The organism is Streptococcus sanguinis (genome assembly GCF_001078705.1).
GTDB lineage: Bacteria > Bacillota > Bacilli > Lactobacillales > Streptococcaceae > Streptococcus > Streptococcus sanguinis_D.
The window spans coordinates 537,955-595,625 of the sequence record NZ_CDMW01000001.1 but is presented as its reverse complement, the minus strand read 5'-3'; the positions used below and the strand labels follow the sequence as shown (position 1 = coordinate 595,625).

51 protein-coding genes and 1 pseudogene (2 of these 52 only partly in view) are annotated in these 57,671 nt (G+C 42.9%); 5 read left to right on the top strand and 47 right to left on the bottom strand.

All coding sequences use genetic code 11. The annotated features are described in order from the left end of the window. The 17 genes from SSV_RS03190 to SSV_RS03110 all read right to left on the bottom strand — a co-directional run. Positions 1-542 carry the 5' end (the start) of a dipeptidase gene (locus SSV_RS03190; RefSeq protein ID WP_072073660.1) on the bottom strand. The gene continues 796 nt to the left of window position 1, outside the view, so the window shows 542 of its 1,338 coding nt (coding positions 1-542); the start codon lies at positions 540-542; the stop codon falls past the left edge of the window. Positions 543-563: 21 nt separating this feature from the next. After that, positions 564-2,075 carry a YfcC family protein gene (locus SSV_RS03185; RefSeq protein ID WP_072073659.1) on the bottom strand — a complete coding sequence of 504 codons (1,512 nt, stop codon included), beginning with the start codon at positions 2,073-2,075 and terminating at the stop codon, positions 564-566. A 202-nt stretch (positions 2,076-2,277) separates the two neighbouring features. Next, positions 2,278-3,225 carry a carbamate kinase gene (gene arcC, locus SSV_RS03180; protein WP_072073658.1) on the bottom strand — a complete coding sequence of 316 codons (948 nt, stop codon included), beginning with the start codon at positions 3,223-3,225 and terminating at the stop codon, positions 2,278-2,280. A 166-nt stretch (positions 3,226-3,391) separates the two neighbouring features. Beyond that, positions 3,392-4,408, bottom strand: a complete 1,017-nt coding sequence (gene argF / locus SSV_RS03175; protein ID WP_002896073.1) for an ornithine carbamoyltransferase — start codon at positions 4,406-4,408, stop codon at positions 3,392-3,394. Between the two features lie 50 nt (positions 4,409-4,458). Next, positions 4,459-5,688, bottom strand: a complete 1,230-nt coding sequence (gene arcA / locus SSV_RS03170) for an arginine deiminase (protein ID WP_072073657.1) — start codon at positions 5,686-5,688, stop codon at positions 4,459-4,461. Between the two features lie 291 nt (positions 5,689-5,979). Further along, positions 5,980-6,666 carry a Crp/Fnr family transcriptional regulator gene (locus tag SSV_RS03165; protein WP_072073656.1) on the bottom strand — a complete coding sequence of 229 codons (687 nt, stop codon included), beginning with the start codon at positions 6,664-6,666 and terminating at the stop codon, positions 5,980-5,982. Between the two features lie 47 nt (positions 6,667-6,713). Beyond that, complete coding sequence (locus tag SSV_RS03160; protein WP_072073655.1) at positions 6,714-7,211, bottom strand: DUF1648 domain-containing protein; 498 nt, start codon at positions 7,209-7,211, stop codon at positions 6,714-6,716. After that, positions 7,198-7,479 (bottom strand): autorepressor SdpR family transcription factor, encoded by a 282-nt coding sequence (locus SSV_RS03155; RefSeq protein ID WP_002896078.1) that lies wholly within the window; start codon positions 7,477-7,479, stop codon positions 7,198-7,200. The genes SSV_RS03160 and SSV_RS03155 overlap by 14 nt, the downstream gene beginning before the upstream one ends. Then, on the bottom strand, positions 7,457-8,245 hold the full coding sequence (locus SSV_RS03150) for a YhfC family intramembrane metalloprotease (RefSeq protein ID WP_072073654.1): 789 nt from the start codon (positions 8,243-8,245) through the stop codon (positions 7,457-7,459). The genes SSV_RS03155 and SSV_RS03150 overlap by 23 nt, the downstream gene beginning before the upstream one ends. Before the next feature lie 184 nt (positions 8,246-8,429). Continuing rightward, the gene (locus SSV_RS03145) at positions 8,430-9,509 is read right to left on the bottom strand and encodes a serine hydrolase (RefSeq protein WP_072073653.1); all 1,080 of its coding nucleotides are present in this window, start codon (positions 9,507-9,509) and stop codon (positions 8,430-8,432) included. A gap of 135 nt (positions 9,510-9,644) precedes the next feature. After that, a complete protein-coding gene (gene sodA / locus SSV_RS03140; protein WP_002906995.1) occupies positions 9,645-10,250 on the bottom strand; it encodes a superoxide dismutase SodA in 606 nt (201 codons plus the stop codon). Between the two features lie 62 nt (positions 10,251-10,312). Beyond that, positions 10,313-11,359, bottom strand: a complete 1,047-nt coding sequence (gene holA, locus SSV_RS03135; RefSeq protein WP_072073652.1) for a DNA polymerase III subunit delta — start codon at positions 11,357-11,359, stop codon at positions 10,313-10,315. A 245-nt stretch (positions 11,360-11,604) separates the two neighbouring features. After that, positions 11,605-12,648 (bottom strand): DUF805 domain-containing protein, encoded by a 1,044-nt coding sequence (locus SSV_RS03130; RefSeq protein WP_072073651.1) that lies wholly within the window; start codon positions 12,646-12,648, stop codon positions 11,605-11,607. Positions 12,649-12,778: 130 nt separating this feature from the next. Continuing rightward, the gene (locus SSV_RS03125; protein WP_072073650.1) at positions 12,779-15,019 is read right to left on the bottom strand and encodes a DNA internalization-related competence protein ComEC/Rec2; all 2,241 of its coding nucleotides are present in this window, start codon (positions 15,017-15,019) and stop codon (positions 12,779-12,781) included. Beyond that, a complete protein-coding gene (locus tag SSV_RS03120; RefSeq protein WP_072073649.1) occupies positions 15,003-15,683 on the bottom strand; it encodes a helix-hairpin-helix domain-containing protein in 681 nt (226 codons plus the stop codon). The genes SSV_RS03125 and SSV_RS03120 overlap by 17 nt, the downstream gene beginning before the upstream one ends. A 147-nt stretch (positions 15,684-15,830) precedes the next feature. Beyond that, positions 15,831-16,379 (bottom strand): HXXEE domain-containing protein, encoded by a 549-nt coding sequence (locus SSV_RS03115; protein ID WP_176693540.1) that lies wholly within the window; start codon positions 16,377-16,379, stop codon positions 15,831-15,833. A 72-nt stretch (positions 16,380-16,451) separates the two neighbouring features. Continuing rightward, positions 16,452-17,192, bottom strand: a complete 741-nt coding sequence (locus tag SSV_RS03110; RefSeq protein WP_002900842.1) for a lysophospholipid acyltransferase family protein — start codon at positions 17,190-17,192, stop codon at positions 16,452-16,454. 157 nt (positions 17,193-17,349) lie between these two features. Here SSV_RS03110 and SSV_RS03105 point away from each other — a divergent pair, with 157 nt between their 5' ends. From SSV_RS03105 to SSV_RS03090, 4 genes are all read left to right on the top strand, one after another. Further along, complete coding sequence (locus SSV_RS03105; protein WP_072073647.1) at positions 17,350-19,689, top strand: cation-translocating P-type ATPase; 2,340 nt, start codon at positions 17,350-17,352, stop codon at positions 19,687-19,689. 129 nt (positions 19,690-19,818) lie between these two features. Then, the gene (locus SSV_RS03100) at positions 19,819-20,565 is read left to right on the top strand and encodes a tRNA1(Val) (adenine(37)-N6)-methyltransferase (protein WP_072073646.1); all 747 of its coding nucleotides are present in this window, start codon (positions 19,819-19,821) and stop codon (positions 20,563-20,565) included. After that, the gene (locus SSV_RS03095; RefSeq protein WP_072073645.1) at positions 20,555-20,818 is read left to right on the top strand and encodes a GIY-YIG nuclease family protein; all 264 of its coding nucleotides are present in this window, start codon (positions 20,555-20,557) and stop codon (positions 20,816-20,818) included. Before SSV_RS03100 ends, SSV_RS03095 begins: the two co-directional genes overlap by 11 nt. After that, positions 20,811-21,677: a DapH/DapD/GlmU-related protein gene (locus SSV_RS03090; protein WP_072073644.1), complete on the top strand. Its 867-nt coding sequence runs from the start codon at positions 20,811-20,813 to the stop codon at positions 21,675-21,677. The genes SSV_RS03095 and SSV_RS03090 overlap by 8 nt, the downstream gene beginning before the upstream one ends. Positions 21,678-21,721: 44 nt before the next feature. On the opposite strand, the gene SSV_RS03085 is transcribed toward SSV_RS03090, so the two are convergent. From SSV_RS03085 to SSV_RS03055, 7 genes and pseudogenes are all read right to left on the bottom strand, one after another. Then, positions 21,722-22,255, bottom strand: a complete 534-nt coding sequence (locus SSV_RS03085) for an isoprenylcysteine carboxyl methyltransferase family protein (RefSeq protein ID WP_072073643.1) — start codon at positions 22,253-22,255, stop codon at positions 21,722-21,724. 183 nt (positions 22,256-22,438) lie between these two features. After that, positions 22,439-23,185, bottom strand: a complete 747-nt coding sequence (locus tag SSV_RS03080; RefSeq protein ID WP_002897983.1) for a DeoR/GlpR family DNA-binding transcription regulator — start codon at positions 23,183-23,185, stop codon at positions 22,439-22,441. Positions 23,186-23,449: 264 nt separating this feature from the next. Further along, complete coding sequence (locus SSV_RS03075) at positions 23,450-24,925, bottom strand: PTS galactitol transporter subunit IIC (RefSeq protein WP_072073642.1); 1,476 nt, start codon at positions 24,923-24,925, stop codon at positions 23,450-23,452. A gap of 31 nt (positions 24,926-24,956) precedes the next feature. Further along, positions 24,957-25,262: a PTS sugar transporter subunit IIB gene (locus SSV_RS03070; protein ID WP_009659841.1), complete on the bottom strand. Its 306-nt coding sequence runs from the start codon at positions 25,260-25,262 to the stop codon at positions 24,957-24,959. A 20-nt stretch (positions 25,263-25,282) separates the two neighbouring features. Continuing rightward, a complete protein-coding gene (locus tag SSV_RS03065) occupies positions 25,283-25,759 on the bottom strand; it encodes a PTS sugar transporter subunit IIA (RefSeq protein WP_072073641.1) in 477 nt (158 codons plus the stop codon). A 240-nt stretch (positions 25,760-25,999) separates the two neighbouring features. Further along, positions 26,000-26,101, bottom strand: a pseudogene (locus tag SSV_RS12170) (DeoR/GlpR family DNA-binding transcription regulator); the annotation flags it as partial. 60 nt (positions 26,102-26,161) lie between these two features. Beyond that, a complete protein-coding gene (locus SSV_RS03055; RefSeq protein ID WP_072073640.1) occupies positions 26,162-27,733 on the bottom strand; it encodes a degradosome RNA helicase CshA in 1,572 nt (523 codons plus the stop codon). 357 nt (positions 27,734-28,090) lie between these two features. Here SSV_RS03055 and SSV_RS03040 point away from each other — a divergent pair, with 357 nt between their 5' ends. Next, the gene (locus SSV_RS03040) at positions 28,091-28,489 is read left to right on the top strand and encodes a hypothetical protein (protein WP_072073638.1); all 399 of its coding nucleotides are present in this window, start codon (positions 28,091-28,093) and stop codon (positions 28,487-28,489) included. Positions 28,490-28,520: 31 nt separating this feature from the next. Here SSV_RS03040 and SSV_RS03035 read toward each other — a convergent pair whose 3' ends face one another. The 23 genes from SSV_RS03035 to SSV_RS02915 all read right to left on the bottom strand — a co-directional run. Further along, on the bottom strand, positions 28,521-29,609 hold the full coding sequence (locus tag SSV_RS03035; RefSeq protein WP_176693539.1) for an NADP-dependent isocitrate dehydrogenase: 1,089 nt from the start codon (positions 29,607-29,609) through the stop codon (positions 28,521-28,523). Beyond that, positions 29,596-30,714, bottom strand: coding sequence for a citrate synthase (locus SSV_RS03030; protein ID WP_072073636.1), 1,119 nt, complete (start codon positions 30,712-30,714; stop codon positions 29,596-29,598). The genes SSV_RS03035 and SSV_RS03030 overlap by 14 nt, the downstream gene beginning before the upstream one ends. After that, positions 30,711-33,380: an aconitate hydratase AcnA gene (acnA, locus tag SSV_RS03025; RefSeq protein WP_072073635.1), complete on the bottom strand. Its 2,670-nt coding sequence runs from the start codon at positions 33,378-33,380 to the stop codon at positions 30,711-30,713. Before acnA ends, SSV_RS03030 begins: the two co-directional genes overlap by 4 nt. 211 nt (positions 33,381-33,591) lie before the next feature. Further along, a complete protein-coding gene (locus SSV_RS03020) occupies positions 33,592-34,500 on the bottom strand; it encodes a magnesium transporter CorA family protein (protein WP_072073634.1) in 909 nt (302 codons plus the stop codon). Positions 34,501-34,836: 336 nt separating this feature from the next. Further along, on the bottom strand, positions 34,837-36,381 hold the full coding sequence (locus SSV_RS03010) for a peptide chain release factor 3 (protein WP_072073632.1): 1,545 nt from the start codon (positions 36,379-36,381) through the stop codon (positions 34,837-34,839). A gap of 552 nt (positions 36,382-36,933) precedes the next feature. Next, on the bottom strand, positions 36,934-37,620 hold the full coding sequence (locus SSV_RS03000) for a YwaF family protein (RefSeq protein ID WP_072073631.1): 687 nt from the start codon (positions 37,618-37,620) through the stop codon (positions 36,934-36,936). A gap of 61 nt (positions 37,621-37,681) precedes the next feature. Then, positions 37,682-38,920, bottom strand: coding sequence for a tetratricopeptide repeat-containing protein (locus tag SSV_RS02995; protein ID WP_072073630.1), 1,239 nt, complete (start codon positions 38,918-38,920; stop codon positions 37,682-37,684). 14 nt (positions 38,921-38,934) lie between these two features. Beyond that, positions 38,935-39,771 carry a toll/interleukin-1 receptor domain-containing protein gene (locus SSV_RS02990; RefSeq protein ID WP_072073629.1) on the bottom strand — a complete coding sequence of 279 codons (837 nt, stop codon included), beginning with the start codon at positions 39,769-39,771 and terminating at the stop codon, positions 38,935-38,937. Between the two features lie 119 nt (positions 39,772-39,890). Next, complete coding sequence (locus tag SSV_RS02985; protein ID WP_072073628.1) at positions 39,891-40,577, bottom strand: YwaF family protein; 687 nt, start codon at positions 40,575-40,577, stop codon at positions 39,891-39,893. 58 nt (positions 40,578-40,635) lie between these two features. Then, positions 40,636-42,006: a UDP-N-acetylmuramoyl-tripeptide--D-alanyl-D-alanine ligase gene (locus tag SSV_RS02980; protein ID WP_072073627.1), complete on the bottom strand. Its 1,371-nt coding sequence runs from the start codon at positions 42,004-42,006 to the stop codon at positions 40,636-40,638. Between the two features lie 75 nt (positions 42,007-42,081). Continuing rightward, on the bottom strand, positions 42,082-43,128 hold the full coding sequence (locus tag SSV_RS02975; protein WP_176693538.1) for a D-alanine--D-alanine ligase: 1,047 nt from the start codon (positions 43,126-43,128) through the stop codon (positions 42,082-42,084). Positions 43,129-43,346: 218 nt separating this feature from the next. Further along, positions 43,347-43,943 (bottom strand): recombination mediator RecR, encoded by a 597-nt coding sequence (gene recR / locus SSV_RS02970; protein WP_002897999.1) that lies wholly within the window; start codon positions 43,941-43,943, stop codon positions 43,347-43,349. 10 nt (positions 43,944-43,953) lie between these two features. Next, entirely contained in the window at positions 43,954-46,020 is a 2,067-nt protein-coding gene (gene pbp2b, locus SSV_RS02965) for a penicillin-binding protein PBP2B (RefSeq protein ID WP_072073625.1), read from the bottom strand. 209 nt (positions 46,021-46,229) lie between these two features. Beyond that, positions 46,230-46,922, bottom strand: a complete 693-nt coding sequence (locus SSV_RS02960) for a phosphoglycerate mutase (RefSeq protein ID WP_002896114.1) — start codon at positions 46,920-46,922, stop codon at positions 46,230-46,232. A 149-nt stretch (positions 46,923-47,071) separates the two neighbouring features. Then, positions 47,072-47,818, bottom strand: a complete 747-nt coding sequence (locus SSV_RS02955; protein ID WP_072073624.1) for a hypothetical protein — start codon at positions 47,816-47,818, stop codon at positions 47,072-47,074. Positions 47,819-48,252: 434 nt separating this feature from the next. After that, entirely contained in the window at positions 48,253-48,696 is a 444-nt protein-coding gene (locus SSV_RS02950) for a Fur family transcriptional regulator (RefSeq protein ID WP_072073623.1), read from the bottom strand. A 259-nt stretch (positions 48,697-48,955) separates the two neighbouring features. Then, positions 48,956-52,546 carry an LPXTG-anchored SHIRT domain periscope protein gene (locus tag SSV_RS02945; RefSeq protein WP_072073622.1) on the bottom strand — a complete coding sequence of 1,197 codons (3,591 nt, stop codon included), beginning with the start codon at positions 52,544-52,546 and terminating at the stop codon, positions 48,956-48,958. A 315-nt stretch (positions 52,547-52,861) separates the two neighbouring features. After that, a complete protein-coding gene (locus SSV_RS02940; RefSeq protein WP_002896125.1) occupies positions 52,862-53,137 on the bottom strand; it encodes an HU family DNA-binding protein in 276 nt (91 codons plus the stop codon). A gap of 112 nt (positions 53,138-53,249) precedes the next feature. Beyond that, on the bottom strand, positions 53,250-54,083 hold the full coding sequence (locus SSV_RS02935) for a DegV family protein (RefSeq protein WP_072073621.1): 834 nt from the start codon (positions 54,081-54,083) through the stop codon (positions 53,250-53,252). Positions 54,084-54,366: 283 nt separating this feature from the next. Continuing rightward, positions 54,367-55,095 (bottom strand): metallophosphoesterase, encoded by a 729-nt coding sequence (locus tag SSV_RS02930; protein WP_072073620.1) that lies wholly within the window; start codon positions 55,093-55,095, stop codon positions 54,367-54,369. A 51-nt stretch (positions 55,096-55,146) separates the two neighbouring features. Then, a complete protein-coding gene (gene recN / locus SSV_RS02925) occupies positions 55,147-56,805 on the bottom strand; it encodes a DNA repair protein RecN (RefSeq protein ID WP_072073619.1) in 1,659 nt (552 codons plus the stop codon). An 8-nt stretch (positions 56,806-56,813) separates the two neighbouring features. Further along, the gene (locus SSV_RS02920) at positions 56,814-57,245 is read right to left on the bottom strand and encodes an arginine repressor (protein ID WP_072073618.1); all 432 of its coding nucleotides are present in this window, start codon (positions 57,243-57,245) and stop codon (positions 56,814-56,816) included. Continuing rightward, positions 57,238-57,671 carry the 3' portion of a TlyA family RNA methyltransferase gene (locus SSV_RS02915; RefSeq protein ID WP_072073617.1) on the bottom strand. Its footprint extends 382 nt past the window's final position, so only the last 434 of its 816 coding nucleotides appear in the window; its start codon lies off the right edge, out of view; it ends in the stop codon at positions 57,238-57,240. Before SSV_RS02915 ends, SSV_RS02920 begins: the two co-directional genes overlap by 8 nt.

Here is a 57,671-nt window from a genome sequence, read left to right as displayed (position 1 = left end):
TAGGTCAAGGGGAAGGAAGAATCTGGTGCAAATCCAAGTGCAGCCTGCTCTTCAAGCTGATTATACCTAGCCATGCAGCGCCAAAGCGTCTCCTCGTCTGTACCAAAGATAAAGCGAACCCGCTTTTTAAATTCTACTCCGCTATCCAGCAATGCTTTTACCGCATAAAGAGCGGCCATGGAAGGTCCCTTGTCGTCCTGAACCCCTCGACCGAAAATCCAGCCATCCTTGACAGTGGCTTCAAAGGGAGGTGTCTGCCAGTCCGACTCATCACCTGATGGAACAACATCCAAATGACAGAGAACGGCCAGGAGCTGAGCTCCATGACCGATTTCTGCATATCCGTAATAACCTTTAGGGTCGAGGTATGTTGTAAAACCTAGCCCTCGACAGATTTCTAAAGTTTTTTCTAGGACATCTTGGATAGCTTGTCCAAAAGGTGTTCCATTTTGGCCTTCATTGAGGACTGAAGGATAGGAAACGATTGTTTTCAAAGATTCAAGAAAATCTTCTTTAATCTCTTCCGTTATAAATTTTTTCATGGAATCACCTCAGCTTCTAGCTTATAGGAACGGTAAGAAAGTTCCTAGGAGTAAAAGACCAATACTGATAGCAATAATCGCTACAATCAGCTTGCCGATAAATTTCCACCAAGTTCCGATATTGATACGTCCGAGTGCCAAGGCTCCCATAACGATACCAGAAGTTGGTGCAACCAGGTTCAGCACACCTGAAGCAGACTGATAAGCTGTGATAATCAAGCTAGCTTTGACATTGACAAATTCTCCCATTGGAGCCATGATTCCCATAGTTGCACTGGCTAGACCAGATGATGATGGGATAAGGAAGGACATTGGCAGGTAGAAAATGTAAGTCAAGACGATAAATACTTGTGATGATAGACCGCTGAGTCCTTGTTTACCCCAATTGAGGATAGTGTCTGTAATCATACCGTCATTCATGATAACTTGGATACCACGGGCGATTGCTACGATTAGGGCTACGCTAAGCAGATCAGCTGCACCGTTCATAAAGGCAGAGATAATTTTGTCTTCCTTGAGACCGTACACAACACCAATCAAGATTCCCATGAAGGCAAAGAGCATAGCTCCTTCTGGGAAGTACCAAGTACCCAGTGCAGAAGTAGATGAACCAACAATCTTACCAAGAACTGGAAGACCAGTCAGCCAAGTATTGATGTCCTTAAATATAGTAATACCGAGATCTGTCCAAGGAATGAAACTCAATACCATAATAACGAATGTCAAAATGAACAGAACGAGGACAGTTCTTTGTTTTTTGCTCAGAGTTGACTCAACAGATGAAGAAGTTTCAACGTTAAAGTGTTTCAAATCTTCTTCGCGAGTGCTGTAAACCAATGACTTGGTCGGATCTTTTTGAATCTTATCTGCATAGCGGTAAACAAACCAAGTGCTGAGAGCAGTAAGAATAACCAAGAAGATGAGACGAAGGACAATCCCTTCACCAGTTCCGACACCAGCAGCCTCTGAAGCGATAACAGTTGCAAATGGATTTAGCGTAGAAGCCAAACATCCGATTTGCGAACCAAGCAGGATAATAGCCACCCCAGTAAGGCTGTCAAAACCAACTGCCATCATCACCGGCACCAAAAGCGGATAGAAGGCCATGGTTTCCTCACCCATACCATAGGTAGTACCACCAAGAGCAAAGAGAGGCATCAAGACAACAATCAACATCTTTTCGCGACCCTTGTACTTCTTAACGATAGAGGCAATTCCCACATCCAAAGCGCCAGTTTCGTTTACAACACCAAGGAAACCACCGACCATGAGGATGAAGAAGGCAACATCAATCGCTGCACTAGTCTCCTTAATCAAGGAGCCTTCCTCTGGGTGCGTACCCAGCATAGCTCGAATCGGCGCCATCAGGACATCCCAAATTCCTTGTGGATTTTGGGGCTGAGGCTGATAAACACCTTTTACAAAAGCCCCAGCTGGGATAATCCAAGTCAGCACTGCCATAATGGCAATGATTATCAACAATACGGTATAAGATGATGGCATCTTAAACCTTTTTTTTGTTTTTTCACTCATTTGTTTTTCCTCCTAAACGTTTTTTACGAGGTTACGAACCTGCATTTCCCTGCATGAGTAAACAAGAAAACGCTTACTTCGTTTATATTTTACCATATTAACATCAAAAAAACCAGTGTTTTTGAAAATTATAAATGATTTTCAAGAAAAGATTTCCAGCAAAGAAATGATATCTGCTATCAGCCTTCAATCAGTTCTATTTTTAGCCTTTTTCAATAATCGTGCCGCTCTCAGACTCAATCAGAGCGCCTAGATTTTCCAGAGATGTGATTACTGCTTTACCTTCTGGACGGCCATTGACAAAAGCGATAGCTGCTTCTACTTTTGGAAGCATGCTGCCTGGTGCAAATTGTTCTTGCTTGATGTATTCTTCCAACTGAGCAACATTCACATGCTCCAATTTTGATTGGTCTGGTTTGTTGTAGTTAACAAAGACATAGTCTACACCCGTCAAGACGATGAAGAGGTCTGCATCAACCAACTCTGCCAAGCGCTGAGAAGCAAAGTCCTTGTCAATAACGGCTTCAACACCTGTAAGATGGCCATTTTCTTCCTTGACGACAGGAATACCGCCGCCGCCCGCAGCTACCACTACTTGACCTTGATTCAAAAGCGTACGGATTGTTTCAATTTCCTTTATATCCACTGGTTTTGGTGAAGCAACAACCTTACGCCAACCGCGGCCAGCATCCTCTTTGAAAGTCGCTCCGCTCTTTTCAGCTTCTGCTTTTGCTTCTTCTTCTGAGTAGAAAGGACCAATTGGCTTGCTGAGGTTGACAAAGGCTGGATCGTTCTTATCAACTACTACTTGCGTCACAACAGAAGCGACATTCTTTTCGATGCCTTCATCTAAGAGAGCGTTTTGCAGAGCATTTTGCAGCCAAAAGCCAATGCTGCCTTCTGTCATAGCCACAAGAGAGTCTAGTGGGAAGGCAGGATTTTTTTCAGAGTCAGCTGCCAAGTGTTGCAGCAGCAAGTTCCCTACTTGCGGACCATTTCCATGGGTAATGATAAGGTCATCCCCGTTTTTAATCAATTTCACCAAGTGCTTAGCTGTTTCCACCAAGGCTTCCTGCTGTGCTTTCGCAGATGGGTCAGATGAAAGGATGGCATTTCCTCCCAAGGCTACAACGATTTTACGATTTCCCATTAAATTCTCCTTAATTGCGCTCAAAAGAATGCGCTTCCAATTTATTTTAGTAGATTTTTTAATTTTCAATAAGAAAATGAGCATTTCTCATCATATAAAAGAGGGCCGGACTAAAGCTATTAGTCGCAGCCCTCATAGCTGTTGGTAGACGGTTTCTTATATGAGATTATACTTTTGGAATGTAGAGATTTCCAAGAGTTGCAGCCATAACCGCTTTAATCGTGTGCATACGGTTTTCTGCTTGGTCGAAATGACGAGCGTATTTGCTACGGAATACTTCGTCAGTTACTTCCATTTCTTCAACGCCAAATTTTTCAGCGACATCTTTACCGTAAACAGTATTTGTATCGTGGAAAGCAGGTAAGCAGTGCAAGAAAATCAAGTTTTCATTATCAGCTTTCTTTACCAAATCCATGTTAACTTGGTAAGGTTTGAGGAGGGCAACGCGTTCTGCAAACTTGTCTTCTTCACCCATAGATACCCAAACGTCTGTGTAAAGAACATCAGCTCCTTTAACTGCTTCGTCAGCATCTTCAGTGATCAGCACACGAGCGCCACTTTCTTTAGCAAAGCCTTCTGCCAATTCAACGATTTCTTTTTCTGGGAAGAGTTCTTTTGGTGAGAAGATGTGAACGTTGACGCCAAGGATAGCTCCTGTTACCAGCAAGCTGTTGGCAACATTGTTACGTCCATCACCACAGTATACCAGCGTCAAGCCTTCCAGACGGCCAAAGTTTTCTTGAACAGTCAAGTAGTCAGCCAACATTTGAGTTGGGTGCCATTCGTCAGTCAAACCATTCCAGACTGGAACACCTGAGAATTCTGCCAATTCTTCTACCATGCGTTGGCTGAAGCCGCGGAATTCAATCCCGTCGAACATACGGCCCAAAACTTTAGCAGTATCTTCTGTAGATTCTTTCTTGCCAAGCTGGATATCGTTGGCACCAAGGTATTCTGGATGTGCTCCCAAATCAATAGCCGCTGTTGTAAAAGCTGCACGAGTACGAGTAGATGTTTTTTCAAACAAGAGAGCGATATTCTTGCCAGCAAGATAGTGGTGTTGAATATTGCGTTTTTTCAAATCTTTCAAGTGAGCTGAAAGACCGATAAGGTATTCTAACTCAGCACGGCTAAAGTCTTTTTCTGCTAAGAAGCTACGTCCTTGGAATACTGAATGTGTCATTCTATTATTTCCTCTTTCTATTCTTTGAGTATCAGTAAAATACTGGATTCCTAAATTTCTTCACGTTCAAATGGCATAGACATACAGCGTGGTCCACCACGACCGCGAACCAATTCACTTCCGCGGATCTTAATCAAACGCAAGCCGTATTCTTCCAAAATCTTGTTAGTAACTGTATTGCGATCATACACTACTACCACACCAGGTGCGATAGTCAAGGTGTTAGAACCGTCATTCCACTGCTCACGCGCAGCAGCTACGATATTGCCACCGCCACAGCGAATCAGGTGAACTTTTTCCACACCAAGGTTTTCTGCCAAGATTTCTGCCAAATCACCTTTTTCTTCAACAATCTTAAGTTTGTCATCAACATAAGTTACAGAGTAAACGCGAAGATCGCCTTCGATTTCTGGGTGAATCGTGAACTTGTCATAGTCAACCATAGTGAAGACAGTGTCTAAGTGCATGAACTTACGGTTGTTGGCAAATTCAAAAGCCAAAACTTTCTTGAAGCCAACATTTTTCTTGAAGATATTGACCAAGAGTTTTTCGATAGAAGCTGCGTCTGTACGTTGTGAAATACCAACTGCCAGCACATCTTTTGAAAGAACCAACTCGTCCCCACCTTCGATACGTGTATCTTCTTCACGATTGTATACCAAATCCACTTTTCCACCATATACTGGGTGGTGTTTGAAGATGTATTTACCGTAGAGAGTTTCACGATTACGAGTATCTGCATACATGTGGTTAAGCGATACAGCATTACCAATCGTAGCAAATGGGTCACGTGTGAAGTAAAGGTTTGGCATCGGATCAATAGCGAATGGATAATCAGATTCCACCAAGTCCGTCAAGCCTTTTGCTTCTTCAGGAATTTCTGGCAATTCAACTTTTTGAACCCCTGCCATTGTTTTTTCAACCAACTCTTGGTTGTCTTTGATACCAAGGAGCAGTTCGCGAATAGCTTTCTTAGTTTCACGGCCGCGAATATTGGCTTCTTCCAGATACTCTTCGATAAATTGCTCACGAATTTCTGGAGAAGTCAGTGACTCAGCAGCCAACTGCTCAAGATAGAGAACCTCAACTCCTTCATTACGAAGCGCTTGAGCAAAGTTGTCATGTTCTTTTTGTGCATCTTCCAAGAAAGGAATATCATCAAAGAGAAGACGTTCCAAATAGTCCGGCTGCAAGTTTTCTAACTCCTTGCCAGGACGGTGCAACATAACTTTTTTCAGTTTCCCAATTTCCGAGAAAACATGAATTGGATGTGTAGACATCTACTGTCCTCCTTTTTCTTTGCGGTTTAGGTTTTCCTAAGCCCGTGTACATGTACTATTCTAGCATTTAATGTTACCGCTTTCAAGAAAAAGCTTACATTATAAATGCCAAATCCTTTGCTTTTTTTCGTAGCTATGTTTATAATATTCTTTTTTAAAGCGTTTTCTTTGGGTATTTTATGGATTATATTACTTTTGCGAATATTTATTTTTTCAAAGAAAATCAGTAAATGGTTAATATTAGAATATTTTGAACTTATCTGTCCAAAAAAAGAAGCTAATCAGAACCGATTAGCTTCCAGCAAGGTATTTCATAAAATATTCTTTATCCTTAAAGATTAATTTTTTATGTTCGTATTCAATCCGACCTTCATCCAAGAGCTTTTTCAGAACTTGATTGACCGTTTCCCGAGTTGTGGCTCCTAGTTTTGCCAACTCTTTCATACTGATAGGAAAGGGCAGGCTATCCCCCTCCTTGCACAAATCCATGCAGAGCAGCGACAGAGACTGGATAACACGCTCGCTTGCACTAGCTGCTACGACATTGCGCAATCTCAATTCCTGAAATTCCAAGATTTGCGATAGGCGCTTGGTAATGAACAACAGTTGATCCACACTCTTCTTAGAATATTCTTCAAACAAATCGATAGGAATAGAGAAATATTCAACATTGGTGACAGCGCTGGCAGTGTAATGATAGCGCTCATCAAAAAACATACCTCCATAGGGGAAAACACTGTTTTTCTTGACATAATCCATATAAGAAAATGTGTCTGTCGAATCATACTGCTCAATCCGCACATAGCCTTGAGACAAGAGGAAAAGACGCTCACGACGATCCCCCGCAAAAAAGATAATTTGTCCTTTAGGAATCTTACGATACTGAATCTCTACAGCCAATTTATCGAAAAGCTCCACTGGCAGATTGACAAAGGCAGGATGCTGCCGGATATACTGATAATGCTCCTTGGTAATCATGATAGTCCTTTGATTTGATACTTGATACCATTATACCATAAATCCGCTTACAGGCAGAAAACAGCCATTATAAAAATAAGAAATCCTAGCAAAACCAAAAGATGTGCCCACTTTCTATTCATAGGCTCTCTATCATCCTGTATTTTTTTCGGTAAGTAATTGCCTACAATGATGAAAACCAAAGCAACTAGCATAGTTGCTATTTTACGCACATCAAAACTCTCATTTAAGCCCCGATAAATGGTAGCTAGATACAGCGAAACAAAGGTAAAAGGAAATATCCAGCGAATAAGGTGCTTAAAGGTTCTATTCAAGATATCTTTGGCAATGGTTGTCCAATAGATCATAACTTCTAGCAGCATCATGACAATTGGAAAAGCAGATACTATTAGAAACTTAGGTAAAAAAGCATTTCCTTTTCCAGATAAGTCAAAGTGAATAGCCAGGTTTTCTGGTAATTTTTGATAGACCCAGATGGCATATAAAACTGGCAGGAGCATGAGTCCAAGCGCCCAGCCTAATTCTTGAAAACTATTTTTTTTCATTTTCGTTTCCTCCTCCAAGAGATTGAAACCAGACAAGAATTTCTTCAAAAACAGTGACATCTAAGCTGTAATATATAAAGTTCTTCTGCTTTTCTTCTATGAGCAGACCGGCTTTCTTTAGCTGAGAGAGGTGGTAGGATACCGTCGCAGGCGTCAGCTCAAAAGCTTGGGCAATTTCCCCTGCAGACTTCGGACCATGCTTGAGCATTTCCAGAATCCCCCTTCGAACTGGGTCAGCTAGAGCTTTAAGCGTTTGACTGATCCCCATGATTGAACCTTTCTTTCAGGTAAACTTTCAAAATTTTCTTGGTCAGAAAGACTAGTGCCACTACTTCTACCAAGAGCAGAGCTTCAACTGCAAGTGGCGGAAGAACGCCTACCTGAGCTAGAGCAGGCGCTAAGTCAATCAGGGCGTGAAGTCCCAGCGCAGCTAAAAAATACACTGGCGCCTTCTCCTTAACCGCCTTCCAAACCCAGAAGGTCAGCAGAATTTGGATAAGAATAGCCAAGATCCGCTCAAGAGCCAAAAGATAGATGCTGCCAGCGCTCATGGAACGGACATAATCAATCGTTGCTTGGGGGATTTGAGCCAGCGTCTGGACATTTCCCTGAGTCACTACTTGGGCTATAACCCAAAGGTTTAAGAGACTGACAATACCAATAAACAGAGCCTCAATAGCACCATGCCCTAAGCCATAGGCCATACCGTCCCTAAAGGTCAGTGGGCGCTTCTTCTGCAGCCAGTAAAAGATGACCCAGCGGGCTGTTTCTTCAAAAATAGCTGCCGCAGCAATACCATAAAGGACATATAGCCAAGGATTTTCCGTCCGCAAAGCGATAGTCCCATCAGCCTGAGGCTGTAAGACGATACGGTGCAAGATATTTTCCAGAACCTGACTAGAAAGATAAAAGCCGACTCCCCCTAAAAGGAAAACTAGCAGAGAAATGTGCTTGGTCTTTTTAAAATAAACCAAAGGAACAAGGACTGCCCCTAAAATCAGCAGCATGGCAATCAAGATATGAATGGAAATCATCGTTTTTTCTCCTGAACTGTTTAGATTATTTTCTAAATAGATTATACACCTTTCCCTTCTTTCTGTCAAATCTATTTCGAATTTTTTCTAAATAACTTTCAATCTTAAAATCATCAAGCTCTACTGCAACAAAAATACGCCCAGATTTTCATCTAAAGCGTATTGATTTGTGATTTCTATTAGATTAGTTCATATTAACCCGATGCCATTCATTGATGACGTAGGATAACTGACCAACTTGTTCAATTCCGACACCACTGATCTCATCACTGGCTTCGGTGCTGCCGCCCAGATAAGCCGTATAGAGAGCTATAATATAAGGCTTCTCTTCCATGACTAATGCATCCACATTGAGCGCCTCACGAACATATCCAGGCTTTTGATAGATGGTAATGTCACGCAGATAGCGCTTATAGTATTCACCTGGGAAGGATTCGCCTATATAATAAAGGATATCCTTGTACTTTTCCTGATTTTTAGACAAATACTCAAGGACCTGAATATAGTAGTCCGTTGTGGTCTTATTATTCTCCCGGCTGATCGTCTTAATATCCCCTTTGGACTGACCGTAGCGACTAAACATGTCATAGGCCTTTTCCATTCCGCCTAGACGCTCTGCTAAAGCGTAGGCTGGCGTATTTTCAGAATAAACTAAGGAATATTCCTGCATGTCTGATATTCTCATAGCACCGTTGAAAGCACCGACATAGTTATCATGCTCGCCCCTATATTCATAGTTTGTATTGGTAATATCAAACCGCTCGTCCATAGAAAGTTTGCCGGCAGAAACCTCATCTACTACCAGCATATTGAGAGGGAGCTTGTAGGTCGATCCCGCAGTCATAGGCTGGGTGTCATTCATGGCAAAGGTCTTACCAGTCGTCAAATCCTTATAGGAAAAGGCGACCTGGGAGGGTTCAATTCCCATTTCGGTCATATAAGCCTGGATGACCTGAGTCAAATCCAAATTTGCATAGTCAAATCGAAGCCCCAAGGCATCCATAGTCGGCCCATCCGCCTCCATGACCTTCTGCTTTTCCTCTGGACTTTTCTCAACAGGCTTCGGCTTTTCTTCAACTGGTTTGGAATTAGTCTTGACTTTCTCTTCTTCCTGTTCTTGCTCGCCAGACGTTGCAAGTTGGGCAGCCTCTTGTGCTTTCTTTTCAATGGCCTTATTTCGTTCGGTCACAAAAAGAAAGATGAAACCCAGCAGACAAAGACAAGAAAGGATAGCTACGATAATCGTTACAATTTTTTTACTCAAAACATTTCTCCTAGCATTTGTATTATAAAAAATTATGAGGAAAATAACAAGTCAAATCCAGAAAAAAGGTATTTTAAGCATTAAAAAAGGTAAATCTTTAATTGATTCACCTTTTTATATATTGAAACTGCCTGTTTATTTCGCAGCTGCGTAAAGTTGGTCAACCTTTTTCCAGTTAATAACTGAGAAGAAAGCTTGAATGTAATTCGGACGAAGATTGCGGTATTTCACATAGTAAGCATGTTCCCAAACATCCAGTCCCAAGATTGGAGTTTTACCTTCTGAAATAGGAGTATCCTGATTTGCTGTTGAGGTCACTTCCAACTTGCCTTCTTTATTGACAACCAACCAAGCCCAGCCAGAACCAAAACGAGTTGTAGCCGCTGCAGTGAAAGCCGCTTTAAAGTCTTCAAATGATCCAAAAGTAGCTTCGATATCTGCTGCCAACTCTGCAGATGGTGATGTTTCTGCTGGTGTCATCAATTCCCAGAAAAGAGCGTGGTTAAGATGACCACCACCGTTGTTGATGACTGCTTGGCGGATATCAGCTGGAATAGACTCCACATCAGCCAATAATTTTTCCAAGTCTTCACCGATTTCAGGATGTTTTTCAAGCGCAGCATTAACATTCGTTACATAGGTATTGTGGTGCTTGTCATGATGCAGGTGCATTGTTTCTTCATCGATGTAGGGCTCCAAAGCATCGTAAGCGTAAGGAAGATCAGGTAAGATAATTGCCATTTGATAGACCTCTTTTTCTATATGATTATAAAAATGATAACGCAATCATTAGAATTTTTCAACTATTTTGCTTGTAGCTCACCTGTCGCAATCTTGAGCAGAGCCAAATCAAACAGGTAATCTTTATCATACAGCCCCGACTTAATCTGAAAATCCGTTTCAATCAAACAGGCCATAGTCTTTTTAAGAAAGGCTAAACTCAGTGAGCGAGCATCCTTTAAGGCAAACTTGACTTGATAAGGATTGACCTTGCGGCCTAGATAATCGGACAAATCAGACACAATCTGACTCTCAGCTCTGCCATTTCCCGCTAAAACCTTAACCTGCGTAAAGATACGAAACTGCCCCAGCATAATAGCAATAAGCTTGATTTCATCCTCACCTTGAAGAGTCAAATCTCGTACCAAGCTTCTGGCCTCATCAATCTTCTGCTGCAAAATAAGCTGGGTCAGGTCAAAAATATTGTCCTGAAGAGTCTTGGGAATGGCCTCGGCAATGTCCTCTAAACCAATCTGACCGGACTCTTTATATCCTTTCAGAAAGGCTAAATTTTTACTGACTTCACTGAACTGAAAACCTGATTTCAGCAGCAACTGATCGAAAGCTGTCGGAGCAAATTGTAAGCCTTCTGCCTGCACTTCCTTGCTGAAATATGCCCGTAGATCTGCTTCCTTGAGTTCTGCAGCCTCAAAAATTTTCCCGTCCCGTTTCAGCAGTTTGACCAGACGGCGCTTGCTATCCAATTTGCCTTCTGCAAAGATAACCAGACGAGTTGTATGCGCTGGATTTTCCAGATAATTTTCAAAAGATTTGAGTTCTTCATCAGTCAGATACCGCTTCTTGGCTGTTGTCAAATCAGCAAAATGGTCCAAAATCACGATTTTTTCATCCGCAAAAAAAGGCAGACTGACCAAGTCCAACTCCACATCCTGATAGCTTACTTCTTTCATATCGAAAATAGCAGTGTTCAAATCGCCCGGTTGAAACTGAATTTGGCGGAGAAACTGTTCCTTCAACAACTCAAACTGCCCCAAATCATCCCCAGTCAAAATGGTCAAAGCAGGAAGATTGCTTGGCGTGATTTTTTTTATTTCCTCAATAGCTAACACAGAAAGTCTCCCCTGCTTTATATTTCTTGTCAATTTTTTTCATGTATTGATTGTAACAAAAAAGAGTCGGAAAGTCTGTTATTTTCTTTGCAAACAAAATCTAATTTTTGAGTATATCCGCTATATAAACTGTTAGTGACTTCATTTTTCTTTGTTATGAAAAGCAATCAATGCCTCGTTCTGTTAAAACTTTTCTGCGAGCCACATAGCAAAAAGAGCTGGAAAAATTCCAACTCTTTCTTTATTTATTCTTGGTTTTCAGTTGCATCATCTACACTGTTTTCAACTGGTGTAGAAGGTTGCTCCTCTTGAATTGGTGAAACAAAAGGATTATCCTCAACAGGTGCCTGAGTTCCAAAATCTTGAGGTGTTGACTGCTCAGGTGTTTCAGCGGTAAATGGATTTTGAACTGGTTCTGCTTGCTCCACTGCCTGGCTTTGATCAGAAACAGGTTGTTGTGGCTGTTGACCAAACTGCTGATCTTGGAAACCACCTTGTTGCGGCTGTTGGCCAAACTGTTGATTTTGAACTGGTTGTTGCGGTTGTTGACCAAATGGTTGGTTTTGGACAGGTTGCTGTGGCTGTTGACCAAATTGCTGACCTTGGAAACCACCTTGTTGCGGTTGTTGGCTAAATGGTTGATTTTGAACTGGTTGTTGTGATTGACCAAACTGTTGGCCTTGGAAACCACCTTGCTGCGATTGTTGGCCAAACTGTTGGCCTTGGAAACTGCCTTGTTGTGGTTGCTTTTCATAGTTCAAGCCTTGATTGTAAGACTGTTGACCAAACTGCTGACCTTGGAAGTTTTGCTGACCGTATGAATTGTTAGCCAACTCAGGCTTAGAACCTTGGCAAAGCAAAACAATCAAAGCAACACTACATGGAAAAGATACAAGAGCTGCAATGATATTTAGAACTGGAATAAACATGGCAATCGACGGACCAATACCCAAAAATAGGAAAGCCCAATGATAGCCCGCATCTCGCAGACGGCGAACAGTGATTGCCAAATTAGGCACAAGGACAGCCAGTCCATAAATTAGCACGATAAATAAGAAAATAACACCAAATCCTGCTCCAGCTAGATAGGGCGATGGATCAGGCTCGTATCCATAATTTGCATCTTGAGCTGCTGAAAGAATACTTCCCACAGCAGATACCCAAAAAATGATAACTAGCGGTGCAGTAACAATAACATGACACAATACTACCCACCAGTAGTCTGAACGACTGGAACGGCCTGAAAAATCGGCATAGCGTGTCCAGAATTTTTTATATGCAGCAAACATAGAATTCTCCTCTATAATTTTTTTATACCCATTATCTTATCACAAATGCATAAATAAATCAATATGACTTCCTGACTAAAGCTAAATGGACATGAGAACAAAGTATCAGTTGGTATCTTTAGCGCAGACATCAACGAACCGTTTCAATCCTCCAAGAATTCCAACCAGTCAACCGAATGGCCCCCTGCTGGTCAGTTCGATAGATGGCTGTATTAAACTTCTCAAATCTTTGCAAAGTTTCCTGATGCGGATGTCGATAACGATTATTCTGGCCAGCTGATATCAAGGCTAGTTTCGGCTGAATTTGCTCTAAAAACTCTGGACTGGAAGAGCCTTTGGAGCCATGATGCCCTGCTTTTAAGACATCTGCTTTCAGCTGAGGAAATCGCTGCAGCAGTTCAGTTTCTCCTTGCCTTTCCAAATCACCTGTAAACAAAAATTTTGTCTGAAAGAACTCCCCATAGAGTACAATCGAATCATCATTTCCACCGTCGCCTGTCCCACTAGGATAGAGAACCTGCAAAGCCGAGTCAAATACCGGAATCTCATCGCCCACTTCTACGGCATGGACAGAAGTTTCTATCTGCTCCAGTTTTTGAACAAAATCAGGCTGAGTCAGACTTCCTTTGGAAACATAGATTTCCTTGATGGAAAAATGCTTAGCCACCTCCAGCATATCACCCATGTGGTCGGTATCGGTATGAGTCAGGACCAATACATCCAGACTAGCAACTCCACGACTTTTGAGATAGGGAATCAAGGTCTTTTCTGCATTGGATGAAGTCTGTCGCTCCTGCCAAGCCTCCTTCTTTCCTATCTCGACTCGTCCTCCAACATCAATCAAAATCGTTCTGCCCTGCCAGTCTCTGAGAAAAATGCTATCACCTTGACCAATATCCACCACTGTAATCTCATTTTGCAGCGGATGCTTTGTTAGGAAAAATAAGAGAAGAGCTAGGAAACTAAAAGACAAAAGCCAGCTTTTCTTTCTTCGAAAGTCATAGATTAAAGCCAAAACTAAAAGGAGGGCAACAAGTAGCCAGAGGTTGGGCTTCCCAAAAATCAAAGGACGCGGAGCAAAATCAGCTACCCAACGAATCACATCTTCTAGCAATTCAAAGAAAAAATTGACTTGAGTGATTTTTAAAAGTGGTGACAAAATAAAAATGAGGGTTAACCCTGGCAGCATTAGCAGGTCAAAGAGTAGTGAAAATAGAAAAGTTAAAAGCACGGACCAAGGCTGAAATTCTGCAAAATAGTAGATTAGTATAGGCAAAATCCCCAATGAAATAGTCAGACTTTCCGCTAAAAGTTTCCGAATCGGTGGCAACTTTTCAAAATCCATCATAGAAATCAAAAAGGCATAGGCACAGGACAAGACACCGCCTGCTGTCAGAAGGAAATTGGGCATGAGGATAAAGAGAAGCATCAGTGTCAGAGCAAAATTATCTAATCTGGTCAGTCCTTGCTGGGCCAACAACTTCTGAACTAAGCTTCTGACGACAGAAACAGAAAAGCCCGTCAGTCCAGCATAGATAAATGAAAAAGGCAGCTGCAAGGCGTTTACTGTCTCCCTCTTCATCCCCAAACGTAGAAGAATTTTGCGAAAACCGTCCAAAAAGAATCCTACCTGCATACCAGACAAGGCAAACAAATGGATGATACCCAAGCTAGAATAGAGGTCACTCATTTCCGCAAACTCCGTATCCAAGTCACCAAATAAGAGTCCAGTCATGTAATGGCTCATCGGACTAGGAAAATTATTTCTAATATAGACCAGCGCTTTTCTGCGCAAGACAGACAGCCAATCGAGTGGATTAAGGCTGGAAATTGGTCTTAGTGACTGAATCTTATTGATTTTTAAGGTACGATAAATCCCCTGACTCTTTAAATAAGCCTGATAGTTAAAGCCCGAAAAATTTCGTTGCTGCTGGGCCTGTTCAAACTCTGCTTCAATATCAAGGACGACCAAATCTGTCAGTTGCTGAAAAGCTTCCTTTTCACTGGCTGATTTGATCTTGTAGAAGACTTGATAAAGCCGACCGTCCGTTTGCCCTCGAAAGGATAGGGAATCTCCATTGACTTTGATCGTATCCGGCAAGACCTGAACCGAGCTAGCTGAAGGAGGTTCCTGCCTAAAGGCCTGCTCTGCTATTTCCCGACGAAGCAAGAAAAAGAGGGCAAAAAGGGACAGGAATGCCAAAGCAGCTAGACTTTTCTTGAGAGGATAGCTGAAAAAGAGACGAAGTAGAAGGACACCCAACCCAAAATAAGCCAAGGAACTGCCACAATAGACTGCAAAATAGGCCCATACAAGGATGAAAGCCAGATAGATTGGGGCGATAGGTAGCTTTTTAATCCACTGTGACATATTCTTTCAGCTTTTCTAAGGTCTTATCTCCAATACCTGACACCTTTTTCAGATCATCTACTGACTTAAAGCGGCCACTGCTTTCGCGGTAGGCGATGATGTCAGAAGCCCGCTTCTGTCCGATGCCTGAAATAGTCTGCAGTTCAGCCTCTGTCGCCGTATTTAGATTGAGCTTGTCCGACTTTCCAGCACTGGCACCAGCAGAATCAGAAGCTCCTGCTTGATGCTGGCCCCCCTGTGTGACATCGGCTCCTTCTTCACCAATCTTTGCCACATAGACTACTGCTTCATCCGTTAATTTTTGCGCCTGATTGATTGACTTAGCTTCGGCGTCTGCTGTCAATCCGCCAGCTTTTTGGATAGCTTCATGGACTCTCGCTCCCGCTCTCAGCTCATAGACACCAGGATTCTTAACTGCGCCTTTAATATCCACAGTGACTTGCTCACTCTCCTCTTCGTCCGCCTTATCCTTAGAGGCAATCTTTTCGATCTCTTCATCAGCTGAGCTGGATGAGGAAATTATTTCTTGGCTCAAGGCTGCTACCTGATTTTGCGGCTGGTGATTTCCTTTGATAAGGAAAAAGCCACCTAGCATAGCGCCAATTACTGCCAGACCAACAAAGAGCTTGTATTCTTTAAGCTTCTCAATGATTTCTTCAAGCATATTTTTCTCCTTTGTCTTTTTATTCGTAAAACATTCAAAAAAATAAAACAAGCCGAGAATATTTTCAGCTTGTCATATTTTAAAATCTTTATTTTGCAAGTAGTCGTATAGATAGAAGGGGCATTGATGAAAATAGGAGCTGTAAAATCAATTTGCTTTGCTTATCCTGTATATCCAAGCTTCTAACTTATGAGCTCTGCTATGTAAAAAAGCCAGATTTGCCAAAAGAAAAGCCATCACAAGCGCGCTTAGAATCAGAAGCAGCGGCCAAGAAACTGAATGCTGACTCAGATAAAGGACCAAGACTAAGATGAACATAGGAAAAGTTGTCAATGCTGTGAAGCCGCCCGGTACCCAGCGACGAAAGCGAAATACTTGCATGATATGGGCCAACAGATGGAGAGTATGACAGAAGCCAATAGCCAAAGCTAGCTCGGGAATGCGAAATAGAATCGCAAGCAGTAAGAGAATAAAAGCCAGTAGAAATTCCTCCGCAATCATCAGAGCAATGCTTTCAGCAGAAAGATAACTTCCTCTTCTGGCAATGAACATCTCCTTTTGATAGTCTTGATGGTCTTGATTCTGAGAAATCCAAGGCCGAACCAGGATAATCTCATCAAACTCGTGCAGCATGAAAAGCGATAAGGTTACAAAAGATAAAAAAGCAAGAGACATAGTATCCTCCTTATAAAACATACCTACATTATAACTCACTCACATACAAAAATCAGCTCCCAAGCAAGATTGCTCAGCAAGCTGATTAGTATCTTATTTTCTGTGCTTATCCGGATCCCAGACAAAGCTAGCAAAAAAGCTGAAAATGATGGTCAAAATTCCAATCAAAATAGCAGGAATAAAGACAAAGGCACGTAAAATCCGTAAGAAAATATTGCCTTTCTTTTGTGTCTGGTAAGGTGCTACTTCAGCATCCAGACGGTCAAATTCCGCATGAACACGGCGGGCCACTTCCTCAACTCCCTCATCATTCATCTTCTTAATGTCTGAAATATCAATGGGATTACCAAAATTCATATCCACGCGCTCCCCAGCTGCCAAGCCTTTGAGGCTCATGGGACCAGCATAGACTACTGGCATGATACGGACCTTAGCCATCTTAGCAATCACTGCTACTCCTCCCTTGACATCCGTAGAATGGCGACTGCCGCTTGGGAACATAATCAGGGAACGATTGCTCTTTTTCAGCATATTGACAGGATATTTGATAGCTGACGGACCAGGATTTTCCCGGTCGATAGGAAAGGCACCACACATGCGAATCCACCAGCCGAACACGCGATTTTCAAAGAGCTGTTTCTTGGCCATAAAAATGAACTGCTTGGGCTTGGTCGCAAAAGCCATGTAAACTGGATCCCACCATGTCCGGTGAGGGGCCACCAAGATATAATTTTCATCTTTTGAAGGAATCTTTTCTTTATTGTGATAATGCGCATTTCCGTTCAAGGTCCACAGGATAAAAATCACTAAACCTCGCAAATAGGTATAAAACATAAACTCTCCTTATTTCAAACTGTGATTGTACTTGAAATTTATTACATCCTTTCCCATTATACCCTATACCCTTATAGTCTGCAATATTTTTCCAAACTTTGGCTGTAACAGCTGATTCTGATAGCCATTTCCACAAAAAAATGGTATCATTAATCTCATGAACAAGAAAGAATTAATCGGTTTAAACCAAACCCAAGTAGATGAAAAGATTTCGCAGGGCTTGACCAACGATTTTACAAGTGACACCAGTACTAGTAACTGGCAAATCGTTAAGCGGAATGTTTTCACCCTTTTTAATGCCCTTAACTTTGTTATTGCTGTAGCCTTGGTCTCTGTCCAAGCCTGGAGCAATCTGGTCTTCTTTGCTGTTATCAGCTTTAACGCTGTCACTGGTATTATTACGGAACTGCGAGCCAAACGCATGATTGACAAGCTCAATCTTGTCAGCCGAGAGCTGGTCACAGTCATCCGTGACGGACTGGAAGTCAAGATTCAGCCAGAAGAAATTGTACTGGGCGATCTGATCAAGCTGTCAGCCGGCGAGCAAATTCCCAGTGACGCCCGTGTGGTAGAGGGTGTTGCCGAAGCCAATGAAGCCATGCTGACAGGGGAAAGTGACTTGGTTCTCAAGGAAGAAGGCGCCGAGCTGCTGTCTGGTAGCTTTCTGGCCAGTGGGCAGATTTATGCTGAGGTGCACCATGTCGGCGCAGATAACTATGCCAACAAGCTCATGACTGAGGCTAAAACACTCAAGCCTATCAACTCGCGCATTCTATACAATCTTGCGAAAATTTCCCGTTTTACCGGAAAAATCATCATTCCTTTCGGATTGGCTCTCTTCTTTGAAGCCCTGATGATAAAGGGACTGCCTGTCAAGAACTCTGTCATTACCAGCTCGACAGCTCTTTTGGGTATGCTACCTAAGGGAATCGCCCTGCTGACAGTTACGTCACTCCTGACAGCTGTCATCAAGCTAGGCATGCGCAAGGTTCTTGTTCAGGAAATGTATTCAGTTGAAACTCTGGCTCGAGTGGATACTCTCTGCCTGGACAAGACCGGTACAATTACCCAAGGTAAGATGACCGTTGAAGCCTTGCATAGCCTGTCAGATAAGTTTTCTGATGAGACAGTCGGTCAAATCTTAGCAGCCTACATCCAAACCAGCGAGGATAATAACCCAACAGCTCAGGCTATCCGCAAGGGATACGGCCACCTGGAGCACACCTATACTAGCGACAATGTCATCCCATTTTCTAGTGACCGAAAATGGGGCGCAATGCATTTATCCAGTGTCGGAACTATCTTTCTAGGAGCGCCTGAAATGCTGCTGGACAGTAATCCTGCAGCTGTTGGAGAGGCCCAAAAACGTGGATCGCGGGTTTTGGTACTGGCTCACAGCGACCAAGTGCTAGACAAACACAGTATCCAACTGCCTGAAGATATGACCGCTCTGGCTGTTCTGGAAATCACTGACCCTATTCGGGAGGGAGCAGCCGAGACACTGGACTACCTGCGCTCTCAGGATGTTGATCTGAAAATCATCTCTGGTGACAATCCTGTGACCGTTTCCCATATCGCGAGCCAGGCTGGATTTGCCAACTACGACAGCTACATCGACTGCTCTAAAATCAACGATCAAGATCTGGTTGAGCAAGCAGAAGAAACAGCCATCTTTGGCCGTGTTTCTCCTCATCAGAAGAAGCTGCTCATCCAGACTCTTAAAGCCGCTGGTCGGACAACAGCTATGACCGGAGATGGGGTTAATGATATCTTGGCCTTACGTGAAGCTGACTGCTCCATCGTCATGGCGGAGGGCGACCCCGCAACTCGGCAAATTGCCAACTTGGTCCTTCTTAACTCCGACTTTAACGATGTCCCTGAGATTCTTTTTGAAGGCCGCCGGGTCGTTAACAATATCGGCCGGATTGCTCCGATTTTCTTTATCAAGACCATCTATTCTTTCATCCTGGCTATCATCTGTATCGCCAGTATCCTGCTAGGAAAATCTGAATACCTCTTGATTTTCCCATTCATCCCGATTCAAATCACCTTGATTGACCAGTTTGTCGAAGGTTTCCCACCCTTTGTCCTCACCTTTGAGCGCAATATTAAGCCGGTTGAAAAGCACTTCCTCAAACGCTCCCTGCAGCTGGCTCTGCCAAGCTCCCTCATGATTGTCTTCAGCGTGCTATTTGTCCGCATCTGGGGCAGCAGTCATGGCTGGAGCGATATAGAAATGGCAACCTTGACCTACTACTTGCTAGGCAGCATCAGCTTCCTGTCCGTCATTAGGGCCTGTCTGCCACTCAACCTCTGGCGCAGCCTGCTCATTATCTTTTCTGTCTTTGGCTTTTATCTATCAGCCTTTGTCCTGCAGCACCTTTTGGAAATTGCAACGCTGACAGCCGCAACTTTGCCAGTCTATCTGATTCTCATGGTTGTTTTCGGACTTGTCTTTGTTGCCTGCACCATCAAGCAGAAATACAGATTTGATTAAGGGCTAGCTAAAAAAGAATTATCATTAAAGCTCATGGAAACATGCGAGAGCCCTCGCATGTTTTTTTGATTGTGCAAAAACTTCCCATATCCCTTTGGAATCCTTCCTAAATCATGCTATAATTGACTTATGAACGAAGCAAAACTAAAAGACGGAGAACGAGTCAACCAGCTCTTTTCAACGGATGTCAAGATTATCCAAAACAGTGAGGTCTTCAGCTATTCGGTAGACAGCGTGCTGCTTTCCCGCTTTCCCAAGCTACCCCAGCGGGGTCTAATCGTCGATCTCTGTGCTGGAAATGGCGCTGTTGGACTTTTTGCCAGCACTCGCACCAAGGCCAAGATTCTAGCAGTCGAGATCCAGGAACGTTTGGCTGACATGGCCGAGCGCTCCATTGAGCTCAATGATTTAACCCAGCAAATGCAGGTTATTCAGGACGATCTGAAAAACCTAGGACGCTATATCACTGGCAGCAAGGTTGATATGATTCTCTGCAATCCTCCATATTTCAAGGTTGATAAGCAATCCAATCTAAACGAAAGCCAGCACTACCTTTTAGCCCGCCACGAAATCTCAACCAATCTGGAAGAAATTTGCAAGATTGCCCAACGAGTCCTCAAATCCAATGGTCGGTTGGCCATGGTTCATCGACCAGAGCGCTTTTTGGATATTTTAGATACCATGCAAGCCCACAACCTGGCTCCCAAGCGCATCCAGTTTGTCTATCCAAAGCTGGGTAAAGAGGCCAATATGCTGCTTATCGAAGCGATTAAAGATGGTTCGCGCGACGGACTCAAAATTCTGCCTCCTCTCTTTATTCACAATCAGGACGGCACCTACACTCCAGAGATTCACGAGATCTACTATGGAAAATAAAGCCTATATGTATGTACTTGAATGCGGGGACGGCTCCCTCTATACCGGCTACACAACAGATGTTCAAGCCCGACTTAAAAAGCATCAAGCTGGCAAAGGAGCCAAGTACACCCGCGCTCGGTTGCCTGTCGCCTTACTTTACCAAGAAGAACACCCTAATAAACCAGCTGCCATGTCGGCTGAAGCACTCTTTAAAAAGAAAACTAGACAAGCCAAACTGGCTTACATCAAAGAAAGGACTCAACATGCCTGAAATCCAGTTTAAAGGCGACTTTCATCATATCGAAATGTCCCCAGACAGCCAGCTTGATATCGATCAAGATGTCATCTTCCAATCTTTCACCAGTCTCTATGTAGCAAGCGGGGCACAACTCAAGCTAGGAACCCGAGTTTTCTTTAACGATCACTGCACTGTCCGCTGTCAGCACTCTATCGAAATCGGGAAAGACACCATGTTTGGCGATGGAGTTCGCATTTTTGACCATAATCATCAGTATTCTAATTACCATATTGAAAAGATTGATTATAGTGTTGCGCCAGTCAAGATTGGAGCTAACTGCTGGATTGGGGCCAATACTGTGATTCTCAAAGGTGTGACCATTGGTGATAATGTCATCATTGGAGCCAACAGCTTGATTTTCCAGGATATTCCCAGCAACTCTATCGCTATGAGCAAGGAAGAGCTTATCATCAAGGAGCGTCCACAGGGCAATTTCCATGCCTTTACTCTGACAGCTTCTGATACCTTGGAACAGCTGGCCTATTTAGCAGAAAATCTGCCAGACTTGGAATTTCACATAGCTGCTAAGACCAGTATTTCTCCTTACTTGGCCAGCTTTAAGGACTATCCCAATATCAACCTCTACACCAATATTCACCAGGATGACTTTATAGAAGATTTGCTTGATAGGGCGGATATTTACTTGGATATCAATCACTGGGGAGAGGTAGACCAAATTGTCCAAAGGGCTATCAGCAAGGGTAAGCCAGTTTTGGCTTTCAGCCAAACTGCCCACCAGCCTGAAGAAAATAGTTTACTTTTTGAAGCGAGCCAACCCCAGCAAATGGCTGATGAAATACGAAAATTCATGCAAGAAAAGTCTAGGACATAAAGATCCTAGACTTTCTTTTGCAATCGATATGAATTTTATAAACTTTATTCGCCAACAATCCCATTTGGAATGATAACTTCCTTGAGTAACTGCTCTTCTTCCTTGATACGGACATAGAGTGTGATACAGTAAAGCGGGAATAGGATGAACAGAGAAAAGTAAGCATGACTGAGCAGGGCCAAACCCACCAATTCTGGAACAACATTCAGGAAATAATTAGGATGTTTGACATTGCGAAAGAGCCAGTGGTCAACAAATTTATGATCCTTAACCAGCATGAGCTTGATGGTCCAAACTGGTCCCAAAAGCTTGGCAACAAGGTAGAGCATAAACATAGAAAATAGTAGCAAAACAGCTCCCAGCAAGCTCAATAAATCAAAAGTCGGCTTTCTGAGCAGCAGCTCCAGCAGACAGGTTGCATAAAATAGCATGTGCAGATACTTCATGATAGTTGAATTTTTCACTCCATACTCCATGCCACCTTTAGCCAGAATATCTTGCTCATTTTGAGAGGATTTCCTCAAAAACACCAAACGAAAAAGCGACACTGCCGCAAAAATCACTATAATGATTGTCATAAGACCTCCTAAAATTTAATAATACATTTTATTATATAAGGAATTCCACAGCAAAGTCAAGACTGTTGTTTACAAAAATCGACCAAGATATAAAAAAGCTGAGACTAGCATTTCTAGACAACATCCCAGTCACAGCCTCTATAAAATATTTATTTGAAGCAAGTTTTTCTCATCGGTCAGATATCACAGAATTTCAACATAGGTGCTGTATTTTTCCTTGACTTTCGGAGCGATATTATCGTCCGTCACAACTGCACTGAGGTTGTCCAGCCGGTAAAAAGAATAGAAAGAATAACTGTCAAACTTGCTGTTATCAGCTACAATGTATTTGCTGATGGCATTGTTAAGGATAATCGCGTCGCCGTTGCCTTCCTCTTCATTGCTGGTGGTAACATTATGACCGTCAATGCCATTCGCCCCAATAAAGGCCTTAGAAACCTTGATTTCTTTCAAAAGATTATTAGCAAACTGACCGACAAAGGTTTGCGTCTTAGCCCGATAGCGGCCTCCAATCAGAATTAAATCTAAATTGGCTCTTTCTTTTAACTTTTCAAAAATTGGCAGCGAATTAGTGACAATGCTGATATTCTTGCCATCCAAATAGTCTCCGATAAAATCCGTTGTGGTGCCTGACCCAATAAAGACCGTATCCCCGTCAGCAATCAAATCCGCACATTTACGGGCAATCTGCTTCTTCTCCTCAACATTCAGCATTTGCTTTTCTGAGTGGGAAATCTCGTTGAGAGCATTTTTGACCTTCTTATGGGCTCCGCCATGAACACGGGTCAGCATGCCCTGCTTCTCCAAATCAATCAAATCCCGACGGATGGTCATATCCGTGACGCCCAGCATTTCTTTGAGGTTTTTAACAGCAACCACACCTGTTTGATCCAGTTCTTGCAGAATGATTCTATGTCTACTTTCTTTCATTTTACATTCTCCTTTTGCTCCTGAATTTCTTACAGACTCACCTTCACCTTATTATACAACAGTTCCAGCATATAAACAAAGATTTGTGAATTTTTTTATTTTAAATAGCTGATATGTTGAATTTAAACCTTTAAATTAGTTAATTAGTACCATTTAATCTGTTCTACAACAAGAAAACTAGACTTTATCTATATCAGCCTAGTTTTCTTCGCTTGACTATTTGTTTTTATGGCTTACTTTATATTTTATTCTAGCCACAAGCTTTTATTTTTCCTTTGCAGCGTAGGCTTCGTTACGTTTGATCATTTGTTTTCTATACCAAGCAAAGATTCCTACATAAGCTCCCAAGAAGATAACTGCACCGATGATTGCTTTGATATCACCAGTTGTAGTATTACCGATAGTCCAGCCTAGCAGCTTCTCAATCGGCCCTTCAAGCGTAGAGTGAGTGATTAATTGCGATTTGCTGACTCCTTCAGGGAAGGCACCAACACCTTTAGCAAGTTCTGTTGCGAATGGTGCAATCAGAGTCCCTGACAACAGGAAGAGCGGAAGCAAAAGACTTCCAAACACAATCATACGTAAAAGTTTGCCACGTGTAACTACCAAGAGCGCTGGAGTTACACCCATTGCAATGATCCCAGCCAGCGGTAGGATACCATTCCCTAATTTAGAAAGAAGAACTGCTTCAATCAGCATAATTGGTGCAAGTACGTTTGCACAAGCCCAGATTTCTGCACGACCAGCGATAAAAGGCCAGTCCAAACCGATATTGAATTTACGTCCTTGCAAACGTTTTGTAGCAACGTTTGTAATACCTTGTGAAAGTGGTTCTACAGCTGCAATGAACCATGAACCAATCAATGAGAACAATTCCAAGCAGACACCGGCAGTCAAACCTAGAGTCAGCCAACCTTTAATGACTAATTGCCAAGTGTTTGCATCTTCTGCACCTGCTACAGGGTGTGGAGTTCCCATAAAACCAATGACCACACCGAGAAGGAAACCGATAAAGAACTTAGAGCCCCAGAAACCGATCTTTTTATTCAGAGCCGCAGCATCAAAGTCATACTTATCTAACCAAGGGAAAAATTTATCAAAAATCTTATCCAAAACCATGATGACAGGATTCATCATATAGTTCATGTGAGTAGACGTCATCGGAGATGAACTTGGCGCATTCAAAAGATCATCAAATGTTGGCTTCATCAAGTCTGAGTTGATGATTTTCAAAACACCGACTAGGACAACTGCCGCAGTCGCAATCAGTAGTGATACAGTTGGACTCACATGATTGTTATCCGCATACCACTTAATTAGTAGTCCAGTGATGGACAAGTGCCAAATATCAAAGATGTCAACATCCAGTGTATCGGTCTTTTTCATAACCAGCATAACGACATTGACAATCAGCATGATAAGCAAGAAGTACAAGGTCCATGGAGAACCCCAAGTAATCGTTGCTAAAGGAGCCCAGCCAACATCTGTGATGTTAAGCTGAATGCCTGTATTTTCAACGAATTTTGCAAGTGAAGCTGAGAAAGCTCCATTCAGCATACCGATGATGGCCCCGATACCCGTCAAAGCGATGGCTAGCTTAATACCACCCTCCAAAGCTTTGGAAAATTTTACACCAAATAACAGAGCCAAGACAGTCAAGATAATCAGCATGACTATCGGGCCGCCCATTTTTATAATGGGATCAAAGAACTTATTCGCTATATCAATAATAGCATTCATAACAAAACCTCCTGGTTTAACCTTTTATAACCTAACTTAGACCATGCTCTTTAATGGCTGCTTCAATGTTGTCATACACCGGAGCACTCATAGCTGGGATACGGAAGAGAATCGGTCCTGCTTCAATAACAGGAATTTCTGGCGTGAAGCCCAAATCTGTTGCTGCAATTGGTGTAAAGATGTCGTATCCTTGAATTAAATCTTCATTGACATCCTTGACCATTACTGCATCGCAATGAACATCATAACCGCGGTTTGACAACTCTTCCTCAAGGGCACTTTTGATTTGGTGGCTGGAATTTACACCAGCTCCACAGGCTGCTAAAATTTTAATCATGGTAAAAACCTCCATTTAATTTATTTGATGACTGTTGAAATATAGTGAAACAATTCTTCTTCAGTGCTACATTTAGCTAGCTCAGCCAAATTGCCTTCACTTGTAAAAAAGTCCATAAGCTGCGCCAAAATGTTAGTTTGACTTGAGCTAGAATGGTTAATAATAAAGAATAAAAGAGAGACTGAAACTGTCTGTGCAGGTGCAATCATATTGTGGAAAGTCACAGGCTGTTCCAACTTAACCACAACCACATTCTCTGTTAAGTTGTGCTCAATGTCTGTATGGGGAATGGCTACATTTGGCAAGTCTTTGCCTAAAAACTCCATATCCAATCCAGTTGGAAAAGATTGCTCTCTTTTTATCAGAGCCTCTTTATAAGAAGGCTTGACAATTTTTCTCTCTTCCAGTAAGTCAGCTACCTGATAAAATAACTCTTCTTGACTTTTTGCAGTTAGACAAAAAACTAACTCTTTATCAAACAATTGAGAAAGCTCCATTATTACCTCACCTTGTTTCTTTTTGTTTGTAAATTCATTATATCATTATGATATAATATAGTCAATAGCTTATTATATATTTTTTATAAATTGTTTGTTTACAATAATTAATAAATCGTGTACTATTTTGTTTGATTTGATAACCAAGTAACTAAATTACACTTTATGTACTTTTTGCTTATAAGATTTCTCACAAAAACGCCACAAGATTGTGGCGCCTTTTATCATAAAATACTTTAATATTCCGTCCAAGCTATAGAAAGTATAAAAAGAATAGTTATCGAACTTACTGTTAGCAGTAACGATATATTTCTCAATTGCGTTATCGAGTATAGTAGCATTAATATCTCATCAAAAGAAAAAAACTCCGATACATATTTGATATATCAGAGTTCTAACTTTTTATTTATCACCCTTGTTACGGATGACAAAGCCAGTTTTCTTTTCGCTAGAAGTATTGCGTGGCTTCTTGTGGTCCTTGCGGTAGCGATTATCTTTATCAAAACGCTCGTCTTTGCGACCTTTCTTAAATTGATCGCGACGGCCACCTCGGTCACGGCGATTTTCATTGCTGCGACGGTTATTATTTCCGCCACGACCGCCCTTGCCTTTTCCGCCAAAGCCACCGCCAGACGGTTTAAATGGCAATGGTTTTTCACGGGCAATTTCTACTTCAGGAAGGGCATCTGGATCCTGCACCGTCAAGCTGAGGATATACATAGCCAGCTCTTCTGGGCTGAATTCCGCTGCCAGCTTGCGAGCATCCTTGCCAAATTTCTCAAAGTTAGAACGGATGCTTTCGTCAGCAAAATCGCGTTCAATCTTCTTAAGAGCAACTTTTTTCTTAGCTTGGAAAGCTTCTTCTGCAGTCGCAGGCTTAAGGCCTTTCATGCGCTTCTTGGTCAGATTTTCGATAATCTGCAGATAGCCCATTTCATTTGGCGCTACGAAAGTGATAGACTGACCTGACTTACCAGCACGACCAGTCCGACCAATCCGGTGAACATAGCTTTCTGGATCCTGCGGAATGTCGTAGTTGTAGACATGGGTCACACCAGAAATGTCCAATCCACGCGCTGCCACATCTGTCGCCACCAAGACATCCAGATTGCCGTTTTTAAAGTCGCGCAGAACGCGAAGACGCTTGCCTTGGTCCAAATCACCATGGATACCCTCTGCTCGGAAACCGCGGATTTTCAGACCGCGAGTCAGCTCATCCACCCGGCGCTTGGTCCGACCAAAGACGATTGACAGCTCAGGCTGCTCCACATCCATCAGGCGGGTCATGGTATCAAATTTTTCATTTTCTTTGACACGGATATAATACTGGTCTACTAGCTCAGTCGTCAACTCTTTAGCAGCAATCTTGACATGCTCTGGCTCTTTCATAAACTTGACACCGATACGCTTGATGGCATCCGGCATGGTCGCTGAAAAAAGCAAGGTCTGACGTTCTTCTGGCACACGTGAAATGATAGACTCAATGTCTTCCAAAAAGCCCATGTTAAGCATTTCATCCGCTTCGTCCAAAATCAAAGTTTCAATCTGATTCAGCTTAAGCGCCTTGCGTTTGATCAAGTCCAAGAGACGGCCAGGTGTGCCTACGACGATATGAGCACCTGATTTGAGGGCCTTGATTTGCTTTTCGATGCTGGAGCCACCGTAGACAGAACGCACCTTGACACCCTTGCTGCGGCCAAAACGGAAAAGCTCTTCCTGACTCTGCACAGCCAATTCACGGGTTGGAGCGATAATCAAAGCCTGCACAGCAGGATTATCTGTATCAATCTTCTCCAAAGTTGGGAAGCCAAAGGCTGCTGTCTTTCCTGTCCCAGTCTGGGCCTGACCAATGACATCCTTACCTGCCATAGCAAGTGGAATCGTCTGCTCTTGAATAGGGCTTGCTTCTACAAAGCCAGCTTTTTCAATCTCTGCTAGTAATTCAGTAGATAAATGTAATTCATTAAATTTCAATGTTCTTCTTCTTTCTAAAGGCGGTGCGAAGCCACCTTATAAGGCTTTTGATACTCAACTATCGAAACATACCAAGTGCTTTTCTCTTGCTAAATCTCGATTTTCTGAGAGTATTCGCTCTTCTCTTCATAAATATGGTCTCTCAAGTCCAGACACTAAAAAAGCGCCGACTCGGTCGCTAGTTCCCACTGAATAGAAAAACTGTATTTCTGCAACTAATCTAGTATACCACAAAAGCACCTAAAAAGATAGGACTTGGCTGTAAAATATTTTATCAGAGATTTCTTTTGTAAAAAATGAAAACTTGAAAATCATTTTCAAAAGCATTATAATCTACAAAGAAGAAAGGAGACAGGTATGAATAAATTTTTACGAGTGACTTTCATTTTACTGATCTTAGCTATGCTGGGCGCGGCTATAATCCAGATTTTCCAGCCCCAGCTCTTGGGCAATGAGTCCATCTATGGTCTAGCTCCCTACTGGCAGCGGGAAATTGGTTTCTGGAATCTGGCTATTCTGCCTTTAGTCATTGCCGCCAACATAAAGTATGATTGGTTTTATCTACGTATGACCCTGCTAGCACTGATTCTAGGTGGGCTGGGCTTTGGAACCAACCATCTGCTAGGCTATCTAGAAAAGGCGAATCAAGCCAATCTACTGGGCTGGATTGAAAATTACCTGCTCGTCTTCTGCTGGATCATCGGCTGGGGACTGGAATATCGAAAAAGACAAAAAAGTGATGAAGAGGCTTCCTAGATAGACAGCTTCTCCATCGCTTTTTTCTTCATTATAGACACTTCTCTATATTAGCCAGCAACTCCTCAGCAAATTGACTAGTGGTCAAAGCTGCTACTCCTTCCAGCTGACTGGCAAAATCGCCTGTCACTTTTTGCTCAAAAAGAGCCTTCTCAATAGCCTTAGTCAGGAGATGAGAGACCTCCGGCCAACCAATATAATCAAAGAGCATGGCTCCTGATAAGAGAAGAGAACAAGGATTAGCCTTATTTTGACCCGCTATATCTGGCGCCGTCCCGTGAGTTGCTTCAAAAATAGCATGACCAGTCTCGTAATTGATATTGGCTCCTGGCGCAATGACGTCCTGAATGACTAATTTCCCAGCAGCAAGCTCGTTCGCATACTCTCTTTGAGCTAGTTCATAGCCCCATTTCCGAAAGCCGCCCTCTGTAAATTTCTGGATATTGCCCTTGTGGACCAGTGTTACCCGCGTCAGGCCTTTTGCTAACGCGTAGTCAATGGCTGCCCGTATCAGCCGCTCACTGCCCTGCTTAGAGATAGGCTTGATCCCAATAGCAGAGCTTTCTGGAAAGCGAATCTTGTCAACCTGCATATTCTTCTGCAGGAAATCGATAACTTTTTGGACTTCAGCCGTTCCACTCTCCCACTCAATCCCTGCATAGATGTCCTCTGTATTTTCCCTAAAAATCGTGATATCAGTCTTCTCTGGGTGCTTGAGCGGACTGGGAACTCCCTTGAAATAACGAACCGGCCGCAGGCAAGTGTAAAGGTCCAATTCCTGTCTCAAAGCCACATTCAAGGAACGAATCCCTTCTCCGACTGGGGTTTCTAGGGGGCCCTTAATAGCCACTAGATGACTCTTAATCGTTGTCAGTGTTTCATCCGGTAGCCAGTTACCCGTCAGGTCCGCCGCTTTTTTCCCAGCCAAAACTTCCTTCCAAACAACCTTTCTCTGGCCACCATAAGCCTTTTCTACAGCCTTATCAAAGACCAGCTGGGTATTTCGCCAGATATCAACCCCAATCCCATCACCTTGGATGTAAGGAATAATAGGAGCATCCGGTACCAGCAATCGCCCTTTCTCAAATACAATCTTATCTGCCATTTTATCTCCTTCCAATGGGAAGATACTCCAAACCTTGAGCACCAATATAGTTAGAACGTGGTCGAATCAGCTTATTGTTCTTGCGCTGTTCCTGAATATGAGCAATCCAGCCAGCCACCCGACTCATAGCAAAAATCAGGGTGTAGATACTGCTGTCAATGCCCAATACATGGTAAACTGTAGCCGAATAAAAATCGACATTCGGTATCAGGTGCTTGGTATGCTTCATATAGGCTTCAATTTCTTCTGAAAGCTGGTACCAGATCTCCTCCTTGGTTCCCTGTGTCAAGTCCTTAGCCATTTGACGCAGGTACTTCTCACGTGGATCCTGGGTCTTGTAAACTCGATGACCAAAGCCCATAATCTTCTCATGAGAGGCCAGCTTGCGGTCTAGGTAGGCCTGGCAATTTCCTTCTGCTCTAATCTCTTTCAGCATATCAAAGACACATTCATTAGCGCCACCATGAAGGGAGCCCTTGAGCTCTCCAACAGCTGCTGTCACGCAAGAATAAATATCGGTCAAGGTTGAAGCGCAGACACGAGCCGCAAAGGTTGAAGCATTGAGTTCATGATCGGCATGGAGCACCAAGGCACAGTTAAAGGCTTTGACTTCAAGCTCACTAGCCTCTTGTCCTTTGAGCATATAGAGGAAATTGGCCGCAAAGCCCAAATCCTCCCGTGGCTCTATCGGAGTCTGACCCGACCTCAGTCTGGCAAAAGCCGCAATAATAGTCGGCATCTTCGCCATAAGCTGGATGCTCTGCTCATAGGTCGCTTCTAGAGACGCTTCCTCAGCATGGACATTATAAACCCCTAGAAGACTGACCGTTGAGCGCAAGACACTCATGGGATGAAGGTGCTTGCGGGACTGGATAAGGATGCACTGCTCCACCGCATCGCTAATGGCATAATTAGCTCGCAGGTCTTCTTCAAAATGCTTGAGCTCAATCTGAGTCGGCAAATGCAAATGCCACAGCAGATAAATTACCTCTTCAAAACTTGCATGGTGCTCTACCAATTCAGAAATATTGTAGCCTGCATAAGACAAAGAATCATCCACAATCTGGCTAATCCGAGTATCACAGGCAATGGTATCTTTCAAACCGTCCGTCTGACTCATGCTCCCACCTCCTCTAATTTCTTTCTAACGACCATGGGCAAAATCCCCCCATTTTCATAGTAACGGATATCCGCCTCTGCATCAAAACGCAGCCGAGCTTGAAAATCTATTTCTTCAGCACCTTTCCGAGCTACCACATCAACTAGCTGGCCAACTTGCGGATTCTGTGACAGATTGATGTCGAAAGTCTCCTTACCTGTTAAGCCCAGACTAGCCGCATTTTCACCCTCTAGATACTGCAGAGGAAGAATCCCCATCATGACCAGATTTGACCGGTGGATACGCTCAAAACTCTCTGCCAGCACCACCTTGACACCCAAAAGATTAGCCCCCTTAGCTGCCCAATCACGGCTGGACCCCATACCGTAGTCTTTACCAGCTAGGACAATGGTGTTAATTTGCTCTTCCTTGTAACGCATGGCCGCCTCATAAATGGATAGTAGCTCTCCTTTATAATCTGTGTAACCACCAATCTTTCCATCTGCTAATTCATTTTTAATCCGAATATTGGCAAAAGTCCCCCGCATCATGACCTCATGATTGCCCCGACGGCTGCCATATGAATTAAACTCTTGGTAATCCACTCCATGCTCCATCAAATAGGAAGCTGCTGGGCTATTTCTGGCAATATTTCCTGCTGGGGAGATATGGTCTGTCGTCACCGTATCCCCAAATTTTGCCAGCACTGCGAGATTTTTCAGCGGCTGAATGGCTAAATCATCAGCTAAGCTATCAAAGTAAGGTGGATTTTGAATATAGGTCGAAGCCTGGTTCCACTGATAATTTTGAGAAGAAGCTGTCGGAATCTGATTCCATTTTTCATTGTCGTCAAACACATGGGCATATTCTTTTTCAAAAAGCTGGCGCGTCACATATTTTTGAACATAGTCAGCAACCAAGTCGTGCTCCGGCATCAAATCCATCAAATAAACTGGCTGCCCCTTTTGATCATAACCTAGTGGCTCGCAGGTCAGATCAATATTGGTATTTCCAGCCAGAGCATAGGCAACTACCAAGGGCGGACTAGCTAGGAAATTGGCCTTGACCAGTGGATTGATCCGCCCTTCAAAATTGCGATTTCCTGAAAGAACAGCACTAGCTAGCAAGTCAGTATCCGTAATCGCCTGAGCCACTTCCGGTCGGAGATCGCCTGAATTTCCAATACAAGTAGTGCAGCCATAGCCAACAAGATTGAAACCAAGCTGATCCAGATAGGACTGAAGACCACTCTTCTTGAGATAGCCTGTGACCACCTTGCTGCCGGGTGCTAAAGAAGTCTTGACAGTCTTTGAAACCCGTAAGCCTTTTTCTACTGCTTTCTTAGCCAAAAGCCCCGCCGCCATCAGGACATAGGGATTAGATGTATTGGTACAGCTAGTAATGGCCGCGATAGCCACATGACCGGTCTTAATCGTCTCCTCATGATCAGAAAACTGAACCACTGCTGACTTTTCCAGCTCGCTCTCATCTAGCCCAAAGCCTCGGACCCCCGCTTCCCTGACTATACTAGCTTGAAATTCTTCTTTAGCAGCTGTTAATTCAATCAAATCTTGAGGTCGCTTGGGTCCAGAGATGCTCGGCACAATGCTGGACAAATCAATTTCGACTACCTTGGTATAGTTCGGCTCAACCTTTTCATTATAGAAGAGGTGATTTTTTTGAGCATAGAGACGGGTCAGCTCGATATGATCTTCTGATCGATTAGTCAGACGCATGTAATTGAGCGTTTCCTCATCTATCGGAAAATAACCACAGGTAGCTCCATATTCCGGTGCCATATTAGCCACCGTTGCTCGGTCAGCCAGACTTAGATTAGACAAACCAGGCCCAAAGAACTCGACAAATTTGCCAACAACATTTTCCTGCCGCAAGATTTGCGTGATCTTTAAAGCCAAATCCGTCGCTGTCGCAATCTTAGGCAGCTTCCCCAATAGACGAACACCAATCACCTCAGGAACTGGGAAATAAGAAGCCTCACCCAGCATGGCAGCCTCAGCCTCAATCCCACCAACACCCCAGCCCAGAACACCGATACCATTAATCATGGTCGTATGACTGTCCGTTCCAAACATGCTGTCCGGATAGAGTTGGCCATCCTTTTCAATGATGACATCACTGAGAAATTCGATATTGACCTGATGGATAATTCCTGTAGCAGGGGGAACTGCCCGATAATTATCAAAGGATTTCTCAGCCCACTTGAGAAATTCGTAACGCTCATTATTGCGGATAAACTCTTGGTTCATATTGGCTTCCAGAGCTGTGTCACAGCCATAAAAGTCCACCTGAACACTGTGGTCAATGACTAAATCAACCGGAATCTCTGGATTAATCTGATCGGCCTGACCTCCCTGTCCAACAATAGCGTCGCGCATACTAGCCAAATCTACTACAACAGGAACACCTGTAAAATCCTGGAGAATGACTCGGCTAGGTTTAAAAGGAACTTCTCCACTTGGCGATTTAGCTTGATAATACACCAAAGACCTAATGTTATCTTTTGTTACGTCAACACCATCTTCCTTACGGAGAACACTTTCTAATAATATTCGTATAGAATAAGGAAGCCCTTCTATATCTCCTCCTAGTAGAGCTGAGGCTTTCCCAAGGTCATTATATCGGTATACATTGCCTTTGTAATTTAAATCGCTTAGGTATTCTGCCATATTTCTACCCCTCACTTATTTTAAATTGTTTTATATTATACTTTATTATGAAATTTTATGCAATAAAAATTATAATTTTTGTGTTATATTTTATGACACAACATAACAGTTTTTTAAATATAGGCAAACTGTACTAATGATTATTTTCCCCAAGCACGAAAAAACAAGCACCATTCTCGGTGCTTGCTATAGTAAAAATAATTTCAAATGCTTACTTCTTATTGGCCAGCCATTTAAGAAGCTTAGTCAGGAGCCCCCAGATGATTAGACTAATAACAACAATATAAATCCAGGCATTTTTATCATTAGACAAGGGCAGAGGAACATTCATACCAAAGAAACCAGTGATAACTGCAAGTACTGCTAGAAGAACAGAAATAATGGTCAAAACCGTCAAATTGTCATTCAGATTGTTGTTCAGAATGTTATTGTAGGAGCCAGAAAGCTGGCTGAGAACTTGAGCAATCAGATCGGTCATGGAGACGAGCTGACGAGCCTCAATCATGGCATCCTCAAACTGCTCGGTTTCTAATTCATCAAAACGGCGGTAAATACCATGGCTTTTGATATGTTCCAGGAGCATGTGATTCTGCTTAGCAGCAGCAAGCAGATAGACCATAGATGTTTCCAAGTCGGACAGGGCAAAAAGATGCTTTTTGGTAGTTGTCTGACGCAGAAGAGCATTAATCTCATCCTTGCGCTTGTCCATCCGCTCAACGACTGGATAGTAAGAATTGGAGATCAACTCCAGACTAGCAAAAAGAAACTTATAGACCGATACTGGCTCATGGTGCTCAGTATAGGCTTTCATCATGTCCACAACATAGGCATTGTCTTGGTTGCTGATAGTAATGAGCCGCCCCTGCTGCACCACAAAGGTCATAGGAATCGTCTCATAATGTTCCTTGTCTGTCGCTAGATTAAGGACATTGTAAATAAAGACAACTGTTCCATTCTCACGATTGTAGTCCATGTGAGCCCGCTCGTTCTTATCAAGCGCATACTCGATGGTCTCTTTATCAATTTCATAATCCTGATAAATCCGGGCATTCTTTTTGAAACTATCTGAGTCAATGTTGATCCAGACAGATTGATCTTTTAATTTTCTTTCCAGAAACATGGAGCTCCTTTCTATGAGGTAGAATGATTCTCTAATAAACTAGCACCAACTTCCTAAACTGTTCTTGCAATCAAATATGCTATGTCAAAACACAAAACCGAGCAAACCAACTGCCTCGCCCGATGAGATTAGTCAAGTGGCTAGCAAGGGGGCAACAGAACTTGGTGTTAGTAACTTTAGTTTGTTATACAATCATAACAATCCCGTTCACTACGATACGAAGAGGCGAAAACGATTATTTTTTCGCCGATGAGTTAGTAAGGCAGTTAGCTAGTCCGTACAATAGCGGCTAGCGTCCAACGATTAGGAACTTTAGTTCCAATTGTTGGTACTGAGTTACATCTTCTCTTCCAATTTAACATCCGGATACTTGTCCGCGAACCAGCGCAGGGCAAAGTCATTTTCAAAGAGGAAGACTGGCTGATCAAAGCGGTCTTTAGCCAGAATATTACGGCTAGAAGACATGCGCTCGTCTAAGTCATCTGGTGAAATCCAACGGACAGTCTTTTTGCCCATAGGATTCATGACCACTTCAGCATTGTATTCATTTTCCATGCGGTGCTTGAAGACCTCAAACTGGAGCTGACCGACAGCGCCCAGCATGTACTCGCCTGTCTGGTAGTTGGTATAAAGCTGGATGGCTCCCTCTTGCACCAGCTGCTCAATCCCCTTATGGAAGGATTTTTGCTTCATGACATTCTTAGCTGAAACCTTCATAAAGATTTCAGGAGTAAAGGTTGGCAGAGGCTCAAATTCAAACTTATTCTTGCCTACAGTCAGGGTGTCACCAACCTGATAAGTCCCCGTATCATAAACCCCGATAATATCACCGGCCACAGCATTGGTCACATTCTCACGACTTTCGGCCATAAACTGAGTGACATTGGATAGCTTGGCAGACTTGCCAGTGCGAGGCAAATTGACACTCATACCTCGCTCGAACTCGCCAGAAACGATACGGACAAAGGCGATACGGTCGCGGTGGCGCGGATCCATATTGGCCTGAATTTTAAAGACAAAGCCTGAAAAGTCTGGGCTGAGTGGCTCGACTACCTCGCCATCTGTCTTCTTGTGACCATGCGGTTCCGGAGCAAACTTGAGGAAGGTTTCCAGGAAAGTCTGGACGCCAAAGTTGGTCAGGGCTGAGCCAAAGAAAACAGGTGTCAGCTTACCCTCCAAAATCGCTTCTTCTGAGAATTCATTCCCAGCTTCGCTCAAGAGCTCAATATCTTCTTTGACCTGCTCATAAAAAGGATTGGAGGCAAAAAGTTGGTCGCCTTCTGCCAGAGTCGCAAAGCGCTCCTCGCCCTTATAAAGCTCCAGCCGCTCATTGTAGAGGTCATAAAGACCTTCAAAGCTCTTCCCCATGCCAATCGGCCAATTCATCGGATAGCTGGCAATGCCCAAAATCTCTTCCAGTTCTTCCAACAAGTCCAAGGGCTCGCGACCGTCACGGTCCAGCTTGTTCATAAAAGTGAAGACTGGGATATTCCGATGCTTGACAACCTCAAAGAGCTTCTTGGTCTGGGCCTCAATACCCTTGGCCGAATCAATAACCATGACCGCAGCATCCACCGCCATCAAGGTCCGATAAGTATCTTCTGAGAAGTCCTCATGCCCTGGCGTATCCAGGATATTGACCCGCTTGCCATCGTAGTCAAACTGCATGACAGAGGAAGTCACTGAAATCCCCCGCTGCTTCTCAATATCCATCCAGTCAGACTTGGCAAAATTACCCGTCTTTTTCCCCTTGACTGTCCCAGCCTCACGAATCTCGCCTCCGAAGTAGAGCAACTGCTCCGTAATGGTCGTCTTCCCCGCGTCCGGGTGGGAGATAATGGCAAAGGTACGGCGTTTCTTAATTTCTTCTTGTAAAGTCATCTTCTTCTCTTTCTTTCATTTAGGATAATGGTGAATCTTAGTATTTTTTATTTTACATCGGAGTATTTCATTCCTTTCAACCTACCTATTATAGCGGATTTAGTGCTTTTTTTCAATTATCTTAGAAAGATAAAAAATCGCCCTTCCGAGCGATTTTATTCTCCTATGTCAATGAAATTTCCCTTAAAATCTAACAACGACACTGTTAAAGAGGAAAATTGTAAAGATGAAGATTAAAATCAGTAAATAGAGCAGGTGTTTTTTCTGATTTCCAGCTCTTCTTTCTCTTCAGCTGTCATGGAAAAAATGGCTTTATTCCGTTTCAAGAGACAGAGGTTCAAGCCTTTTCCTCGTTGTACTCCAGCTGTTAAGAAAGACCAAAATTTGAGGTGTTTCATTCCGCGAACAGAAGCGTCTAGTTGAACCAACTTAAAGAGTTGATAGACAAATAGTCCATTTGTCACTAGAAGCAAAGCAAGTCGTGATAGAACTCTCTAATATAAGAAAACTCCTGCCACATTAACCTGACAGGAGCTATGAATTTGAATTGAATTAACTGCGGATCAGACTTAACTGCTTTTTCCACCGTTTCTTAAATAATATATCAAAGAGAACCAGAGCCAGAGAAAGGATGACTGATACAACAAGATACTTTATCCATAGGGGGGCATCTGGGATGAAAGGCGGACTTTTTAGCAGACCGTAATTCCCCCCTGTCACTTGATTAACGCCGACTAGGAAAAGATTGAGCCCAAAGGTGTAAGCTACAATCATGTATTTCTTGAGCAGAGTCTTGTCGTAGTGATTCATCAGATAAATCAAGGAATTAACCAAGAGGGCATAGTGGCCAATCAGGAAAGAAAAGCTGGTAATGTGCGGGAAATCATAGGGGTCAAAGACTGGATAGCCCAAGGCAAAGACCGCTCCGCTGGCTCCTAATAGAGCAAAATACTGCTTACTGCGCCATTTGTCTGGCAGAAAAACCACCGCAAACATAGCCAGGCGGCAATGATAAAAAGGTAGACTGTTGGTAAAGGGAATCCGAAAACCAAAATACCAGCTATAAAGCATCAGCAGTTGAGCAATCTGAATCCACTTAAAAGCCTTGGCAAAACGCAGATTATCATGGTATTTGAGCGAGCTCCAAATAGACAGCAAAACCAGAGCAATCATCACAGCATACCATAAAATCGAGATGGGCGGTGCCACCGTTTTTGTTGTAGTTAAAAAATCTTTCATATTTCTTTTTAATCTAAATAAATCAAGTCTTATATAGACATTCAATCATAGATAACAACATTTATGAAATGCTGTTATTTCCAGTTAGGTTGAATCTTTCTTTTACACATTTAATATCTTGTATAGTTTCTTGAAATGTTTTTTCTTCCCATTTATCACTTCTTTTACTAAAGAGTTTTTTATTCTTGTTGTAATGTTCGAGATTATCAAAGTAATAATAAATAACTGCTAAAGTTGCATATTTCCAATAGTCATCCTCATCCGCTTTTTCAGTAACAAAGTCTATAAGTTCTCTATAAACCTTTTCAGCTTCAAATTGATTATATTTTATCTGTTCCTTATCATTAATATGTAAAAGTTGCAATAGTAAACAATTAGCATAGTTCTCCCCATTGTAATAATCTTGTTTAACTATGTATCCTTTTCTATAAAACATTATCGCATCTTCTAAATAATCCGGATTTTTATTTATTTTATACAATCTCTTATATATAGCCCCAGCTATGCCCAATGTTTCAGTATCAAGAGTCTTCTTTAATGGCAATTGCTGAATAGTCTGTAATGCCTCCATTAAAGCTCTTGTCTCATTGGGGACTTTAGATTTATAGGTAGTGAGAGCCAATTGCTGAATAAAATAATCTTCTCTCGGTGATTTATCAACCAATTTTTTCCAACATTTTTTTGATTCTATAAAATTTCCCTTCTTTTTAAAGTCTTTCGCTTTTTGTAACAATTCTCCAATGGTATCCGAATAGTTTTCTGCATCAGAAATCAATTTACAATAACAGTTGTTATCGTATTGAAGAGGTTTTACTTTTGGAATATAGGTATATAGAGGGCTATCCGTTTGCTGTTTTTCCGATTCTTTAATATATTCTTTGAGCTTACTCATCATTTCATCTGATTCAGATTTCGAAATTTTTTCACCAAATTTTTTGTATCTATAGATACGAGAATGGTTTAAATCAAATGGAATATCATGATCTTCTTGAATCATCATCACAGTGGAGAAAGGCTTCGCAGCATGGCGAATACCCAATTCATAAGCAGCATTTATATTATAAGTTGTCAAGTCGGTAATTACCAAATCTGCATGCAAAAGTAGTTCATACATACTAACATCAATGATTGTCGAACCAGCAATATCATCTGCTCTAATTACTTTATAATTCGGAAATTCTTTCTCAAATAATGGTTTAATAACTTCATTATAAATTTCATCCAAGTCAATTAGTTCATTCGTTTTAAAATATGGTTTTTTTCCAAATCCCATTACAACAAAACAAACTTTATTTTCCATCAGAACTGCTCCCTCTAAAAAATTTTAATTCCATCTAAATCTGCATAAATGTTTCTGAAATTCTTTTCACCATAGGCTTCCACATAAAAATTTGTTATTTTATTTGGAACAAAAGTTATCGACTTTCCTTTCTCCACCTTTTCTATAATATCTTTATTATATTCACGACTAAGTTGAAGCCAGTGAGATTCACCTTCATGAAAATCTTCCTCAGTCGGCAATAAAGCATCCAATCTACAAAATGTGTAGTTTCTTTTTTGATCAACTTCTAAAATTTTCGCTGTAAATGCTTTTTTTAAAACAGAAATATTTCGAAATTTTCTGCAAGCTTCGTCAAGCTCTTTATTTAGTCTATAATCATCACAATTTAATTCAAAATTATGAATAATAGAATCTATAAATCTTTTCAAGCCTACTCGACATTGACTGTCTCCATTTAAAAAGATACCTATGGAATTATTATCTATACAACTGTTTAAAAAATTATTATCTTTTAAATTAAAACCCGGGATATAAAAATTATAGTATTCATGTTTTTTTACCCACGTTGCCCCCAACTCATTCAAGCAAACTACACTAGAAAAGTATTCTGATGAGAGTAAAAATAGTACAATTGTTTTATCATTAAGGCGTTCTTGTAGGTAATTATAGATATTTTTACCAAACGGAACACCATTATTTTCATTCGAAGTATAGATTAACTTATCATTTCTTAAACCTATTCCAATCAACAATTCTCGTAATATATCCCCATATTTTTTATCTTTAGAATTGTGACTTAAAAATAAATTAGTTTGACTGTCTTGAGAGCTATCAGAAATACGTTTGCTAAAAAAAGGAAAAGAAGACATCTTATCACCTCAAATATTATAAGTATATCTAAATAGTATCAAAATTTTTAAAAGTTTTCCAATTTTTTATCAGTTTTATAAAAAGTAGATTCTTAATATTTCATATTCCTATTTACTTTTTAAGTCAGTTTAACTTCTTTAGTCTGCTCCACGCGCTTAAAAATTTCAGAAACCAAGCAAACTGCTGCACTTAAGACGATTGAGACAAGCAGATAATTGAGCAGGAGTCCGTGATCGCCAACAAGCGGCGGATCTGTGAGAAATCCATAAGAACCCTTTGTCAACATATTGATAACAAGCAAAAAAGCATTCATCAGAAAGGTCGTCCACACCACTCGCTGCCAGCTCATAGAGAAAGTATGATAATATCTGAAAAGATAAATCAAACAATTTCCCAAGAGCGCTAGATGACCGATGATAAAGGACAAAATAGTGATATGGGGAAAAGGGTAGGGATCGTAAATCGGATAAATGAAAGCTACAATCGAGCCAAAAGTCCCCAAAAGTGCAAAATAAAATTTATACATTGAGCGATTAGGCAGAAACATCAAGGCAAACATAGCCATTCTGCAATGATAAAAAGGCAGACTCTCAGACAAAGGGGCAGCAGTCAGCATATACCAAGAGTAGAGGCCTATCAGCTGGCAAGCTTGCATCCCGACAAATAGCTGCTGGTAAGCTTTCCGATTGTAGTAGCGATAGGAAAGCCAGCTAATCGCAAAGACCAGCCCCAAAAGAACAAAATACCAAAGTCCCAGTTGAGGCGGTTCGGTTTTATAGGTTGTAAACATATCTCTTATTCCCATCTCCTAGGCTCCCATTCTAATATAAGGTTTGAACAAAGGTGAGTTTGCCTGTTGTTGCTTATAATTCCCCCTCCAAGTCCTCTACCAGCTTAGCCAGATTCATGGAATTGCTGCCTTTGAGAAGGATTTGGTCGGCAGGAGTCAGCTTCTCTCTGACAGCTTTGGTCAGCTGTTCAAACTGGTCTTTCTCGTCATTTTTGATAAAGTAATGGACCTTGCCTAGCGGGTAAATCTCCTTGGCATAGTCATAGAGGGCTTCCATGTCCTGTCCATAAAGGAAAAGGTCGGTCACAATTTCTGGATTGAGACTGGTAATCATCGAGCCATGCATAGACTTAGAGTCTGCTCCCAGCTCTTTCATATCCGCCAGCACTGCCAATTTTCTTCCGCTTGGATTGGCCGGAATGGTCGAGAAAGTCTCCAGAATCAAGCGCATAGCTGTTGGATTGGCATTATAGACATCCGATAGGATATCTGCGCCATTGCCAGCTTTCTTCCACTCCGTTCGATTGCGGGTCAGCTCCAGCTCAGAAAAGGCTTGAGCAATAGCCGTCTCAGATACACCCTCCTGCAAAGCTGCATAGGCCGCAATCATGGCGTTGGTCGCATTGTACTTACCGGTCACAGGCAGGTCAATCTTTTGCTCTAAAAAGTTGCATTCAAAGCTCAAGCTGTCCTTGCGCTCTTCCAGACGCATCAGGAAGATATCCGCATCAGGACCAAAGCGAACCAGTTTGCAATCTGCTGGCAAAAATTCATTGACAATCTTATCCGCCGGAACGATCAAGAGACCGTCTTTTCTCAAGCCGTCCGCAATCTGCATCTTGCCTTGAGCAATCTCAGTTCGGCTGCCGAAAAATTCCAGATGAGCTTCTCCGACTAGAGTTACAATACCCGTCTTAGGTTTGGCAAGCTCAGACAGGAGATGAATATCGCCCAAGTGGTCCTGCCCCATTTCTAAGACAAGTTTCTCTGTGTCCTCAGGCATGTGCAGAACCGTGTAGGGCAGACCGATTTCGTTGTTGTAATTACCTTGTGTCTTATAGGTCTTGTAAGTGGTTGCCAGTAGCTGAGCCAGCATATCCTTGGTTGTCGTTTTACCGTTGGAACCTGTCACCGCCAGCACATCCACCTGCATCTTTTCCAGATAATACTGGGCCAAGCGCTGAAAGGCCGTCAGGACATCATCGACCAAGATATAAGCCCCCTCTGCCACTGGACGCTCAGATAGGGTGGCAGCAGCTCCCTGGGCAAAGGCTGTTGGGATAAAATCGTGACCATCACGCGCTCCCTTGAGCGGCACAAAGAGGTCACCAGGCTCAATCAGACGGCTGTCAAACTCAGCATTGCTTATGGTCACATTTTCAAACTGGGTCACATCATTTTTCGCAGATAGGACTTCTGCTATTTCATATAAATCTAATTTCATACTTCTTCCTCGTTTTTCGGTTTGCTCGCAAAAAGAAAGGACCGAAAATTTTCAGCCCCTCTATTATATCATATTTTAGAGAAGATGCGCCTCTCTCTTGACAAATGCCTCTTCAGCTAGGCCAACTAGTTTCTCAATCAAGTCAGGATAGGCCAGTCCCATATTTTCCCAGAGTAGTGGATACATAGACCACTGGGTAAAACCTGGCATGGTATTGAGTTCATTAAGGAAGACCTGACCATCTTCTGTATAGAAGAAGTCACAGCGGGACAGTCCCATACCGCCCAGAGCTCGGAAAGCAGCCTCTGCATTTTGACGCATCAGGCTCACCACCTCTTCTGGAATCTTGGCCGGAATATCCATGGTAATTTTATTATCAATGTATTTGGCTTCATAGTCGTAGAAAGCCACGTCCTTGACCACTTCTCCAGGCAGGGTACTCTTGACGTCAACATTGCCCAGAAGTCCAACCTCAATCTCGCGAGCTGTCACTCCTTGCTCGACCAGTACCCGGCTGTCGTATTTGAAAGCCAGGTTCAGAGAAGCACGCAGTTCTGCTTGGTTCTCCGATTTAGAAATGCCGACACTGGAGCCCATATTGGAAGGTTTGGTAAAGACTGGATAGGTCAATTGTTCTTCGATTTCTTGGATTTTTTGCTCTAGATCCTCGCCATCGACCAGCGCCACATAAGGCACTTGGGCTATTCCTGCTGATTCCAGCACTCGCTTGGTCGTGATTTTATCCATGGCTAAGCTAGAAGATAAAATATTACAGCCGACATAAGGCATTTTAAGCACTTCTAGGAAACCTTGGATAGAGCCATCTTCGCCCATGGGACCATGCAGGACTGGAAAAACTACTGCTCCATCTTCGTAAATATCGCTGGGCTTGATCTTCCGAGACATATCCACTGTGGCATTGGTCATCAGCTTCTCATCAGCCGTTGGCTTTACTTCAAATTCCTGAGTTTGGATAAAATCTCCATCCTTGGTGATGAAGTAAGTCTTCACTGAGAATCTATCATAATTGACAGCCCGCATGACGCTCTCAGCTGATAAAACCGAAACTTCCCGCTCTGCACTGCGTCCGCCATACAATAAAATCAATCTTTGTTTTGCCATGATTTTTCCTATCATTTTCTAAAAATAGTACGATTTACAAAAGCTGCCAGCTCGAAATAAAACAACCTAAAAAGTTTGGTTTTACACCTACCTAGCTAGTCGACTCTTCTAAGCAGGAGCTTCTGTATCAGTCCGTTTTAGTATATCACAATTCCCAGCATTTTTGAACAGAAAAAAGGACTCTTCCAGCCAGCTAGAGCCAGAAAAATCCTTTATGTTTATAATTCCGTCCGATTTTCGATAGCGCGAATTAGCGTAACCTCGTCCGCATATTCAATGTCGGAGCCAACCGCCAAACCACGCGCTAGGCGAGTCACCTTAATCCCAGCGGGCTTCAGAACCCGTGAGATGTACATGGAGGTCGCTTCGCCATCCGCAGTCGCATTGGTCGCGACGATGACTTCCGTTACCTCACTATCCATCAGACGAGTGATTAGACTCTTGAGATTGATGTCGTCCGGTCCAACGCCATTCATAGGTGAAATCAAACCGTGCAGGACATGATAAAGTCCATGATATTCCTGGATATTTTCCATAGCCGACACATCCCGGCTGTCCTCAACTATCAAAATAGTTGATTGATCGCGCGACTGGTCTTGACAGATAGCACAAGGGTCTTCGTCCGTCAGGTTGCCGCAGACAGAGCAGTAGCTCAGCTCACGCTTAGCAGCCAGTAGATTCTTGGCAAATTCATTGACATCGTCATCGCTCATACCAATAGTGTAAAAAGCCAGTCGAGTGGCTGTTTTGATGCCAATGCCGGGCAGCTTTGAAAAACTGTCAATCAGCTTGGCGATAGGAGTTGGATATAACATAGTATCCTTTCTAATTCATAGGGTGTAGTTGTTGATAAAGATTGATAATGTCTCGGGTAACACTGTGGCTGACAGTAGAAGATAGGTCCGTATTGTGAGGGAACACTACCGCCACCGCAATCTGCGGCTTCTCACTCGGTGCATAGGACACGACATTGGTATTGATGGCTTCTCTCTTACCCTTGTCCACAAAGGTCTCAGCCGTACCAGTCTTGGCACTGATTGGCACGCTCTCTCCCTGAGAAATAGTCCGGCCAGTCGTAAAGCCACTGCTGCCATGAACCACTTGATAGAAGCCTTGCTTGATAATGCTCATATCCTCGCCAGAGATATTGACCTGGTTCAGCTCCTTGGTGTCAATTTTCTGCACCAAATCACCTAGTCCTCCTTGATCACTGTTGCCGTAAATGCCTTCAACGATATGCGGAGCCACACGCTTGCCGTTATTAGCTACTGTCGAGGCATACTGGGCCAGCTGAAGTGTCGTATAGTTGTCAAACTGGCCGAAAGAATTGGTCAGATAGTTGGCAAAGGTAAACTTATCTGGAAGATAACCTGTGGACTCATTTGGCAAATCAATCCCTGTCGAAGTGCCCAGACCATACTCCGCAAAAGTCGACCGCAGCTTTTTCATGGACGGATCCAGCTCATCAAAATCCAGCTTCATATCCGCTGAGTAAGGCGTCCCCATCATCTTCAGCGCTACCTGCACCATATAGGTATTGGAAGAGTATTCCAAGGCCTCTTGGGCTGTGATAGCACGTGAACCATACTGGGTAAACCAAGAAGTGATACTGTCCGTACCGCCAAAGCTAATCGGCTGGTCTGTCAGGACTTGGTTGCCGCTAATGGCATTATTCTCCCAGCCCGAAGTCAGAGTTGCAGCCTTGACAACAGATCCCGGAACAAAGACATTAGTCATGGTCCCCAGAGCATCGACCGAGCTTTCTCCCGTTTCCAGATCGTGCCGGATGCCTGCCATAGCTAAAACGGCGCCGGTATTTGGATCCATAGCTACGGCGTAGACACCCTCAGAGTAAGTCGCATTGCCACTAGCCAACTCTGCATTAAAGGCATTTTTGAGAATGTCCTCCACTCCCTGCTGGAAGTTCAAGTCCACCGTCAGCTTGAGATTGTCTCCCTTACTGCCGTCAGAGATATTTTCCACACTCTCCATATTACCATTTTTGTCCAGATGAATCTCCTTCTCAGCTCGCTTGCCTTGCAGGACTGACTCATACTGCTTTTCCAGATAGGAGGTTCCCACCCGGTCATTGAGGGAGTAGCCTTTTTTCAGGTAATCATCCACTTCCTCAGCCGGAAGTCCAGTCTTTTCTGTCGAGATATTACCCACGATAGAAGCCAGCGAGGTATCCAAGACCTTGCGGTCCCAGCCCGTTGAGACACTGATACCTGGCAGCTCTTTGCTGCTGGAAGCCAATACAGCCACCTGCTCTGTTGTCAGTGCATCTGTCTGGATGGTCCCCGTTGCAAAGTTGGAAATGGCATTCATCTGACTAAAGAGAACGATGGCCTTCTTTTCCTCATCTGTATAGCCCAGCTGCTTAGGGTCAATGCTCTCAGCTGCCGCTTTATAGATTTTGGACTCAGGCAGGCGGTTACCATCTGTATCAAATTTCTTGTCCTTGGGTAGCTTTTCCACTACTTCCTGATAGACTGCGCTGTCCGCCAAATAATAGTCCACCTCTTGGCGGTCTGTCACCTCTGTATCGCTGACACTGACATAGGTCAGGAGCTTTTGAGCTGTCGCTCGAATCTCTCCAGCCGTCAGCCGGTTATCCCGTGTATAGGTCACCACCTGCTTGGTCGTATTTTCCACCAAGGGCTTGCCGGTAGCATCATAAATCTGCCCACGCACTGAGCTAGTGGTAATCTTGGTCTTGCTGGCCTTGGCCAACTTATCCGTATAAAAGTCCTGATTGACCACCTGCATATAGCCCAGACGGGCAATCAAGGCTAAAAACAAAAACATCACGATCCCAAACAGCAGATAAAGTCTTCTGGTGATGGAATGACTGTCAAATTTTCTCTTCTTCCTTGCCATCTTCTCTCTCATTCTAGTAAAAGTTCTGACCTTTATTTTACCATAAATCCAGCTCGATGAATGTTTCAAAACTGATAGAAAATCTGAAAATGTGGACGAGTTAAGAGGAATTCCATCAAACCACGGAACCTAAAAGACATGCCGGCTAGGCTTCTAACAATCCTTGTCCTTCCTCTCTGGAAAAGCAAAGAACCTGAGAATAATCTCAGATTCCTTTAAGCTTATTTTCCAAGGTAGTATTCTTTTACTACATTCAATTTTTCGTCAAATTCGAATACCAATGGTGGGAAGTTTGGAATTTCCACGTCCATGATTTCATCGTCAGACAATTGTTTGATGTGCTTTACAAGGGCACGGATTGAGTTACCGTGTGCACCTACAAAGACATTTTTGCCATCTTTCAAAGCTGGAGCAATCTTGTCTTCCCAGAATGGAAGGGCACGCTCCAGCGTAACTTTCAAGTTTTCAGCATCTGGAATAACTGAATCGTCAAGTGAAGCGTAACGACGGTCAGTGTGTGCTGAGTACTCATCATCACGTGGCATTGCTGGAGGCAATACATCGTATGAACGACGCCAGATATGCACTTGCTCATCACCAAATTGCTCAGCTGCTTCTGCCTTGTTTTTACCAGTCAGTCCGCCATAGTGACGCTCGTTCAAGCGCCATGATTTTTCAACTGGTACCCAAAGCTGATCAGCCGCTTCCAAAGCAAGGTTAGTTGTCTTAATCGCACGCTTCAAAACTGAAGTGTAAGCTTGGTCAAACTCGATACCAGCTTCCTTAATCAGTTTACCAGCGTCGATTGCTTGCTGAGTACCTTTTTCAGACAAGTCAACATCAGCCCAACCAGTGAAAAGGTTCGCTTTGTTCCATTCAGACTCACCGTGGCGAGCAAAAACTAATTTTACCATTAGATGGATTCTCCTTTTATTTTCCGAGGAAACCCCCGTTTATCTATTCTATTTTACAAAATTTTCGCCTAAAAAGCTAGCCTATTTCGTCAAATCAGACCTTTTTCAACAAGAAAGCGCTTTTGTATTTCCGAGCAGAAACCTTTGCCCTAACACCCACCAGATAGATAAACCTCGTTGGCTTCCTTAAGCCACCAAGTCCGCCGCCTATCTATCAACTGATAAATAAGCAGTAAGCCAGACACAATCCAGATAGAGAGCATATTGACAAAGATGAAAAGTTCTACCCCTTTAGCATGCTGGGCGGGAGTTAGCTGGCTATGTTTACCTATAAAGACATCTCCTTCGACCCCATAAATCTTTGGCATAATAATATTAATGAAGCAAATAACAGCGATAAAAGTAACAAGCCGAACAGGCCAAGAATAAAGGATTTTATGAAAACCCTCAAATCCTAAAGAAAAAGTAGAGAAACGTTTAAAGCGTTCTTTGCCCATAAAAAAGATGAATAAAGGAATATAGCCTTCATAAGTGAAGCTAATCATTGTAGGCGTATGACGGCTAGCAATGAAAAAGCTAGAAAAGCCGTAATCTCCAGTGGTTAAAATCCAATGGCTTAAAAATTCTGGAAGAAAAATAGCTGGTAGCACAAACAGAGCTGCTGAAAATTCCCTTCCAAATCTTACACTCCATACTCGCTGCATCTTCTCCCGTATCAGGTGCAAACGTGCTTTGTCCGCGCTTTTCTTAGGAAAATTCTCTTTTATGAGTCCACCGCAAGAGGGGCAAATGGGATAGCCGACTTCCTCTTCAAAGAGAAGATGACGACATTCCAAAAAAGGCGATTCATCACTGTCTGACAACTCATCCAGCCATTTCTTTCTCCACCAGAACATAAGACCTCCTAAAAATCTAATCTCCCCACAAAGTAATAACCCTTAAAGATTTCGATACTACAAACTTATGACGAATTTACCTACATTGTAAATCCTTCAAAACTCTTTGAATCTGTTTGTACAAGACTTTATTCTGCTTTCATTATATCAAAAGAGAATTTACCTGTAAAATAATAGCATAAGTATATAAGGGGTTGTGCTTAAAATATCTGATCTTGCTAAGTGTTATACTTGTCCTGCAATCATGCCTTGCTAAAACACATAGAAAAAGGCTAAGAGACATAAGTTTTAGCCTTGCTTTTTATTAGAAATAGAATCTTAACGCAGTAGCCGATCACTCAAAGTACTGCTTTGAGCTTGCAGATAGAAGCTGCAGCTCAAGTCACAACTTTGTTCGTCTTTAGACTCCAAAAAGCTGCTAATCATCCTCGCAGTCACACCGCCTCCTGCTGGCATTGGGGGCATAGACCATAGACAGTCGTTTGGCTTTGGGTGATGTGGTAGCCAGTCTGCACTTCAGCCTCATGCTTCACATCCGGAAGTTCCAGCTCCATATCAGCGATACGACCGCATTTTTCACAGATGACATTGAGGTGCTGATGGCCCATAAAGTCAAAGTAGGTCGTCGTATCATTGCGAACCTTGAGCTCAGCGACAAAACCCTCATCAATCAGAACCTTGAGATTATTATAGACTGTTGCCAGACTCATATTAGGAAAATTGGACTTCAAGTCCTGATATATCATTTCAGCGCTAGGATGGTCATGACTTTGGATAATATAGTCAATTACCGCCTTCCGCGTTTCTGTAATGCGCACACCCTTGGCGCGCAAATGGCCAATTACTTGGTCAAAGTCATGCTGATGTTCTTGTTTCATTATTTACTCCGTTATAGCCTCTCATCTAAGTCATTACCATTATACCATGACTAAGCCTACTTGGCTATTAAGAATGATTGTAAATAAGGAGTGAAATTTTTATAAAAGTTCTTCACCGTTTTCTCAGTAAAAATTTTTAATTCTATCAACGTTTTGATTTTCCATCTAAAAATAAAAAGCCTGCTATTCCCAACTAAAGTTGAGATAACAGACTTTTCATATATTCTAGATTTTCAAAGCTTTTTACTGAAGCTTAATCTTAGTCACGCTGACGTTTGGTCAAGCTAACTGCTCCTCCAAGAGCTAGGAATCCAAGAATCAGCATCCAGATAGATGTGTCTTGCCCGGTCTTAGGCAGAATTCGTTTCTTGCCAATCTCTTTAACTTGAGCATCTACAAGCAAGCGATTGGTTACATTCATCCCTTCAGCTTGATTGCCGTAGCCTTCCACTTCGTCCTCGCGGACACTATAGACGATTTCTTTTCCATCCTTGAAGCGAGGCAGGTTTTCAAAGCTGTATTTCCAGCCCATCGCCTCATCAACACTTACGCTGATGCCTGTATCCTGTCCATCTGCAAGTAAGTGAACAAGGACACTCTGTGGTCGGCGACCTGCAGCGTTATCATTGTCAATCCAGATCACAGTGCCAGTAAGCGTAGTTGAGTCAGCTGCGAAAGTCCAAGTACCGACAAAGTGAACATCTGCACCATTAATAGTTGCTTCGTTCTTGTCATATGACTGGAAGCTCCAGATGCCATTGGCTGTCTTCACTTCCGTCTTGACTGGCTGTGTTGGAGTAGCTTTAGTGCCATCTGACAAGTTTGCTTGGTCGCTTGGAAGGAAGGATTTCACTTCTTGTGGTAATTCCTTACCTGCTGTACCGCTGACAAATTCATGTGTAGTTTTGTAAGTTGGTACTGGGTTAGGCTTCGCCACAAACGTCCAAGTTCCAACAAATTTAGCATCTGCACCATTAATAGTTGCTTCGTTCTTATCATATGATTGGAAGCTCCAGCCGCCATCAGATGTTTCAACTTCTGTCTTCACTGGCTGCGTTGGAGTGGTCTTGGTACCATCTGATAAGTTAGTTTGATCCGCTGGAAGCAAGGATTTCACTTCTTGTGGTAATTCCTTACCTGCTGTGCCACTGACAAATTCATGTGTAGCCTTATAAGTTGGTGCCGGACTAGGCTTCGCCACAAACGTCCAAGTTCCAACAAATTTAGCATCTGCACCATTAATAGTTGCTTCGTTCTTGTCATATGACTGGAAGCTCCAGCTGCCATCAGATGTTTCAACTTCTGTCTTGACTGGTTGCGTTGGAGTGGTCTTAGTGCCGTCTGCCAAATCAGATTTATCAGTTGGAAGCAAAGCTTTCACTTCTTGTGGAAGTTCCTTACCTGCTGTGCCGCTAATGAACTCATGCACAGCTTTATAAGTTGATGACGGAGTTGCTGTGAATTCCCATGTACCAACAAAGTGCGCATCCGCTCCATTGATAGTCTCTTCTGTCTTGTCGTAAGACTTAAAGGTCCAGGTACCATCTACGGTATTCACTTCTGTCTTCACTGGCTGGGTTGGAGTGGCCTTAGTGCCATCCGCCAAATCAGGCTTGTCGGCCGGAAGCAAAGCTTTCACTGCTTGTGGCAATTCCTTACCTGCTGTGCCGCTGACAAATTCATGTGTTGCTTTATAAGTTGGCGCTGGGGTAAAATCCCATGTACCAACAAAGTGTGCATCCGCTCCGTTGATAGTCTCTTCGTTCTTATCGTATGACTGGAAATTCCAAGTGCCATCAGAGGTCTTCACTTCCATCTTAGATGGCTGGGTTGGAGTGGCCTTAGTGCCATCCGCCAAATCAGGCTTGTCGGCCGGAAGCAAATCCTTCACTGCTTGTGGCAATTCCTTACCTGCTGTTCCACTAACGAACTCGTGGGTCGCCTTGTAAGTTGGTGCCGGACTAGATTTTGCAACAAAAGTCCAAGTTCCAACAAATTTAGCGTCTGCACCATTAATGGTCTCTTCGTTCTTGTCGTAAGACTTGAAGGTCCAAGTGCCATCAGTGGTCTTCACTTCTGTCTTTGTTGGCTGTGTTGGAGTGGTCTTAGTGCCATCCGCCAAGTTAGGCTTGTCAGCTGGAAGTAAATCCTTCACTGCTTGTGGCAGTTCCTTACCTGATGTACCACTAACGAACTCGTGAGTAGCCTTATAGGTTGGCGCTGGAGTAAAGTCCCAAGTGCCGACAAACTTCACATCCGCTCCATTGATGGTCTCTTCGTTCTTATCGTATGACTTAAAGGTCCAAGCACCGTCAGTTGTTTTCACTTCCGTCTTAGATGGCTGGGTTGGAGTGGCCTTAGTGCCATTCTCCAGATTCTTTTCTGTTTCTGGTGTTAGGTCTTTGATTTCCTGCGGGAGTTCCTTACCAGCAGTACCACTGACAAATTCATGTTTCTTTTCATAGAGCAAGTCAGTAGTAACTTGATTAGATGGTGCTGAAAGATTATCTACTTTTAAGGTCACTGTATTTTCAATCGTTGCAGCACCCTTTTCTGCTACCTTTTGATTGGTTGCAGTCTTGTAGGTAATGACTATATCCTGAGAAGAATTTGCTTTAACATACTCCGGTGTCATCTTGACCGTAACGGTCTGGCCTTTCTTTTCAATCGTGTAATCACGACCTTCCTGCAAGACATTGCCGCCAGCCTCAACCTTGAGCTCCTTGTAATCCAGACGCTCATCAAAGGTTTCAGTCATCTCAATAGTAGTCGGGGTAGCCAAAATATCCTTACCAGGAACTGGAATCTTGAAGGTTCCCTTATAAGTCACCTCTTGACCTTCCTTAGCTGGAATCTTAACTGGATCCACTTCTAAGACTGGCTTGGGATCAACTTTTTCAATATAAAGACCAAAGACTGCCGAGCAAACCTCTGTTGATGAATAACCAAAATTCATCTTATTACTATTTGACCGAAGCGCTAAACCAGAAATATTGTTCTCAGAATAACTACCGCTTGTAATCTGAGTTGCTACCCAAGCAGTTTGTCCTCCTTGGTCTTCCTGTCTTAAGACATTGGCATTATTCATCAAACGAAGATTAACATCATTTTGATAGTCTTTAACATAGAAGGTTTCCTTCAAGTTGTTGGCATCAATTGCATCGATGTCTGTTGGCTTCATAACCAACTTCAAATCTGTCTCGGAACCATCTGCATAACGCAACTCTGCTGTTACATCCGCATCAAGCCAAAAAGCCTTATTCATAATGTAGTCATGAGCTGCATCTACATAGGGAACATTCCCAATTTCAAAAGCATTATTTTCCCACAATTCCGAAATAGAGAAAAATTCTACCGTTTGCTTTTGAGCACTATTCATCTCTGATTCTGCCTGAGCAGTATTGAGGTAGCGTAAGGTTACCTTATTGAAATTCAGATAGGCATCCACTTGCTTACCATGAACAGTTCCAACATTGGTAAATTTTAAAGACAGAGGATTATCAAATACTTGATCCTGCTTCTTGCTTTTATCCACTTTGAGAGTGAAATTCTCCATCTCTCCAGGGTAAGCTCCGCCACTCAGATATTCATAATGCGGATTGGACAAATGAAATTGATCAACAGCCGATGACTTAGATAAGACACTGACATTATTGATATTCAAATTGAACTTATGGATATCCAGAGTAGAAATATCCGTTGCATTCTTAATCTCCTCCAAGGCAGACAATGTCTGAATGGGGAGCAGAAAGATTGAAAAAAGCACAACAAATAATCCCATCAGCAAGCGAAATTTGCTGCCAAAAGGATTAACAGGACGCAGTGAGTCCTGAAGTGGTTTCCATTTCATTTCTTACCTCCTAAACTTTTTTAATGATCTCGCAATCATTACGCAAAAAGAAATGTTCCCTTCATTTTATCATAAAGACCTATGATTTAAAAGTGCTTTTGCTAAAATTTTCAACTTTTTATTTTACGTCTTTGAAAATGTTTGTCCTTTCTCATTCTCTTTTGATTAGAGACAATTTCCTTCACTTCTTTGAAAAATAAAAACTCCAAGGAAGTTCATAAATTAATTTTCTTTGCTAAGCTCAAGAACTGAAATCAAAAAGAAAAACCTGACATACTCACCAAAGGCAAGTGTGTCAGGTTTTATTAACCAAAATTATTTTACAGCGTCTTTAAGAGCTTTACCTGCTTTGAAAGCTGGTACTTTAGAAGCTGCGATTTTGATTTCTTTACCAGTTTGTGGGTTGCGACCTTTACGTGCTGCACGCTCACGAACTTCAAAGTTACCAAAACCGATAAGTTGAACTTTTTCACCTTTTGAAAGGTACTCAGTTACAGCTGCGAATACAGCGTCAACTGCTGCTGCTGAATCTTTTTTAGTCAATTCTGTAGCTTCTGCTACTTTTGCGATCAAATCTTGTTTGTTAGCCATTTAACAAATCCTCCAAATTTTTTCTGGGTTGATAACCCTAACAAATATTATCATATCTAAAAATAGCTTTCAGGTCAAGTACTAAGCCGCTATTTTCTAAATTATTATGGTTTTATTCGTAACGAATCAGCACAGCCCAAGCATTTTCCCCTGTATGCGTCTGAATAATGGACCCTGTTTCCAGCACTGAAATAGGATTCTTGACATACGGCTGTAAACTTTCCTTCATTTCTAGTGCCAATTCTGGACCGCCAGCATAGGAAATTCCAATCTCAGCCACTTGCTTGTTTTGCAGACTTGCTGTCAAATCATCCAACCATTTTTTAAAGGTCTTAGCGCCCCTACCCTTGACAATAGGCTCCAGCTGATGGTCCTTCATTTGCATGATGACCCGGATATTGAGCAAGGAGCTAATCAGGCCAGAAACTCGGCCTATACGGCCTCCTTTAACCAGATTTTCTAAGGTAGAGAGACCGATGTAGAGCTCTGTCTTTTCCTTCACTTCCTCGATTTTAGTCAGAATCTCCTCTAGGCTAACTCCTTCCTTGGCCAGCTTAGCTGCTTCTGTGACTTGGAACTTCATAGCCTGATCAGTAAAAGAGCTGTCAACAACCGTCACATCAGCATTAGCCAAAGTCGCTCCCTGACGGGCGGCTTCGACAGTTCCTGATAAGGCGTGAGACATGTGAATGGAGATAATCTGCGCTCCATTCTCTGCCAAGCGCTCAAAAACATCAGCAAAGACTCCGACAGGCGGCTGACTGGTTTTAGGAAGATTGCGACTAGACTGCATGAGACGAAGAAACTCACCTTCCTCTAGGTCTGCATCCGAATAGATCACCCCGTCCACCATAACAGAGAGAGGCACAATTGTAATGTCTAATTCCTTAGCAACCTCTGGTTCAATGGTTACAGATGAATCTGTTACGATTTTTATTTTTGTCATAGATTTCCTACTCTGTATCTAAATTTTAACTTATTATTACACTACATTATACCAAATTTTTATGGTTTTGTGGGGGAATATTCGCTAAAATCATAGCCCAGTCCAAGCGTTTCCTAAATTTAATCTGCTTGTTTTTGTTTTTTAATCTTTTTGCGCTTCTTTAAAATTAGATGAAAAAGTGTTTACATGCAGCTTTTTTAGCTTTATTGGGGAAAATTTTAGGAAAAAGCTGGTTTTCAAAGAGAATCTCAGCAAAAAAAGATTGGATTTTCCCAATCTTTTTTCAGTCTTCAGCTACCAAACCATCATTTTTTATAGCATACCGCTCTACGATGCAATTATGACCAAAGACAACTCCGTGGAGGACTCCTCCATAGACAGCTCCGCCATCCATACCAATCTTGTCATCCTCAGTCATCCATAGCTGATCAGTTCCCGGTGCTTTATGCAAGAGGTAAAATGTTGGTGTATGACCAAAGACAATCGTTTTGCCAGTCTGATTACTGCCTTCGTGAAAAGGCGCGCGAATCCAAACTTTTTGATAATCACTGGTTTCTCGCCAGTCTTTCAGCTCCAAATCTAGGCCGGCATGGACAAAAATGTACCGCTCTGTCTCCAATAGGAAAGGCATCTGACGAATAAAATCTACTAAATCGGCCGCCTCCGTCTTGACACGTTCCGCGTCTGCTACTCCATCTACAGAAGCATTGAGAGGCCGGCCTAAAAGCGAATTAATCGTCGTATCTCCGCCATTGCGTCGGTAGTGGTCATAAGATTTTTCAGGATTGTCCAGCCAGGTCAGAAACATATACTCATGATTGCCAGACAGACAAACAGCTCCTTCTTGGTCCACTAGGTCCTTGACCCGCTCCAAAACTGCTCGGCTGTCCTCACCACGATCTATCAAGTCGCCTAGAAAGACCAGTTGGCTACGACCGTCCCAGTGCTGGAGCAGCTTATCTAGCATACTAGCCTTACCATGGACATCACCAATTGCAAAATATTCTGTCATATGCGCCCCTCCTAAAGGAGACCGAAACACTAGTGTCTCAGCCTCGCTTCTTTATTTCTTTAATAATTCTCTGGCTTGGGTCAAGGCAGCATCCGTTACATCTTCGCCAGCCAGCATCTTAGCAACTTCCTGAACACGCTCGTCAGCCGTCAGCAGGCGAACCGTTGAGACGGTTGAATTCTCATCCGAAATCTTCTCAATAAAGAACTGATAATCGGCAATCGCAATGACCTGCGGCAGATGGGAAATAGCCAAGACTTGGCCGTTGGAGCCAATCTTGTGAATCTTCTGAGCAATAGCCTGGGCCACTCGGCCAGAAACACCCGTATCCACTTCGTCAAAGACAATGCTGGTCTTACCTTCCTTACGAGAAAAGGCAGACTTGATAGCTAGCATGAGACGGGAGAGCTCCCCGCCAGACGCAACCTTCACCAGAGGTTTGAAATCCTCACCCGGATTGGCTGAGATGTAGAATTCTACTTGTTCATTGCCTTCACGGTTAAACTTGCCCTTACTGAACTGCACTTTAAAGCGCGCCTTTTCCATATAGAGGTCCTGCAGCTCTTGCTTGATTTCCGCTTCCAGCTGGGCTGCTAGGCCGTGACGAGCCTGACTCAACTCCTGGGCCAGCTCTACCAGCTCTCTCTCCAAGGCCTTCAGCTCTCGGTCCATATCCTCTGAGGACAAGTTACTTCCAGTTAAAAGGCTGTATTCTTTGGAAATTTGAGCAAAGTAATCCAGCACATCATCTACTTGGCCTCCGTATTTACGTGTGATGCTGTTAATCAAGTCTAAGCGACTCTCCACCTGCAGCAGCCGATCTCCGTCAAAGTCCAGTCCATCTAAAATGTCCTCTAAACGCTTGCTGACATCTTCCAAGACATAATAAGTCTCCGACAAGCTGCCGGAAAGCTCCTTGTAGGCTGGATCGTAATCCTCGATAGACTCAAGGTCATTCATAGCTGAGCGGACATTGGTCAGACTGGAAAAATCTTCATTATCCAGCATGGTATAGGCATTCGTCAGCGTATCGGCAATGAGCTTGTGGTTGAGCAAACGATCTCGTTCCTGATGCAGGGCAGTATCTTCACCGCTTTTGAGGGCCGCGCTTTCAATCTCCGCCATCTGAAACTCCAGCATCTCAATCCTGGCCTTATGCTCCTGCTGATTTTTCTGCAAAGTCAGGACTTGCTTACGCAGGCTTCGATAGCGGTCAAAGGTTTCCTGATAGCGGCCTTTGAGATGCAAAAAGTCTGCTGATCCAAACTCATCTAGCATGGCAATATGAAGCTGGGGTCTCATCAGCTCTTCCTGATCATGCTGACCATGGATATCCACCAAGTGCTGGCCGACAGCCTTTAGAACAGACAGATTAACCATCTGGCCATTGATACGGCTGACACTGCGGCCGTTTTGCAGAATTTCCCGACGGATAATCAGCTCGTCGGTCAGCTCCCAGCCCTGCTCCTCAAAAATCTCTCGCAAAGCTCTGCTATTTTCCAGCGAAAAAAGCCCCTCTATCTCAGCTTTGGGTGCCCCATGACGAATAACATCCGTTGTCGCGCGGCTGCCTAGCATCATGTTCATCGCATCAATAATAATAGACTTGCCGGCTCCGGTTTCCCCGGTTAAAACCGTCATACCTTGCTCAAAATTAAGGGAAATCTCCTCAATAATGGCAAAATTTTTAATCGAAATTTCTAATAACATAGGCTTTCCTACCAATGGTGAATGATGCTTGCAACCCTTGCAGCTGCTTCCTCTGTCATCATAACCATCAAAATACTATCGTTGTCTGCCAAGATACTGAAAATATCCTCAGCAAATTCATTTCTAAGATGACGCTTGACCAGTGCTGTGCTCCCCGGTACCAGACTGAGATTGATCATATTTCCCAAAACCTGATAGGACAGGATATTATTTTCAGCCAAGCCCAGACTGCTGGTCATGGTCTTAGGTAGCTCGTAGATATAGGTGTTGTCCTTGAGCGGTATCTTGACAATGCCCAGTTCCTTGATATCCCTAGAAACGGTAGCCTGTGTCGCGGTAATCCCAGACTCCCTGAGATGCTCTACAATTTCCTCCTGAGTGCCAATATCATAATCACTGACAAAGCGTCTAATCTTTTCTAATCTATCCTTCTTATTCATCCTTAAATTCCTTGTGTGCTGCCTCTACGACAGCTGTCATCATAGCTGAATCAAGAGGCTGCGGCTCTGTGCTCTTTTCTAAATAGGCCAGAAATTCTACATTGCCCTGACCGCCCTGAATAGGCGAAAAATCCAGTCCCCTGACAGAAAAGCCAGCCTCCATCATAAATGCTGTGACCTTTTCCAGAACTGCCAAATGGACCTTTTTATCCTTGACAATCCCTTTTTTCCCAATCTGCTCGCGGCCTGCTTCAAACTGAGGCTTGATCAAGGCAACCACTTGGCCATCCCGAGCCAAAATCTCATGCAGAACTGGCAAAATCAAGCTCAGCGATATAAAGCTAACATCAATACTAGCAAAACTAGGCTCCTGCTCAAAGTCAGTCCTTTGGGCATAGCGAAAATTAAACTGCTCCATGCTGACAA

Excerpts from the sequence above, each read along its gene's own strand:
- SSV_RS03185 (WP_072073659.1), bottom strand. The coding sequence starts at position 2,075 with ATGAGTGAAAAAACAAAAAAAAGGTTTAAGATGCCATCATCTTATACC.
- arcC (WP_072073658.1), bottom strand. The coding sequence starts at position 3,225 with ATGGGAAATCGTAAAATCGTTGTAGCCTTGGGAGGAAATGCCATCCTT.
- argF (WP_002896073.1), bottom strand. The coding sequence starts at position 4,408 with ATGACACATTCAGTATTCCAAGGACGTAGCTTCTTAGCAGAAAAAGAC.
- arcA (WP_072073657.1), bottom strand. The coding sequence starts at position 5,688 with ATGTCTACACATCCAATTCATGTTTTCTCGGAAATTGGGAAACTGAAA.
- SSV_RS03165 (WP_072073656.1), bottom strand. The coding sequence starts at position 6,666 with ATGATTACCAAGGAGCATTATCAGTATATCCGGCAGCATCCTGCCTTT.
- SSV_RS03160 (WP_072073655.1), bottom strand. The coding sequence starts at position 7,211 with ATGAAAAAAAATAGTTTTCAAGAATTAGGCTGGGCGCTTGGACTCATG.
- SSV_RS03155 (WP_002896078.1), bottom strand. The coding sequence starts at position 7,479 with ATGGGGATCAGTCAAACGCTTAAAGCTCTAGCTGACCCAGTTCGAAGG.
- SSV_RS03150 (WP_072073654.1), bottom strand. The coding sequence starts at position 8,245 with ATGATTTCCATTCATATCTTGATTGCCATGCTGCTGATTTTAGGGGCA.
- sodA (WP_002906995.1), bottom strand. The coding sequence starts at position 10,250 with ATGGCAATTATCTTACCTGATCTTCCTTACGCTTACGATGCTTTGGAG.
- SSV_RS03130 (WP_072073651.1), bottom strand. The coding sequence starts at position 12,648 with ATGTTTGCTGCATATAAAAAATTCTGGACACGCTATGCCGATTTTTCA.
- SSV_RS03125 (WP_072073650.1), bottom strand. The coding sequence starts at position 15,019 with ATGTCACAGTGGATTAAAAAGCTACCTATCGCCCCAATCTATCTGGCT.
- SSV_RS03120 (WP_072073649.1), bottom strand. The coding sequence starts at position 15,683 with ATGCTTGAAGAAATCATTGAGAAGCTTAAAGAATACAAGCTCTTTGTT.
- SSV_RS03115 (WP_176693540.1), bottom strand. The coding sequence starts at position 16,379 with ATGTTTTATAAGGAGGATACTATGTCTCTTGCTTTTTTATCTTTTGTA.
- SSV_RS03110 (WP_002900842.1), bottom strand. The coding sequence starts at position 17,192 with ATGTTTTATACCTATTTGCGAGGTTTAGTGATTTTTATCCTGTGGACC.
- SSV_RS03105 (WP_072073647.1), top strand. The coding sequence starts at position 17,350 with ATGAACAAGAAAGAATTAATCGGTTTAAACCAAACCCAAGTAGATGAA.
- SSV_RS03100 (WP_072073646.1), top strand. The coding sequence starts at position 19,819 with ATGAACGAAGCAAAACTAAAAGACGGAGAACGAGTCAACCAGCTCTTT.
- SSV_RS03095 (WP_072073645.1), top strand. The coding sequence starts at position 20,555 with ATGGAAAATAAAGCCTATATGTATGTACTTGAATGCGGGGACGGCTCC.
- SSV_RS03090 (WP_072073644.1), top strand. The coding sequence starts at position 20,811 with ATGCCTGAAATCCAGTTTAAAGGCGACTTTCATCATATCGAAATGTCC.
- SSV_RS03085 (WP_072073643.1), bottom strand. The coding sequence starts at position 22,255 with ATGACAATCATTATAGTGATTTTTGCGGCAGTGTCGCTTTTTCGTTTG.
- SSV_RS03080 (WP_002897983.1), bottom strand. The coding sequence starts at position 23,185 with ATGAAAGAAAGTAGACATAGAATCATTCTGCAAGAACTGGATCAAACA.
- SSV_RS03075 (WP_072073642.1), bottom strand. The coding sequence starts at position 24,925 with ATGAATGCTATTATTGATATAGCGAATAAGTTCTTTGATCCCATTATA.
- SSV_RS03070 (WP_009659841.1), bottom strand. The coding sequence starts at position 25,262 with ATGATTAAAATTTTAGCAGCCTGTGGAGCTGGTGTAAATTCCAGCCAC.
- SSV_RS03065 (WP_072073641.1), bottom strand. The coding sequence starts at position 25,759 with ATGGAGCTTTCTCAATTGTTTGATAAAGAGTTAGTTTTTTGTCTAACT.
- SSV_RS03040 (WP_072073638.1), top strand. The coding sequence starts at position 28,091 with ATGAATAAATTTTTACGAGTGACTTTCATTTTACTGATCTTAGCTATG.
- SSV_RS03030 (WP_072073636.1), bottom strand. The coding sequence starts at position 30,714 with ATGAGTCAGACGGACGGTTTGAAAGATACCATTGCCTGTGATACTCGG.
- acnA (WP_072073635.1), bottom strand. The coding sequence starts at position 33,380 with ATGGCAGAATACCTAAGCGATTTAAATTACAAAGGCAATGTATACCGA.
- SSV_RS03020 (WP_072073634.1), bottom strand. The coding sequence starts at position 34,500 with ATGTTTCTGGAAAGAAAATTAAAAGATCAATCTGTCTGGATCAACATT.
- SSV_RS03010 (WP_072073632.1), bottom strand. The coding sequence starts at position 36,381 with ATGACTTTACAAGAAGAAATTAAGAAACGCCGTACCTTTGCCATTATC.
- SSV_RS03000 (WP_072073631.1), bottom strand. The coding sequence starts at position 37,620 with ATGAAAGATTTTTTAACTACAACAAAAACGGTGGCACCGCCCATCTCG.
- SSV_RS02995 (WP_072073630.1), bottom strand. The coding sequence starts at position 38,920 with ATGGAAAATAAAGTTTGTTTTGTTGTAATGGGATTTGGAAAAAAACCA.
- SSV_RS02990 (WP_072073629.1), bottom strand. The coding sequence starts at position 39,771 with ATGTCTTCTTTTCCTTTTTTTAGCAAACGTATTTCTGATAGCTCTCAA.
- SSV_RS02985 (WP_072073628.1), bottom strand. The coding sequence starts at position 40,577 with ATGGGAATAAGAGATATGTTTACAACCTATAAAACCGAACCGCCTCAA.
- SSV_RS02980 (WP_072073627.1), bottom strand. The coding sequence starts at position 42,006 with ATGAAATTAGATTTATATGAAATAGCAGAAGTCCTATCTGCGAAAAAT.
- SSV_RS02975 (WP_176693538.1), bottom strand. The coding sequence starts at position 43,128 with ATGGCAAAACAAAGATTGATTTTATTGTATGGCGGACGCAGTGCAGAG.
- recR (WP_002897999.1), bottom strand. The coding sequence starts at position 43,943 with ATGTTATATCCAACTCCTATCGCCAAGCTGATTGACAGTTTTTCAAAG.
- pbp2b (WP_072073625.1), bottom strand. The coding sequence starts at position 46,020 with ATGAGAGAGAAGATGGCAAGGAAGAAGAGAAAATTTGACAGTCATTCC.
- SSV_RS02960 (WP_002896114.1), bottom strand. The coding sequence starts at position 46,922 with ATGGTAAAATTAGTTTTTGCTCGCCACGGTGAGTCTGAATGGAACAAA.
- SSV_RS02955 (WP_072073624.1), bottom strand. The coding sequence starts at position 47,818 with ATGTTCTGGTGGAGAAAGAAATGGCTGGATGAGTTGTCAGACAGTGAT.
- SSV_RS02950 (WP_072073623.1), bottom strand. The coding sequence starts at position 48,696 with ATGAAACAAGAACATCAGCATGACTTTGACCAAGTAATTGGCCATTTG.
- SSV_RS02945 (WP_072073622.1), bottom strand. The coding sequence starts at position 52,546 with ATGAAATGGAAACCACTTCAGGACTCACTGCGTCCTGTTAATCCTTTT.
- SSV_RS02940 (WP_002896125.1), bottom strand. The coding sequence starts at position 53,137 with ATGGCTAACAAACAAGATTTGATCGCAAAAGTAGCAGAAGCTACAGAA.
- SSV_RS02935 (WP_072073621.1), bottom strand. The coding sequence starts at position 54,083 with ATGACAAAAATAAAAATCGTAACAGATTCATCTGTAACCATTGAACCA.
- SSV_RS02930 (WP_072073620.1), bottom strand. The coding sequence starts at position 55,095 with ATGACAGAATATTTTGCAATTGGTGATGTCCATGGTAAGGCTAGTATG.
- recN (WP_072073619.1), bottom strand. The coding sequence starts at position 56,805 with ATGTTATTAGAAATTTCGATTAAAAATTTTGCCATTATTGAGGAGATT.
- SSV_RS02920 (WP_072073618.1), bottom strand. The coding sequence starts at position 57,245 with ATGAATAAGAAGGATAGATTAGAAAAGATTAGACGCTTTGTCAGTGAT.